61 protein-coding genes and 1 pseudogene (2 of these 62 only partly in view) are annotated in these 54,630 nt (G+C 63.0%); 19 read left to right on the forward strand and 43 right to left on the reverse strand.

The features are described from left to right. Positions 1-765: the 3' portion of a helix-turn-helix domain-containing protein gene (locus NLM15_RS31610; protein WP_254121680.1), read on the forward strand. 219 nt of this gene lie to the left of the window's left edge; only the last 765 of its 984 coding nucleotides appear in the window; the start codon falls outside the window, past its left edge; its stop codon occupies positions 763-765. 57 nt (positions 766-822) lie between these two features. Here the strand turns inward: NLM15_RS31610 and NLM15_RS31615 are convergent, their stop codons facing one another. From NLM15_RS31615 to NLM15_RS31655, 9 genes are all read right to left on the reverse strand, one after another. Then, positions 823-3,144 (reverse strand): molybdopterin guanine dinucleotide-containing S/N-oxide reductase, encoded by a 2,322-nt coding sequence (locus NLM15_RS31615; RefSeq protein ID WP_254121681.1) that lies wholly within the window; start codon positions 3,142-3,144, stop codon positions 823-825. A gap of 81 nt (positions 3,145-3,225) precedes the next feature. Next, positions 3,226-3,435, reverse strand: coding sequence for a hypothetical protein (locus tag NLM15_RS31620; RefSeq protein ID WP_254121682.1), 210 nt, complete (start codon positions 3,433-3,435; stop codon positions 3,226-3,228). Between the two features lie 2 nt (positions 3,436-3,437). After that, the gene (locus NLM15_RS31625; protein WP_254121683.1) at positions 3,438-3,644 is read right to left on the reverse strand and encodes a hypothetical protein; all 207 of its coding nucleotides are present in this window, start codon (positions 3,642-3,644) and stop codon (positions 3,438-3,440) included. A gap of 212 nt (positions 3,645-3,856) precedes the next feature. Further along, a complete protein-coding gene (locus NLM15_RS31630) occupies positions 3,857-4,039 on the reverse strand; it encodes a hypothetical protein (RefSeq protein ID WP_254121684.1) in 183 nt (60 codons plus the stop codon). Positions 4,040-4,087: 48 nt separating this feature from the next. Further along, positions 4,088-4,300 carry a hypothetical protein gene (locus NLM15_RS31635; RefSeq protein WP_254121685.1) on the reverse strand — a complete coding sequence of 71 codons (213 nt, stop codon included), beginning with the start codon at positions 4,298-4,300 and terminating at the stop codon, positions 4,088-4,090. Between the two features lie 83 nt (positions 4,301-4,383). Then, positions 4,384-5,130: a Crp/Fnr family transcriptional regulator gene (locus tag NLM15_RS31640; protein WP_254121686.1), complete on the reverse strand. Its 747-nt coding sequence runs from the start codon at positions 5,128-5,130 to the stop codon at positions 4,384-4,386. Beyond that, positions 5,130-8,300, reverse strand: a complete 3,171-nt coding sequence (locus NLM15_RS31645) for a CheR family methyltransferase (RefSeq protein WP_254121687.1) — start codon at positions 8,298-8,300, stop codon at positions 5,130-5,132. Before NLM15_RS31645 ends, NLM15_RS31640 begins: the two co-directional genes overlap by 1 nt. A gap of 272 nt (positions 8,301-8,572) precedes the next feature. Continuing rightward, entirely contained in the window at positions 8,573-8,842 is a 270-nt protein-coding gene (locus tag NLM15_RS31650) for a hypothetical protein (RefSeq protein WP_254121688.1), read from the reverse strand. Between the two features lie 9 nt (positions 8,843-8,851). After that, positions 8,852-9,859, reverse strand: a complete 1,008-nt coding sequence (locus NLM15_RS31655; RefSeq protein WP_254121689.1) for a chemotaxis protein CheB — start codon at positions 9,857-9,859, stop codon at positions 8,852-8,854. Between the two features lie 82 nt (positions 9,860-9,941). Here NLM15_RS31655 and NLM15_RS31660 point away from each other — a divergent pair, with 82 nt between their 5' ends. Then, a complete protein-coding gene (locus tag NLM15_RS31660; RefSeq protein ID WP_254121690.1) occupies positions 9,942-10,346 on the forward strand; it encodes a response regulator in 405 nt (134 codons plus the stop codon). Positions 10,347-10,399: 53 nt separating this feature from the next. Continuing rightward, complete coding sequence (locus NLM15_RS31665) at positions 10,400-10,591, forward strand: hypothetical protein (RefSeq protein WP_254121691.1); 192 nt, start codon at positions 10,400-10,402, stop codon at positions 10,589-10,591. 378 nt (positions 10,592-10,969) lie between these two features. Here NLM15_RS31665 and NLM15_RS31670 read toward each other — a convergent pair whose 3' ends face one another. The 6 genes from NLM15_RS31670 to NLM15_RS31695 form a co-directional block, all read right to left on the reverse strand. Then, positions 10,970-11,440, reverse strand: coding sequence for a hypothetical protein (locus tag NLM15_RS31670; protein ID WP_254121692.1), 471 nt, complete (start codon positions 11,438-11,440; stop codon positions 10,970-10,972). Beyond that, on the reverse strand, positions 11,424-12,341 hold the full coding sequence (locus NLM15_RS31675; protein ID WP_254121693.1) for a DUF2950 domain-containing protein: 918 nt from the start codon (positions 12,339-12,341) through the stop codon (positions 11,424-11,426). The genes NLM15_RS31670 and NLM15_RS31675 overlap by 17 nt, the downstream gene beginning before the upstream one ends. After that, positions 12,338-14,035: a DUF3300 domain-containing protein gene (locus NLM15_RS31680; RefSeq protein WP_254121694.1), complete on the reverse strand. Its 1,698-nt coding sequence runs from the start codon at positions 14,033-14,035 to the stop codon at positions 12,338-12,340. Before NLM15_RS31680 ends, NLM15_RS31675 begins: the two co-directional genes overlap by 4 nt. Positions 14,036-14,253: 218 nt before the next feature. Then, positions 14,254-16,155 carry an ATP-binding protein gene (locus tag NLM15_RS31685; protein WP_254121695.1) on the reverse strand — a complete coding sequence of 634 codons (1,902 nt, stop codon included), beginning with the start codon at positions 16,153-16,155 and terminating at the stop codon, positions 14,254-14,256. A gap of 94 nt (positions 16,156-16,249) precedes the next feature. Further along, positions 16,250-17,482, reverse strand: a complete 1,233-nt coding sequence (locus tag NLM15_RS31690) for an HlyD family secretion protein (RefSeq protein WP_254121696.1) — start codon at positions 17,480-17,482, stop codon at positions 16,250-16,252. Then, on the reverse strand, positions 17,475-17,897 hold the full coding sequence (locus NLM15_RS31695) for a hypothetical protein (RefSeq protein WP_254124514.1): 423 nt from the start codon (positions 17,895-17,897) through the stop codon (positions 17,475-17,477). Before NLM15_RS31695 ends, NLM15_RS31690 begins: the two co-directional genes overlap by 8 nt. A 161-nt stretch (positions 17,898-18,058) precedes the next feature. On the opposite strand from NLM15_RS31695, the gene NLM15_RS31700 reads away from it, so the two are divergent. Beyond that, positions 18,059-18,511 carry a hypothetical protein gene (locus NLM15_RS31700; protein WP_254121697.1) on the forward strand — a complete coding sequence of 151 codons (453 nt, stop codon included), beginning with the start codon at positions 18,059-18,061 and terminating at the stop codon, positions 18,509-18,511. Positions 18,512-18,566: 55 nt separating this feature from the next. Continuing rightward, positions 18,567-19,367 carry a polyphosphate kinase 2 gene (gene ppk2 / locus NLM15_RS31705; protein WP_254124522.1) on the forward strand — a complete coding sequence of 267 codons (801 nt, stop codon included), beginning with the start codon at positions 18,567-18,569 and terminating at the stop codon, positions 19,365-19,367. Between the two features lie 65 nt (positions 19,368-19,432). On the opposite strand, the gene NLM15_RS31710 is transcribed toward ppk2, so the two are convergent. The 3 genes from NLM15_RS31710 to NLM15_RS31720 all read right to left on the reverse strand — a co-directional run bounded on the left by NLM15_RS31710 (position 19,433) and on the right by NLM15_RS31720 (position 21,868). Next, positions 19,433-19,867: a hypothetical protein gene (locus NLM15_RS31710; RefSeq protein WP_254121698.1), complete on the reverse strand. Its 435-nt coding sequence runs from the start codon at positions 19,865-19,867 to the stop codon at positions 19,433-19,435. A gap of 151 nt (positions 19,868-20,018) precedes the next feature. Beyond that, positions 20,019-21,719 carry a SulP family inorganic anion transporter gene (locus NLM15_RS31715; RefSeq protein WP_254121699.1) on the reverse strand — a complete coding sequence of 567 codons (1,701 nt, stop codon included), beginning with the start codon at positions 21,717-21,719 and terminating at the stop codon, positions 20,019-20,021. Beyond that, a complete protein-coding gene (locus NLM15_RS31720) occupies positions 21,716-21,868 on the reverse strand; it encodes a hypothetical protein (protein ID WP_309144947.1) in 153 nt (50 codons plus the stop codon). Before NLM15_RS31720 ends, NLM15_RS31715 begins: the two co-directional genes overlap by 4 nt. Before the next feature lie 158 nt (positions 21,869-22,026). Between NLM15_RS31720 and NLM15_RS31725 the strand changes: the two are divergent. From NLM15_RS31725 to NLM15_RS31735, 3 genes and pseudogenes are all read left to right on the forward strand, one after another. Continuing rightward, positions 22,027-22,282: pseudogene (locus NLM15_RS31725) on the forward strand (transporter); the annotation flags it as partial. Positions 22,283-22,290: 8 nt separating this feature from the next. Beyond that, positions 22,291-23,169, forward strand: coding sequence for a S9 family peptidase (locus tag NLM15_RS31730; protein ID WP_254121700.1), 879 nt, complete (start codon positions 22,291-22,293; stop codon positions 23,167-23,169). A gap of 23 nt (positions 23,170-23,192) precedes the next feature. Further along, positions 23,193-23,777, forward strand: coding sequence for an invasion associated locus B family protein (locus tag NLM15_RS31735; protein WP_254121701.1), 585 nt, complete (start codon positions 23,193-23,195; stop codon positions 23,775-23,777). Positions 23,778-23,791: 14 nt separating this feature from the next. Here NLM15_RS31735 and NLM15_RS31740 read toward each other — a convergent pair whose 3' ends face one another. Continuing rightward, positions 23,792-24,205, reverse strand: coding sequence for a response regulator transcription factor (locus NLM15_RS31740; protein WP_256565518.1), 414 nt, complete (start codon positions 24,203-24,205; stop codon positions 23,792-23,794). 150 nt (positions 24,206-24,355) lie between these two features. Then, positions 24,356-24,979: a response regulator transcription factor gene (locus tag NLM15_RS31745; protein WP_254124526.1), complete on the reverse strand. Its 624-nt coding sequence runs from the start codon at positions 24,977-24,979 to the stop codon at positions 24,356-24,358. 305 nt (positions 24,980-25,284) lie between these two features. On the opposite strand from NLM15_RS31745, the gene NLM15_RS31750 reads away from it, so the two are divergent. After that, the gene (locus NLM15_RS31750; protein WP_254121702.1) at positions 25,285-25,968 is read left to right on the forward strand and encodes a helix-turn-helix domain-containing protein; all 684 of its coding nucleotides are present in this window, start codon (positions 25,285-25,287) and stop codon (positions 25,966-25,968) included. A 33-nt stretch (positions 25,969-26,001) separates the two neighbouring features. Here the strand turns inward: NLM15_RS31750 and NLM15_RS31755 are convergent, their stop codons facing one another. The 3 genes from NLM15_RS31755 to NLM15_RS43585 form a co-directional block, all read right to left on the reverse strand. Then, positions 26,002-26,493, reverse strand: coding sequence for a potassium channel family protein (locus NLM15_RS31755; protein ID WP_254121703.1), 492 nt, complete (start codon positions 26,491-26,493; stop codon positions 26,002-26,004). A 14-nt stretch (positions 26,494-26,507) separates the two neighbouring features. Continuing rightward, complete coding sequence (locus NLM15_RS31760) at positions 26,508-26,684, reverse strand: hypothetical protein (protein ID WP_254121704.1); 177 nt, start codon at positions 26,682-26,684, stop codon at positions 26,508-26,510. Between the two features lie 137 nt (positions 26,685-26,821). Continuing rightward, the gene (locus NLM15_RS43585; RefSeq protein WP_256565519.1) at positions 26,822-26,944 is read right to left on the reverse strand and encodes a hypothetical protein; all 123 of its coding nucleotides are present in this window, start codon (positions 26,942-26,944) and stop codon (positions 26,822-26,824) included. A gap of 277 nt (positions 26,945-27,221) precedes the next feature. On the opposite strand from NLM15_RS43585, the gene NLM15_RS31765 reads away from it, so the two are divergent. The 5 genes from NLM15_RS31765 (at position 27,222) to NLM15_RS31785 (ending at position 29,846) form a co-directional block, all read left to right on the forward strand. Further along, a complete protein-coding gene (locus NLM15_RS31765) occupies positions 27,222-27,392 on the forward strand; it encodes a hypothetical protein (protein ID WP_254121705.1) in 171 nt (56 codons plus the stop codon). Continuing rightward, positions 27,385-27,999, forward strand: coding sequence for a hypothetical protein (locus NLM15_RS31770; protein ID WP_254121706.1), 615 nt, complete (start codon positions 27,385-27,387; stop codon positions 27,997-27,999). Before NLM15_RS31765 ends, NLM15_RS31770 begins: the two co-directional genes overlap by 8 nt. 72 nt (positions 28,000-28,071) lie before the next feature. After that, positions 28,072-28,719: a CoA transferase subunit A gene (locus NLM15_RS31775; protein WP_254121707.1), complete on the forward strand. Its 648-nt coding sequence runs from the start codon at positions 28,072-28,074 to the stop codon at positions 28,717-28,719. A 4-nt stretch (positions 28,720-28,723) separates the two neighbouring features. Then, positions 28,724-29,374, forward strand: coding sequence for a 3-oxoacid CoA-transferase subunit B (locus NLM15_RS31780; RefSeq protein WP_254121708.1), 651 nt, complete (start codon positions 28,724-28,726; stop codon positions 29,372-29,374). Positions 29,375-29,387: 13 nt separating this feature from the next. After that, positions 29,388-29,846 carry a MaoC family dehydratase gene (locus tag NLM15_RS31785; protein WP_254121709.1) on the forward strand — a complete coding sequence of 153 codons (459 nt, stop codon included), beginning with the start codon at positions 29,388-29,390 and terminating at the stop codon, positions 29,844-29,846. A 6-nt stretch (positions 29,847-29,852) separates the two neighbouring features. Here NLM15_RS31785 and fabI read toward each other — a convergent pair whose 3' ends face one another. From fabI to NLM15_RS31815, 6 genes are read right to left on the reverse strand one after another with little or no spacing between them, the layout of a single operon-like run. Beyond that, complete coding sequence (fabI, locus tag NLM15_RS31790) at positions 29,853-30,641, reverse strand: enoyl-ACP reductase FabI (RefSeq protein ID WP_254121710.1); 789 nt, start codon at positions 30,639-30,641, stop codon at positions 29,853-29,855. After that, positions 30,638-31,852 carry an acetate/propionate family kinase gene (locus NLM15_RS31795; protein ID WP_254124528.1) on the reverse strand — a complete coding sequence of 405 codons (1,215 nt, stop codon included), beginning with the start codon at positions 31,850-31,852 and terminating at the stop codon, positions 30,638-30,640. Before NLM15_RS31795 ends, fabI begins: the two co-directional genes overlap by 4 nt. A gap of 5 nt (positions 31,853-31,857) precedes the next feature. Further along, on the reverse strand, positions 31,858-32,820 hold the full coding sequence (locus NLM15_RS31800) for a phosphate acetyltransferase (RefSeq protein ID WP_254121711.1): 963 nt from the start codon (positions 32,818-32,820) through the stop codon (positions 31,858-31,860). Between the two features lie 29 nt (positions 32,821-32,849). Beyond that, a complete protein-coding gene (locus NLM15_RS31805; RefSeq protein ID WP_254121712.1) occupies positions 32,850-35,072 on the reverse strand; it encodes a DUF3141 domain-containing protein in 2,223 nt (740 codons plus the stop codon). Between the two features lie 58 nt (positions 35,073-35,130). Further along, complete coding sequence (locus NLM15_RS31810) at positions 35,131-36,225, reverse strand: AI-2E family transporter (protein ID WP_254121713.1); 1,095 nt, start codon at positions 36,223-36,225, stop codon at positions 35,131-35,133. Between the two features lie 34 nt (positions 36,226-36,259). Next, positions 36,260-36,484, reverse strand: a complete 225-nt coding sequence (locus NLM15_RS31815; protein ID WP_309144968.1) for a hypothetical protein — start codon at positions 36,482-36,484, stop codon at positions 36,260-36,262. Between the two features lie 8 nt (positions 36,485-36,492). Here NLM15_RS31815 and NLM15_RS31820 point away from each other — a divergent pair, with 8 nt between their 5' ends. Both NLM15_RS31820 and NLM15_RS31825 read left to right on the forward strand, forming a co-directional pair. Further along, positions 36,493-37,305: a hypothetical protein gene (locus NLM15_RS31820; protein WP_254121714.1), complete on the forward strand. Its 813-nt coding sequence runs from the start codon at positions 36,493-36,495 to the stop codon at positions 37,303-37,305. A gap of 139 nt (positions 37,306-37,444) precedes the next feature. Beyond that, a complete protein-coding gene (locus tag NLM15_RS31825) occupies positions 37,445-37,960 on the forward strand; it encodes a GNAT family N-acetyltransferase (RefSeq protein ID WP_254121715.1) in 516 nt (171 codons plus the stop codon). Positions 37,961-38,064: 104 nt separating this feature from the next. Here NLM15_RS31825 and NLM15_RS31830 read toward each other — a convergent pair whose 3' ends face one another. The 13 genes from NLM15_RS31830 to NLM15_RS31890 all read right to left on the reverse strand — a co-directional run bounded on the left by NLM15_RS31830 (position 38,065) and on the right by NLM15_RS31890 (position 49,862). Beyond that, a complete protein-coding gene (locus NLM15_RS31830; RefSeq protein ID WP_254121716.1) occupies positions 38,065-38,499 on the reverse strand; it encodes a hypothetical protein in 435 nt (144 codons plus the stop codon). 153 nt (positions 38,500-38,652) lie between these two features. Then, positions 38,653-39,069 (reverse strand): tetratricopeptide repeat protein, encoded by a 417-nt coding sequence (locus tag NLM15_RS31835; RefSeq protein ID WP_254121717.1) that lies wholly within the window; start codon positions 39,067-39,069, stop codon positions 38,653-38,655. Between the two features lie 189 nt (positions 39,070-39,258). Further along, positions 39,259-39,657 (reverse strand): hypothetical protein, encoded by a 399-nt coding sequence (locus NLM15_RS31840; RefSeq protein WP_254121718.1) that lies wholly within the window; start codon positions 39,655-39,657, stop codon positions 39,259-39,261. Between the two features lie 12 nt (positions 39,658-39,669). After that, entirely contained in the window at positions 39,670-41,325 is a 1,656-nt protein-coding gene (locus tag NLM15_RS31845) for a type II and III secretion system protein family protein (RefSeq protein ID WP_254121719.1), read from the reverse strand. 439 nt (positions 41,326-41,764) lie between these two features. After that, the gene (locus tag NLM15_RS31850; protein ID WP_254121720.1) at positions 41,765-42,178 is read right to left on the reverse strand and encodes a TadE family protein; all 414 of its coding nucleotides are present in this window, start codon (positions 42,176-42,178) and stop codon (positions 41,765-41,767) included. Then, complete coding sequence (locus NLM15_RS31855; protein WP_254121721.1) at positions 42,178-43,494, reverse strand: pilus assembly protein TadG-related protein; 1,317 nt, start codon at positions 43,492-43,494, stop codon at positions 42,178-42,180. Before NLM15_RS31855 ends, NLM15_RS31850 begins: the two co-directional genes overlap by 1 nt. A 9-nt stretch (positions 43,495-43,503) precedes the next feature. After that, positions 43,504-43,953: a hypothetical protein gene (locus tag NLM15_RS31860; RefSeq protein WP_254121722.1), complete on the reverse strand. Its 450-nt coding sequence runs from the start codon at positions 43,951-43,953 to the stop codon at positions 43,504-43,506. Positions 43,954-43,961: 8 nt separating this feature from the next. Further along, the gene (locus tag NLM15_RS31865) at positions 43,962-44,870 is read right to left on the reverse strand and encodes a type II secretion system F family protein (protein ID WP_254121723.1); all 909 of its coding nucleotides are present in this window, start codon (positions 44,868-44,870) and stop codon (positions 43,962-43,964) included. Then, positions 44,867-45,799, reverse strand: a complete 933-nt coding sequence (locus NLM15_RS31870) for a type II secretion system F family protein (RefSeq protein ID WP_254121724.1) — start codon at positions 45,797-45,799, stop codon at positions 44,867-44,869. The genes NLM15_RS31865 and NLM15_RS31870 overlap by 4 nt, the downstream gene beginning before the upstream one ends. Next, positions 45,796-47,199: a CpaF family protein gene (locus tag NLM15_RS31875; protein WP_254121725.1), complete on the reverse strand. Its 1,404-nt coding sequence runs from the start codon at positions 47,197-47,199 to the stop codon at positions 45,796-45,798. The genes NLM15_RS31870 and NLM15_RS31875 overlap by 4 nt, the downstream gene beginning before the upstream one ends. Beyond that, positions 47,196-48,392 carry a pilus assembly protein CpaE gene (locus NLM15_RS31880; protein WP_254121726.1) on the reverse strand — a complete coding sequence of 399 codons (1,197 nt, stop codon included), beginning with the start codon at positions 48,390-48,392 and terminating at the stop codon, positions 47,196-47,198. The genes NLM15_RS31875 and NLM15_RS31880 overlap by 4 nt, the downstream gene beginning before the upstream one ends. Then, positions 48,389-49,354 (reverse strand): Flp pilus assembly protein CpaB, encoded by a 966-nt coding sequence (gene cpaB / locus NLM15_RS31885; RefSeq protein ID WP_254121727.1) that lies wholly within the window; start codon positions 49,352-49,354, stop codon positions 48,389-48,391. Before cpaB ends, NLM15_RS31880 begins: the two co-directional genes overlap by 4 nt. A 1-nt stretch (position 49,355) precedes the next feature. Continuing rightward, positions 49,356-49,862, reverse strand: coding sequence for a prepilin peptidase (locus NLM15_RS31890; RefSeq protein WP_254121728.1), 507 nt, complete (start codon positions 49,860-49,862; stop codon positions 49,356-49,358). Between the two features lie 114 nt (positions 49,863-49,976). On the opposite strand from NLM15_RS31890, the gene NLM15_RS31895 reads away from it, so the two are divergent. Then, a complete protein-coding gene (locus NLM15_RS31895; RefSeq protein ID WP_254121729.1) occupies positions 49,977-50,234 on the forward strand; it encodes a hypothetical protein in 258 nt (85 codons plus the stop codon). Between the two features lie 40 nt (positions 50,235-50,274). Here the strand turns inward: NLM15_RS31895 and NLM15_RS31900 are convergent, their stop codons facing one another. Further along, the gene (locus tag NLM15_RS31900; RefSeq protein ID WP_254121730.1) at positions 50,275-50,481 is read right to left on the reverse strand and encodes a Flp family type IVb pilin; all 207 of its coding nucleotides are present in this window, start codon (positions 50,479-50,481) and stop codon (positions 50,275-50,277) included. Positions 50,482-51,490: 1,009 nt separating this feature from the next. Between NLM15_RS31900 and NLM15_RS31905 the strand changes: the two genes are divergently transcribed. Together NLM15_RS31905 and gmd are read left to right on the forward strand one after the other, a co-directional pair. Further along, on the forward strand, positions 51,491-53,800 hold the full coding sequence (locus NLM15_RS31905) for an AAA family ATPase (protein WP_254121731.1): 2,310 nt from the start codon (positions 51,491-51,493) through the stop codon (positions 53,798-53,800). A 68-nt stretch (positions 53,801-53,868) separates the two neighbouring features. Further along, positions 53,869-54,630, forward strand: the 5' portion of a protein-coding gene (gene gmd, locus NLM15_RS31910; protein ID WP_254121732.1) for a GDP-mannose 4,6-dehydratase. 309 nt of this gene lie beyond the right edge of the window; the window shows 762 of its 1,071 coding nt (coding positions 1-762); it begins with the start codon at positions 53,869-53,871; the stop codon falls past the right edge of the window.

Raw genomic sequence — 54,630 nt, forward strand, 5'->3', positions numbered from 1 at the left:
TTCGTCGGCATCGCCTTGAAGACCGCCCGGGTGAAGCTAGTCCGGGGCCGTCAGATCATTTTCGACGGCACCATGCCCGCGGGGACGCTGTATGTCAGCGCACCATCGAATCTTCTCGGCGTGCAATTCCAGTCGCCGTGCGCTTTCTTGCATTTCCACATCTCGTCCGATCATTTTCCGGCGGCGTTGCCCGCGACCGAGGGCCTCAATGACCTCGTCCTGCTACGCGACCCGCTCGCCGCCGAGCTCGCCAAGGCACTGACCGAGGGTGGCGATGCCGCGGACCAGCAGTTCGCGCGCTGCATCGGCCAAACCCTCGCGATGCATCTGACCCGGCTCGAGCTGCCGCGCGCAAAGGTCAATGCCTTGCCGAAATGGCGGCTGCGGCGGGTCGAGCAATATATCGCCGATCACTTTGATCGCTGCATCAGCCTGTCCGAGCTCGCCAATGTCGCAGGCCTCTCCAGGATGCATTTCGCGGCACAGTTCCGCGCCGCGACCGGCTACCGCCCGCGCGAATATCTGCTCAATCACCGGGTCGAGTACGCGAAGACCTTGCTCACGACGACCGAGCGGCCCCTTGCGGAGATCGCGCTTGCCGTCGGCTTCAGCACCCAGGCGCATTTTTCGACCGTGTTCAAGCGCATCAGCGGCCAGTCTCCGGCACGCTGGCGCCTGACCAGCAAGTCTGTCCGGCCTGCTGCGGAAGCGCTTCCGCGGCGCCGTCCTGCTGCGGACAGCGACTGGATGGGCGCGGCTGCGTAGTTCGCGATTGGTTCGGTGTGGGCTTCGCTCCATCCGGGCTACGTCCCGGCGACGCGCCTACACCGGATCGAACGCCCGGATCGGTGGCAGATTGCCGGTGAACTTCTCCACCTCCACCGTCGTCAGCTGCCCGGTGCATCCTTGCGCAAACGACGAGGTGCCGATGTCGCGGGTGAGCACGTTGGGATTGCCGTGGACGCAGAGCGGCGCCTCGTCCTCGGGGTCCATCGGGTCGTACCACGCGCCGGTCGGCAGCTGCACCACGCCGGGCGCGATGCCGTCGGTGACATGAACTGCCGCAAGGCAGGCGCCGCGTTCGTTGAACAGGCGGATGATGTCGCCGTCCACGATGCCGCGCGCCGTCGCATCGCGCGGGTTCATGCGCGCGACCTCGCGGCCGCGATGCTTTGCTCCCAGCGAATGTCCGCCGAAATCGAGCTGGCTGTGCAGGCGCGTCACCGGCTGGTTGGCGACGAGGAAGCACGGCGCCCCTCGCCTGGGCATGTCGGACTTGTCGAGCCAGACCGGATGGCCGGGACAATCGGCATCGCCATGGCCCGCGATCTTCCGCGAAAATATCTCGATGCGGCCGCTCGGCGTCGGCAGCGGATGCGCGGCCGGGTCCTCGCGAAAACTGCGCAGCCGGCCGCCGTCGTCGGGCTGTTGCGGCACGACCAGGCTGCCGCGCTTCCAGAATTCGTCGAAGTCAGGAGCCTCGAGGCCGCGCGCTTCGAGCGAAGCCCGGGTCGGCTCGTAGAGATGTTCCAGCCATTGCCGCGACGTGCGGCCTTCGGTGAAAGGTTCACGCGCGCCGAGCCGTTCGGCAAGATCGGCGAAAATCTCGTAATCGTCGCGCGCAAGACCGAACGGCTCGGCGATCCGGTGCATGGCGACCATCAAGGGGTCGTTGCTGGAATAGCCGATGTCCTCGCGCTCGAGCGTCATCGTCGCCGGCAGCACGATGTCGGCGTGCCGCGCGGTGGCGGTCCAGCCGAGTTCGTGCACGACCAGCGTGTCGACTTTCGCAAAAGCCTTGCGCAGGCGGTTGATGTCCTGGTGGTGATGGAAGGGATTGCCGCCGGCCCAGTAGACGAGGCGGATGTCGGGATAGGTGCGCGTCTCGCCGTTGTAGCGATAGGTGCTGCCGGGGTTGAGCAGCATGTCGGCGATGCGCGCCACCGGAATGAAATCGCGCACGCCATTGCGGCCCTGTCCCAGCGTCGGCCCCGGCACGTCGTTGACGCGGCGGCCGTAATAGCCGATCGCTCCCAACGAATAGGCGTAGCCGCCGCCGGGAAGGCCGATCTGGCCGAGCGCTGCCGCGAGCACCATGCCCATCCATACTGGCTGCTCACCATGTTCGGCGCGCTGGAGCGAATGCGAGACGGTGATCAGCGCGCGCTTTCCGGCGACGCGACGGGCGAGCGCACGGATCGTGTCTGCCTCGACGCCTGAGATCGCGGCGGCCCATTCGGCGTGCTTGGGCTGGCCGTCGCTCTCGCCGGTGAGATAGCGCAGGAACACGGGCCACCCTTCCGTGTAGCGATCGAGGAAGGCCTGGTCGTGCAGGCCTTCTGCGACCAGCGTGTGGACGATGCCGAGCATCAGCGCGGTGTCGGTGCCGGGCACGCAAGTCATCCATTCCGCGCCGGCCTCGACGGGAAGATCGTCGCGGAGCGGGCTGACCAGGATGAACTCGCAGCCGCGACGGCGCGCCGCTTCCATGGCGCCGCGCTCGACATGCTTGCTGATCGAGCCGCCGGCCACCATGGAATTCTTCAGCGCCATGCCGCCGAACGCCAGCACGATGTCGGTATCGGCAGCGATCTGCTCCCAGGTCACGTTGCGCTTGGTGATGTCCTCGTAGCCCGCCAGGATCTGCGGCAGCAGCACCGAGGACGCGCCCGAGGAATAGGAGTTCACCGAGCGCACATAGCCGCCCATCGCGACGTTGAGGAAGCGATGCACCTGGCTCTGAGCGTGATGGAAGCGGCCCGCGCTCGACCAGCCATAAGAGCCGCCGAACACCGCGCCGGGCCCGCGCGTGTCGCGGATGCGGCCGAGCTCGTCGCCGAGGAGATCGAGCGCCTTCTCCCAGCTCACGGAGACGAACTCGTCGCGGCCGCGACGGTCGTCCGGGCCCGGACCACGTTCGAGCCAGCCGCGGCGGATCGCGGGCTGGGCGATTCGCGCCTGATGCCGCAGCGCGCCGGGGAAATTGTCGATGATGCCGTTCGGATCGGGATCGCCCGCATAGGCCCTGACCTCGAGCCCGGCTGCGCCTTGACGGGCCGAAAACACGCCCCAATGCGAGGTGTGGGGCTTGAAGCCGTCAGACAGGTCGAGGCCGGGGTCGGGAAAGCCAATCGTATCGTCCATCGTCTGATCCTTGTTCCGGTCGGTGGTGGCAGTATACCGATCCACGTTCCGATGTCATCGAGATCAGGCCTGACGCAAACGCTAGGCTCCCGTGCAGCGAACATCTTCCGGCGGCAGGCCGAATTGCGCGATCCGCCGGTCCAGCCGCCACAGCTCGATGCGATGGATCAGAACGAGCGCGGCGGCCTCGCGCTTGGCCTGCTCGTCATCGTCGCAGGCGAGATTGATGCATCCAAACACGTGCCTGTCCGGATCGATCTGGAAAGCGCGGTAGTGCTTGATGCTCCGCATGGTCATGCTCTTCGTCTCGGATAGACAGGCGCGCTCAGCCAGTCCGTCAGGTTCGAGGTCATCTCGTTCTGCTTGGCACGTCGCAGCAGCATCTCGCGCTCCTTGCCGGGCGGCAGGTTACGCGCGCGTTCGCGGGCGTTTTCGGCGAATGTCGCCAACCGCTGCTGGAGCGACTGGGTCTGTTTCCTGCGGTTGCGTTTGGCAGTCATTGTACCTTCGCAAGGGACTTCGGATACAAGGAAATTGGGCCCGGCGGGGAGGCTGAGCGCCGGGCCCAGGTTCGTGCCGGCTGGACGGCCCAGGCCGACAGTCTTCGTAGCTTCGGCCGCAACAACGGGTTCCGGCATTTCAATAAGTTAACCGCGCGGAATTTTGCTTGCGACGACAGCAGGCGAGCAAGCGATGCACTCGCCGACGCGTGCTAGTCTTTCCGGTTATCGCGGTGCGCCTTGATCTCCGAACGAACCATGGCGCTTTCCATCACCGCCAGGCGCGCCTCGTCCAGGGCGCGGTCATGCCGATCCGTGACCAGTCGATGCTGGCTCCGGAGATCGCGGCTCGCCTCAATCGCGCGGGTCGCGCGGGCAAAGAGCGGGTCGCGCATTTCTCCGTCATAGCAGCAGCATCGCCACCCGGCATTTGCTTAGGTTACTTAAAAGACGTCACCGCCCAGCCTGCGGTAGCGCTCGATCAGCTGCTGCTCCGACAGCTTGAGGTGATTGGCCGCCCTCATGGCGCTCAGCATGCGTTGTTCGTAAATGGCGGCCATCTCTTGAAGAAGGAGCTGGTGCTCGGTGGCCAAGGTCTGGCTCTCGGCGATAGCCGCCGCGGCGCGCGAGAACAGGGGATCATCCTCGACCATCATTGGGGAACTTAACACGGGCTGCGCCTAGTTCCACGGCCCCCACCCCGAAATCCCGAACATTTGAGGGGCATCCACCCCAAAGCTCAGCTCCGCCGGTACAGTTGCAGATAACTCGGCGAAAACAGCGCCGCGTCCTTGAGCGCATCGAGATCGTTGATGGTCAAGGTGCGCTCGCGCAGCACGATCAGGCCTGAGGCGCGCAGCTCCTGGACGGTCCGATTGAGATGGACCACCGACAATCCGGTGGCGTCGGCGAGGTCCATCTGCGTGATGGGCATGAGGCAGGAAGTGCCGTCGACCATCCCGACGGGACGAAGCCGCTCGAAGATCTCACAGAACAGATGCGCCACCCGCTCCAGCGCGACGCGGCGCCCGAGATTGATGGCCCATTCGCGCTGGACGGCGTTGTTGACGAGGGTCTCGCACCAGAACGCTTCCGCGAGCGTGCGGTCGGCCGCCACCAGACTCTCGAAACGCGTGCGCTTGATTTCAGTGTAGATGACCGGTGTCAGCGTCGCGATGGAATGGTCCATGACCGAGAGCAGATAGGCATGCGCATCGCAGCTCTCGCCCGGAAAGACGAAATTGACGATCTGCCGCCGGCCGTCCTCGAGCGTCTTGTAGCGGCAGAGCCAGCCCGACAGCACGACACGGACGCTGTCGACGGGATCCCCCTCCGAGATCAGGTCCTCGCCGGAGCCGGCACGCTCGAGACCTTCAAGCATCGCATATTCAAGGGATGCACGGGCTTCCGCCGACAAGATCCTCAGCGCATTCAGCCGGCGAAAGACCGGCTCCACCAGGCTCCGATCGGAGGTCGACAAAGTCATCAGCCAGCCACCGCAGGTGTATGGAACGTGCGCTTGGTGAGGGGAAGCGTGATGGTGCATCGCAGCCCAGCAGGATTGAACGCCATCATGGTCTGCCCCTTGAACTCGAACGCCAGCGTACGCTCCAGAAGCTCCGTGCCAAAACCCTTTCGTGGCGGCGGCGTGACCTGCGGCCCGCCCCGCTCGCGCCATTCGAACACCAGCTCCGCGGGCTCCGCAATCTCATCGAGGCGCCAGGCGACCTCGATGCGCCCGGTCGGCAGGCTGAGGGCGCCGTATTTCAGCGCGTTGGTCGCAAGCTCGTGCAGCGCGAGTGCGAAGGTTTCCGCGGCCTTGGGCTGGAAGCGCACCTTCGGTCCGGACACCCGCATCTGCTCGCCCTCACGGGCGTTGTAGGCGAGAAGCTCCTCGACCACGAGATATTCGAGGTCGACGCCGCCCTCGGGATCGCGAGTCACGAGTGCCTGGGTGCGCGCAAAGGCGTTCAGCCGGCCGTCGAGATGAGCGGCGTATTCCTCCACGGTGGAGCTGGATTCCGCAGAGCGGCGAGCGATCGAGCGCACGACGCCAAGCGTATTGCGGACGCGATGCTGGAGCTCGGCCAGCAGCAGGCGCTGCCGCTCCTCGGCGCGGGTGATCGCGGTGACGTCGATGAAGGTGATGACGACCCCGGCGATGAAATTGTCGATGCTGCGATAAGGCAGGATACGCACGATGTAACGCGTGCCGCTGTCCGGCGCGCTCAACTCGCGCTCGGCGCTCGCCAGCGTTCGCAGCACGCGGCGGACGTCCTCGTAGAGCTCCTCGATCGGAATGCGCGCCTTGATGTGGGCAATGGGGCGGCCGGCGTCGGTTTCCACGAGATGCAGCACCTGCGTGATCGCGGGCGTGAAATTCATCACGCGCAGATCGTTGTCGAGGAATACGGTGGCGATCTGCGTGCTCTCGAGGAAATTCTTGAGGTCGCTGGTGGCGCGCGTCAGTTCCTGGACACGATGCGCCAACTCGCCATTGACGGTGGTCAGCTCCTCGTTGACCGACTGCAACTCCTCACGCGAAGTCTCGAGCTCCTCGTTCGCCGACTGAAGCTCCTCGTTGAGCGACTGGTATTCCTCGTTCGAGGATTTCAGCTCTTCATTGGTGCTCTCCAGCTCCTCGATGGTGGCCTGGAGGCGCTCCCGCGTCGCGCGCAGCTCGCTTTCGAGACGCTCGACATGCTCGGTGCGCACCAGCGCATTGGGATTGCTCTGATCGGCCTCGAGGGTGCGGACCGGGCCGTCCTTGAACAGGACGACGAAATTACGATGGCCGCCGGCGCCGTCCTGGATCGGCTCGACGGTGATGTCGACCAGGACGCGGTGACCGTTCACCCCGAGCTGCACCTGCTCGGCATGGGCGGGCTCGTTGGTCTCGGCGGCCCGGCTGAGCGCCGTGCGCAGCTCCAGGCGGATATCGCGGTGCACGAGCTGGAGCAGGTCGAGCGTGGCGGCGCCCGCCGTCGGCTCGATATAGCGCCCGGTACGCCCGGAGAAATGCAGGATCTGGAAATTGTCGTCGGTGATGACATAGGCGGGCGCGTAGCGCTCCGCGACCCTTTGCGCGCGGCGCTCCAGCCCGACGTCCGGGCCGAACGAGCGAACCGTCGGCACTTCGACGGGCACCCTCCCCGCCGAGGTCGTGATCGGAAATTCCGGCGGCAGCCGCGTTCCGGTCTCGAGCTTCTTGAAGATGCGGGCGCGGCGGTCGACGGGTGCGAACAGCTTCGGGTGCCGCGTCACGTTCTCGGAATTGCCGAGGAAGAGATAGCGGTCGGACAGCAGCGCGAAGTGGAACAGCGGGATCACCCGGTTCTGCAATTCGGCATTGAGATAGATCAGCAGGTTGCGGCAGGAGACGAGGTCGAGCTTGGAGAACGGCGCGTCCTTGATGACGTTGTGCTGGGAGAAGATGCACATCTCGCGCAGCTCCTTCACCACGCAATAGGTGTCGCCCTCGCGCACGAACCAACGCGCCAGGCGCTCGCTGGTCATGTCGGCCTCGATGTTGGTGCGGTAGCGGCCGACGCGCGCGGTCGCGAGCGCCCGCCCGTCGATGTCGGTGGCGAAGATCTGGACCTGCGGCGCGGAGTCGAGTGTCGCCATGTGCTCGCGCAGGAGAATGCCGATCGAATAGGCTTCCTCGCCGGTGGCGCAGCCGAGCACCCAAACGCGAACCTGCTGGCCGGTGCCCTTGCCCTCGAAGATCTTCGGGATTATCTGGGCCTCGAGCACCTCGAACTCGCGCTTGTCGCGGAAGAACTCGGTGACGCCGATCAAGAGGTCGTTGAAGAGGTTCTGCGCTTCGTCCTTGTCGTTGCGGAGAAAATCGACATAGGCGGGGATGTCGTCGATCTGGACCACCTGCATGCGCCGCTGCACGCGGCGCAGGAAGGTGTTCTGCTTGTAGCCGTGGAAATCATTGCCGGTCTTGTTGCGCAGGATGTCGGCGATGCGCGACAGCGAGGTCGCGGCCGCGGCGAGCACCTCGTCAAAACCGTGCTTCTCGTCCAGGCGGCGCAGATGACGGGCATAGACCTGGATGTGCTCGGGAATATCTTCGGGCGGCAGCACGTAATCGGCGATCGCCGCCGGCATGTTGCCGTCGAGAAGATGATCGGCCTCTTCGCGGTTCACGATCTTCTCGGCGATGGCGAGACCACCGTGATCCTTGAGCGTCGCGGTGCCAAGCGTACCATCACCGCCGGTGCCGGCGAGGATGACGCCGATCGATTGTTCGGCGCGCTCTTCCGCCAGCGACACCAGGAAGCTGTCGATCGTGGCCCGCTCGCCGGGCGCCTGCTCGGCCTTGCGGATCGCGAATCGCTCGCCCTGGATGGTGGTGATCATCGCCGGCGGGCACAGATAGATCGTGCCGCCTTCGATCGCCTGGCCATCTCCGACGTCCGCGACCTTGCCGCCATTCGCCCCCTGCACGATCTGGCGCAGCCGGGCTCCATCGAAGGCCTCGTGATGCTGAAGCGCCAGCACGATGGTCTGGTCGGCGCCGATGGCCAGCTTGGCAAAGAAGCGCTCGATGCTGTCAAGTGCGCCGGGCGAAGCGCCGACCCCGATGATCAGCGGGGACCTGATCTGACGCTCTCTCTCGACCGGCTGGTCGCCGACTTCATGCATGGCTCTCGTAGCTTTCGCTTGCTGGCGGGACCCGGGGGATGCCCGGTTCCTGCAAATAGCAGAAATTGATATTACCCCAAGAGGCCAAAGGCGAAAATGTCATGCAGAGCTTTTGATGGCAGATCGCTGTAGCCCTCCGGTCCATGGTGGATCGCAGCTTTCGGAACCGCGATGCGGGCATCCATGAACGCTGGGCCTGATCATGCGGGATCAGGCGGGCGGCAGCGAGAAGCGGCAGCCCGATTGAATGTTCGAAGCGCCGAGGCGAGCCGTCAACGGCCCGGCCGTGCCGGATCGACTTGCTGCCGCAGATACGCCACCCGCTCCTCGATCAGGACGCGGTGACGTTCCCACTCGGTCAGGGTCTGCTTGAGCAGCTCGACCAGCCGTTCCGCCTGGCGCGTGTCGTGGCCGTCCGCCATCAGCTCACGCACCCGTTCCTCCTGGTCGCGGATGCGCTGCCAGCCCTCCTCGATATCCCGATCGGCCTTGACGAGAAGGCGCTGCTCGGCATTGAGCTGCTCGGCGAAAGAGACGGCCATCGTTGGGCCTCAAGCCTCGGGCTTGCGAGCCGGAGGATCGAGCGATTGTAGCACGATACGCCGGATCATGTCGGCATATTCACGATACTCGGCGGCCCGCGCCGCGTACAATTCGGCGATGGCGGCCCGGCCGCTGCGCCGGCCGTCAGCAGCCATGCGCTGCACCAGTTCCGCCCGCTCCTCGATGATGCGCAGCGCGACGCGCAAGGCTTCGTCGACCCGCCCTTCCTTCTCCTTGGCGAGGATGTCGGCAGTGAAGGCATGGCCGACCTGACAGCGGAAACGCATCGGGCGCGCCTCCTTGATCGCGGAAAGCACCCCGCCACATCCCGGACAGGTCAGCGCGACGGGATCGGCCATTGCGACGAGCTTGTCGCTCCCGATCCGCTCGCCGGTCGCGATCTCGACCTCAAGCCTGATCTCGGGCGGAATCGGCAAGGCAACTCCCGCCTGCTCCCTGACGAGCTCGGACAGAACGTCGCCCATGGTGGCGCCCGGAACGCAGAGGTCGACGGTGGTCGCCTCGAGCGCATTTCGCGGCATATCGCTGGCGACGGCGTCCGAGGGGTCCTGGACCACTGTCATCCCGCCGCAGCGTTTGATGGCATTGAGGCCAGCGGCGCCATCGGACAACAGGCCGCTCAGGAGCACACCGACGACACGCGGTCCGTGATAAAGGGCTGCGGAGCGGAACAAGGCGTCGATCGCCGGCCGAACCATGTTCTCGCGCGGGCCGCGCCCGAGGAAAACCTGATGTTCCGACAGCATCAGATGGTGGTCCGGCGCGGCCAGATAGACATGGCCCGGCTCGATCGTCATGCCGTTTTGGGCCTGCCGGACCGGAAGCGGGCCGGCACTGCTCGCAACCGTCGATAGGATGCCGATGCCCTGCGCCGGAATGTGCAGGACCACGAAGATGGCGGCCGGCAAATCCGTTGGCAGCCGCCCGAGGATCTGCTTCAGCGGCGCGGTCGCTCCGGCCGAGCCCCCGATGACGATGATGTCGCGGTTGCTCATGGAACCCACCTTCGGTTGCATCGTTTGCACCAAGGCGGGCCTCCGTCTTATGTTCCTATGGCTCGCAGCGGCTGGAGGCGCCATGGCGATATCGCCCACATTGTCACCTCAACGAACCCAACTGGACGGGCGGCGCATTCTCGTCGTCGAGGACGAATATTTTCTCGCCGATGACATCCGCAATACGTTGCGCGGGCTCGGTGCCGAAATCGTCGGTCCCGTCGGTCACCTCGAGGATGCGCTCAAGATCCTGCACGACGGCAGCATCCTTGATGCCGCAGTGCTTGACGTGAACATCCGCAGCGAGAGGATCTTTCCGATCGCCCGCGAACTGAAGGCGCGGAACGTGCCCTTCGTGTTCACGACGGGATATGACAAGATCATTGTCGGTCCGGAATTTCAGGACGTGCCGCTGCTGGAAAAACCGATCGACCTCGCGGCCATGGCACAGAAACTGGCCGAACTCATCGCCGATCCTGCGATTTGACACGCAACGAGGCGTGTTCCTTCGCCATCCCGGCAAGACACAAGGAACCTTCGATGATCTATGCACCTAATACCGCCATCGACAAACAGCTGCTGAGCCATTCGCACAAGCTGGTTCGCGAGGCCATGTTGTTGCTGCGCAGCAGCGACCATCTCGTGAGCGCGCAACGCCTGCGCGATGAGCTGGAGCAGGAACGCCGCCAGCCGCCGCACCGGGACAGCGCGAGAGGTGGCAGCGACCACTGAACTGCAGGCACGCAGCCGATCAGAATAGATGCGCGAAAGCGAGCCAAGCAGTCACCGCCAGGCACAGGGCCACCGCAGCATAGGGCAGCGCAACGCGCAAATCAGGAAGTCTCCCGGCCGTCAAGTTATCATCATCCAGACGATTGCCGCCATCATCACGACGAAACCCGTGATTGCCGTTGCGACAAAGGCCTGTTCGACGCGATCCATCGCCATCGCAGCCCCGTTTTCTTCAGCCTCATCTTTCCAGCAGAGCTAGTCTGACGGCTCGGCGCGCTTTGCGCATTAGGCTATGTGAATCGGCGTCCTTCTTTGTCAGTTCGCTGGACGAGCCGGGCGCCGGCTCGGCTTCATCGACGCCTTTCCTGCGGCGAAAGCCTACTTCAGCGAAATCGTGATCTGGCTGATATTGGCCGCAAGCTCGAGGCCCGCTTTCGGCCCCTGCATGACGATCGTCACGCCCTTCTCGTTGCGCAAGTGGACGCCGTTGACGCCTCCGACCAGCGCGAAGCCGCCGCCGACGGAACTGTAGGTGCCGGCGAAGTCGCCGATCTCGCGGATGCCCGACGCCCAGCCGTCGAACCGGCCGACTGTCGCACCCGCAGTGATGCCGAAGCTCATGCCCGTGATCCTGAATCGATAGGCTTTGCCGCGATAGGTCAGCGTGCCGCTTCCGACGCCACCGCCGACAAGAAGACCCGCCTTGACGATCCTGACGTGCACCTGGCCGGCGGCTTGCGCGAAAGCTGGCGCGACTGGCGTAGCGAACACCAGCGCCAGCAGCATGACCGCGATCAGCCGGCCCGCGCGGAGGTATGACGCCGTTCCCTGTTCACGGTTTTGCGGCATCGACCTTCTTCCAGGTCTGGTCCGGATCGAACAACGTGGTGCGCTCGGCGATGACGGCCGTCCGCTTGCCCAGATCCTTCTGGTAGACGGTGCCGGCATGGTTGACCAGGAAGGTCATGACGCCGGAATTGCCGTATTCCGCAGGCCAGGCGATCAGCGCGAAGCCGCCGATCATCTTGCCCTTGACCACGTAGTTGAGAGCGCCGCCGGGCGCATCCCTGCCCTGCGCTTTCAGGATACGGAAATAGTAGCCGTGATAAGGCGCCGGTCCGACATCGCCAGCACGATAGCCTTCCTTCGAGGCCTCGGCCGCCAGCGCGCCGAGCGGGCTTGGATCGCTGTCATCGCGCCAGAACAGGCCGTCCTTCTTGCCCGGCGAGGAGACGATACGCTGCGCGTAGACGCCCGCGCCCTCGCCGCGGTCCTTGTCGGCGTATTCGTTCTGCGCGTCGACATACGCGAGCGCGGTCTGTATCGCGTCGAGTTCGTTGCGGCCGATGCGACGGCGCAGCACTTCGATCCGTCCCTCGTCGGTATCAAACGTCCAGCCGGCCTTGGTGTTGACCAGCGGAATCGGGAACGGGAAATCGTCCGGTCCCAGCATCAGGGTCGCGGTCTTGTTGCCCTCCGCCTTGATGCCGTGCCTAGCGTCATACATCGACGTGAAGCGCTGGCGGATGTCGTTGTCGGCGACCTCATCGCCGGAGGAGACGATGTCCTCGGCGGCCCTGCCGAGCACCTTCAGGATATCGTCGGGTCCGCTCTTGACCGCGGCGGCGAGCGCTGCGGCTGCGTCCTCCGGCGTCTTGTAGGATTGCTGCGCCTGTGACGCAGAGCCAAGCAGCGCCAGCGCCATGAGGCCCGGCAACAGCGCGCGGCGGAACGATTTCAGACCACTCATTGCGTCACCTCCGCAGGGATCTTCGCGCCGCCGGCGAGCCAATCGTGGTAGGTGCGGAATGTCAGCCCGAGCTTGTCGTAGTAGACACGCAGATAGCCGTCGCTGCCGCGGGTCACTGCGTCAGGCATCAGCTGCTCGACCTCCTGCGCCATCACGCCGACATAGGCCTTGTCGCTGCCGATGTAGCTGAAGCGGTAATAACCGAGGCCGCTCGCGAGATGGCCGAGCAGGACGACATCGTGCTTCAGCGCGATATCGGAGCGCCGGCCACCGCCGCCGCCGCGGCCGCCTCCTCCGCCTCCCCCGCGGAAGCCGCCGCCTCCGCCGCCACGCATTGCCATGCCACCGCCGCCGCCGCGTCCGGCCATGCTCGGTCCGCCACCACCGCGCGGCATGCTCGCCATGCTGGATCGCCCGCGCGCCGATGCCGCTGCGGCGGAGCGGCCGGACGAGACATTCATCGCACCGCCGCGATTGCCGCCGCCACGGTTCGCCGCACCGCCGCCGGCACGGTTGGCAGCCTTGGCGCGATCGCCGCCACCCTTGGCGCGGTCACCGCCGCCTTTCGCGCGGTCACCGCCGCCCTTGGCGCGATCTCCAGCACCAGCGCGATCGCCACCGCCGGGCCGATCGCCGCGATTGCCGGCACGGTCACCCGCGCGATCTCCCGCACGATCGCCTGCCCGATCACCAGCACGATCCCCTGCGCGGTCCCCCGCCCGGTCACGCGCGCCCTGATCAGGACGCAGCACCTGGTTGCCGTCACGGCCGCGGAAATCCATCCGGTCGGACGCACCGGCCTTGATGTTGGTGTTGCCGAAGCGCTGCTGGACGTTGACGTTGTTGTAGCGCACGCCCTGGCGATGCGCCGGATTGTGCTGCCAGCCGCCCGCGATGTTGGTGGTGCGATGATTGACGTAGACGTTGCGGTTGCCCCAGTTGCAGCCGCCGCCCCAGTAATTGCCCCAGCGCCCGATCGCCCAGGCCGTGCCGAAAGCGAGGCCCGCCGCGACCACGCCCGCGCCGATATAGGACGGATAGCCCCAGTAATATGGTGGATACTCCGCATAGGGCCAGCTGCCATAGACGGTCGCCGGATCGTAATACGGCACATACATCTCCGCGGGATCGGCCTGCTGGATCACGACGACCTGCTTGCCTTCCTGGGACTGCACGCTGACCTTCTGCTGCTTGGTGGTGGCGAGCTTCTTGTTGTCATAGGCCTTGTTGCGCAAGCGCTGGATTGCATCCATCACGTCGGGCTGCTGCGCGAGAAAGGCATCGCCGAGCTTCTTGGTCCAGTCGAGCTGGTCGCTCATCATGGTCAGGACATCCGCGGTGCTGGCCAGCGCCTTGACGCTGTCGTCCCAACCCTGCTTGTCGACCTCCGTCTTCAGCGCATCGCCCTTCAGGCTCTTGTGCTCCTTCAGCCAGCGGTCGGCCTGCACCACCTCCAGCGGATAGGTCGAGGCGGCCAGCACATTGGCGAGGAGTTCGTCGGGATAAAGCGCGATCGGTGCGACCAGGGCCTCGAGTTGCTCGGGCTTCAGAAGCTCGGCCGTCGGCGCAGGCGGACTCGCCGGCTGCGCCTGCGGCGCCGGGGTCGCTGGTGTCGTGGCAGGCTGCGCCGTTGCAGCGAACGACGTCGCCATCGTGAACGCAAGCACCATCAGGATCTTGCCGCAGCGAAACATCACATCCTCCCTCGGACTTCCAACGGGAGGATCGGGCCGGGGCACTGACATTTGTTGATCAAGATCAACGAAACGAGGTGGTCGCGGCTGCTGCAACGCGAGAGCCGCGCGTCATTCGGGCGGCAGGTCCGGCCCGGCTGCGACATTGCCGGTCTGCACGCAACCGCGACAAGGAAACGGCCGCACCGAACCCTGAGATTTGACCAAGATACCGGCCGTCAGCGAGCGATCGGAAGCCGGATCGTGAACAGCGCGCCGCCCGCCGGCTGGTTCGCCGCGGCAACCGTGCCGTGATGGGCCTCGATGATGGTCGTGGCGATCGCGAGCCCCATGCCCATGCCCTGCGACTTGGTCGTGAAGAACGGATCGAACACGTTCGTCAGATCGGAAGCGGCAATCCCGGGCCCGGTATCGGTGACCCTGACCTCCGCCTGATTGCCGGCGCGCGCAGTCGAAACGCTGACCTCGCGTTTTCCGGCGTCCGCGTCGGAGATCGCATCTATCGCGTTGATGATCAGGTTGAGAACCACTTGCTGAAGCTGGACCGGGTCGCCCTTGATCGGCAGATCGGCCTGAACAGGCATGTAGGTCAACGTGATCCGGCGGCCATCGGCGACGGCTCTCACCAGACCGATCGCTTCCCGCACCGTGTCATTGAGCTCGATCTGCTTGATCTCGAATGGCGTCTTCTTCAGAACGCTGCGCAGCCTGCGGATGACCTCGCTCGCCCGCTGGTCGTCGCGTCTGATGTCGGCGAGAATCTGACGGAGCTCGCTGATGTCGGGCGAAGCGGACTTGAGCATGAGCTCAGCGGTCTCGGCGTTGGTCAGGATGGAGCCGAGCGGCTGGTTCAGTTCGTGCGCGATCGACGTCGTCAACTCGCCGACGGCGGAATAGCGATTGGCGTGAGCGAGTTCGGCCAGGCGCTGGCGCGACTCGACCTCAGCGACGCGGCGGCGCTGGCGCTCGTGCAGCAGCCCGCTGATGAGGCCCGCCTGCACGAGGAATACGGCCGAGATCAACAACATCTGCCAGCGATAGCGTTGCCAGATGTTCGGGTCGCGAAACACGACTTCGCTGCCGGGGGGCAGCCGGCTCTCGCTGATGCCCCAGCGCTGCAACTCCCGCCAGTCGTATTTCGGCGGCGCAAATTCGATGGGCTCGTACTTGATGCTCTCCGGCTTTTCGCCGCCCAAAATTCGCATGACGGCATTCACCGTCTTGCGGCTCGTTTCATCGACCGAATGCATCGGGCCGCCGACAGTGCTGCCGCCAAAGAACGGCTCCTGATAGGAAAAGATCGGCGCGTTCGCGACGGCGTGCAGGCTGCGGAGCGCAAGGTCGCCCTCGTGGACGATGCCGGCTCCGTCGACCGACATCAGCCCCCAGAACAGCACGCTATGAGGCGGAAGTTCCGATGCACGCTTCAATATTTGCTCGAACGAAAGGTCCGAATACCAGACGAGATCGAGCCGGCCCTCCAGCGGCTTCAACTCCCGTTTCACTTCGTCGACCCAGAACTTTTCGAGCGGCGAGGCGCCGATCACGATCGCGGCCGTCCTGGTGTCCGGCAGAAGCCGCAGAATATTGTCGAACGCCGCCATGAAATCATTGCGGATCGACACGACGACGTCATTTCCGGTGAGGTCGGCGCGGTTCACCAGACGGTGCTCGACCGCGCTCAGCACCATCGGAGCATCAGGAAAGAGCTTCATGCGGTATTTCTGGACGAACCGCGCCGCGGGCGCGCCGATGCTCAGCACGATGTCGGGCTGCGCGCCCTGATAGAGCGAGCCGAGATATTCGACGAATGGTGCCTCCGGACCCGGATTGTTGAAGCGCGCAGTGAGCAGAGTGTGCTCCTGGACGTCGAGCGGCCAGAGCGACTGCCGCTCGAGCTCGGCCTTGATGCTACGCGCATATTCGCTCCAGGGCCGGAATTCCCGCCCAAAGGAATGCAGCACCAGCACGCGCTTGAGCTCGCGGTAACGTGCTTCGCCAAGCCGGGCGGCATCGGCCGGCCAGGACAAGACGCAAGCAACCAGCACCAGGCCAAGACGAAGCCACGTGATCGTCATCGGCCACATCCTGACCGAAACGCTGGTCATGCGCCCGCTCATCCGCTCCCTCGACGGCCTTTCCAGCCGATCTTGGCTGCAATTCTAGCGGTAACTGTGCGGTTTCGACAGCCCCCGAGGACGCTATCCCTGGGTCTCAATGGCCGCTCAACACCAGCGTCTGGATGGGCAGCAGCAACGCCTGGATGCGTAGCAGGAGCGCGTGGACCAAGCCGACGCCGTCGACGACATGCAGGGCAATCTTCCGGCTGGTCGAAGTATCTTTAGCGGAGATTTCCTCGTGATTGCTGGTGTAGGCATTGACGATGCAACTGCTGCCGGGCGTGACGCCGTCGAGCCCGCCCTTGTACAGCGGCTCCATGAACACCAGGATCGTGCCGGGCCGCACGGCGTTTTGCGCCTCGATCAACTGCTCACCGGAACGAAACTGCCCGGCGGCGATATAGTCCTGCACCGTCGTGATCACCATCGGGATGATGACCCAGGGCTTTGAAATGCAGGTCGCCTCCGCAACCATGCCCGTCTTCATCACCTGGGCCTCGATCTGGCCGAAACCGGCCTGAAGCAGCTTACGGCCGGCTCCTTCCGGAATCAGCACGCCCGCCGGGCGCATCAGCTGATTGACGACGTCACCAGTACGGATCAGGAACTGCTCGACGCGCCCATCGACGCCCGCACGTACGATGGTCTTGTCGAGGTCGACCTGGGCCTGATCGCGTGCGGCTTCCGCACTGGCCTTCTGCGCCGGCAGCAGGGTGGAGACCTGCAGAGATGCGGACTGCCTTGCAGCCGTCGCGGCGTCGATACCCGACTGGCGCTGATCGACCAGCACCTGGAGCTTGTCGATGTCACGCTGCGGGACGATGCCGGGATTGCGGCGCTGGAGCTCGCTCTTGACCTCGAGCTCGTCCTTGGCCTGCTGATAATTAGCTCTCGCTTCACCGAGCTGCGCCTCGGCCTTGACCACGTCCGCCTGTGCGGTCTGCATCGCGGCATCGACCTCCGCGATCTTTCGCTTTGCCGTCTCGTAGGCGGCCTGCTGCTTCGAGGCATCGAGCGTGAACAGCACGTCGCCCTTCTTCACGGCTTCGCTGAAGCCGACCTTGACGTCGGCGACACGGCCCGAGCCCTCCGGCAGGATCGGCACCGTGCGGAAATAGAGCGTCGCGGACGACGTGGAGGGATGGAAGTAGAAGATCATGGTGATCAGCGACACCGTCAGCATCAGGCAGCCGGTGATGCCCCATCTGAGCTCGTACCAGACCGAGAAGAAGGTGATCTCCTTGCCGAAGCGCTTGCCTTGGACGTAGCGGCGATACAGATAGTCCGGCAGGATCGTCAGCAGCGAGCAGAACATCAGCTCAAACATGGCTGTGCTCCTTTTCCCTCGTCGGCCCCGGCTTGTCCGTCGGCGGCGGCGCTGTGCCACCTCTGTCACTGGCCACCTCCGCCTCTACCGGAGTTGCATCGGCAATCTTCTCGACGGACCCGGCGATGCTGCGCAGCGGTGTGCCGAAATCGGGCAGATCGACCAGCGCGAGCAGCAAGCCCGCGACCCAGAAGATGTGCATATGCGTGAACAACGAAATGAGGCCGAGCACGGCGACCAGTTCGAATTGCAGCTTTTGCGATTTATGCGCCATGCGCTCGGGCAGGCTGTGCAGCTTCCAATAGAGCGTACCGACCCAGAGCACAGTGCCGACCAGGAATACACCCATCACCACCATGAGCGGATCGGTTCCGCTCCCCGGCGCGAGATAGAACGGAAGATGATGTGGGGCCATCGGATGAAGCTGGTCGCTCAAACGTCTCTCCCGGTCAAATGCGCCTGTACGGCACTGTGTTCGGGCAGGCTTCGGTTTGCTTGATTTGAATCAAGGGAACGCCCTCTCCCGGACCTAGCGTTCCCTGGACGCCGATTTGCACAATCATCAGGAGCCGCACCATGCCCGGCCTCGACGATCTCATTCCCAACGCCGCCCAGATTCGCAAGGAAGCCGCCCTCAAGGAGGCAGAGAAGGCCGACGAATATGTCCGTCTCGCCGCCGCCGCCGAGGCCGAGAAGCGGGCGCTGATCGAGCGCCTGAGCAAGCCCTCCGGCAAGAGCGAGGAGGAGAAGATCAAGCTCGCCTCGACCATCATCCAGCGCGCGGTGCGAAACGGCCTGACGGAGGTGCTGGTCTATCGTTTCCCCAATTCGCTCTGCACCGACAAGGGACGCGCCATCAACCAGATGGAAAAGGGCTGGGAGAACACCCTGACCGGCATCCCCAAGGAGATCTACCAGCTGTGGACCGACTATCTGAAACCGCGGGGCTACCGCATCGCCTATCAGATCATCGACTTTCCGGGCGGTGTGCCCGGCGACATCGGCGTGACCATTTCGTGGGACGATTGATTCCCGGGACGATTGATTGCTGATGCTCGCCGAGCGCAGCAGCGAAAGGACAGGCATGGCCAAGGATGCGCCCGCGGAGCGGATGAAGCGGAAAGACTATGAGAAGGAGCTCGAGAAGCTCCAGGTCGAGCTGTGCCATCTTCAGGACTGGGTGAGAGCCGAGAAACTGAAGGTGATCATCATCTTCGAAGGGCGCGACGCCGCCGGCAAGGGAGGCACCATCAAGGCGCTGACCGAAAAAGTGAGCCCGCGGGTGTTCCGCGTCTGCGCCCTGCCCGCACCGTCCGACCGGCAGAAATCCCAGCTGTTCCTCCAGCGCTACATCGAGCAATTCCCGGCCGGCGGCGAGATCGTGATCTTCGACCGCAGCTGGTACAATCGCGCTGGCGTCGAATATGTCATGGGCTTCTGCACGCCAGCCGAGCACAAGCGCTTCCTGGAATTGTGTCCGCAGGTCGAGAAATTCGCCGTGGATGCCGGCATCATCCTGATCAAGCTCTGGCTGGAGGTCGGGATGGAGGAGCAGGAGCTCCGCTTCAAGGCGCGCATCGAGGATCCGCTGCGACAGTGGAAGCTTAGCCCGATGGACACCGAGTCGTTCGGGCGCTGGTACGACTACTCGCGCGCGCGGGACATGATGTTCGAGGCGACCGACACCAAGCATGCGCCATGGCGACTGATCCGCTCCGACGACAAGCGGCGGGCACGGCTCAACGTCATCTCGCACATCCTGAGGACGATCCCCTACAAGAAGGTCGCGCGGCCAAAAGTCAAGCTGCCGAAGCGGTCCCACAAGGGACGCTACAACGACCAGGCGAGCCTGCGCGGACTGAAGTTCGTCGAGGAACGATACTAAAATACGAAACGGGCCGCGGTGACGCAGCCCGTTTGCTCTTGCGACCAGCGCGACCAGTCCTGGTCCTACTTCAACTTGATCGTGACGCCGCCCACCGCAGCCGACACTTCCGCGCCGACCTTCGGACCGCTGAGCTGAAGGATCACGCCATTGCCGTTCTGCAATTGAACGGCGCCGGCGCCGGCGGCAACGGCTCCGCCCGCACCGCCCACTGCGTAAGAACCTTCGATCGACTGCGGCCCCTTCAGATTGAGGGCGCGGCCGACGAACTTCGTGGTCGAGGCGCCAATCGTCAAGCCGACGCTCATACCGGAGACGGTGAATGGATATTTCTTGCCGCGGTAGACGAGAACACCCTCCCCACCACCGACGCCGACAATGAAGCCGCCCTTGGTGAAGACGACGGCGACCTGGCCGGTATCGGCATACGATGGCGTGGCGAAGCCGGTAAATGCCGCAAGCGTGGCAACCAGGACGGCACCGGTGGCAAGTTTCCTCATGACGTTCTTTCTCCTTTCGTTATGACCCCTTGGGGCAAAATGTTGCGGGATCGTGAGTTTGGCGCCGGGAACTCCATTGATCCAAGTCAACGGTCGGACGCATTCTGATAAGGCCGTCCACCACGGCGATCGTTCGCACGCAACGCGCTGGTCAGGTCGTCCGTTGCGCGGTCGTGGCTTGCTCTTCGAGAACACCGTCGAGCGAGCGCAGCCACTGGCCACTGTCGGTCTTTTCGCCCAGCCCTTCCGCACGTAGAAGGTCGCGGAGCTGCGCATGCGCCCCGGCGATGCAGAAGGTGACCTTTCGCGAGGCAAGCTCGTCGTAGAGCTCATGCAGCATGCGCGCGCCGGCAAGATCAATATAGGGCGACGCCGAGAGGTCGCAGACAACCAGCCGAATGTCGGGCGATGTCCGGAGCGCGATCAGCACCGTATCAAGAATGGTCTCGGCGTTGATGTAGAGCAACGACGCTTCGGGACGGAACGCGATGATGCCGACCAGCGGCTCGACCCCCTCGTGCCTTGCGCTGTCGGAATAGCGGCCCGTGCCGGGCAGACGGCCGAGGAACGCCACATTCGGTCTCGAAGCCCGCGCCAACAGGAGGAAGATCGACGCGATCGCCGCCAGCAGGACGCCCTGGAGGATGCCGAGCAGCAATACGGCGACCAAGGCAATCGCCGCCGCATAGAAATCAATCCGGCTAACCTGCCACATTCGCAGCAGCGCGCGGACATCCACCAGCTTGTACACTGCGGCAAAGACGATGGCGGCGAGTACTGCCTTGGGCAGATTCGTCAGGAGCCCCGTGAAGAACAGCAGACACAGCCCGAGCGTCACCGAGCAGATCACCAGGGCGAGTGGTGTCCGGGCGCCGGCATTATCATTGACGGCCGATTGCGATAAGCCGCCGGCGACAGGATAGCCATGGCCGAGGGCCGCCGCGAGGTTCGCCGCGCCCAGCCCCAAAAACTCCTGCCGCACGTCGAGCGGATAGCCGTGCTTGGCGGCGAAGCTGCGAGCCGCTGAAACGCCCTCGATATAGGCCAGCAGCACACACCCCGCCGCGAGTGGAAAAAGATCGTCGAATTCCAGCAGGCCGAAAGTTGGTATCCCGAGCGCCGGCAGGCCCTCCGGGATCTTTCCGGTGACGGGCACACCGAGAGCCGGGAGGCCAAGCAGAGTTGCCATTGCGATCGCGAGCGCGACGATGGTGATGCCGACCGGTTTGCCCGGCAGAAGTCGTTCGCCGAGCAAGAGCAGTAGCAGCGCGATTGCACCGACAGCCAGCACGCGCGGGTCGATGGCGCCAAGCTGCCCGACCAGCTTGACGGCCCGGTCGAAGAAATTGTGGCCGCCGCCGGCAACGCCGAACAGGCTCGGCAATTGGCTCATGATGATAGTGAGCCCGGCACCGGCCTTGAAGCCGACCAATATGCTGTCGCTGACGAGCCGGACCAGGACGCTGAGCTTGAACATCCACGCGATCAGGCACAGCACCGCGACCGCAAAGGCGGCAAGGCTTGCGATCTGGGCATAGCGTACTGCATCTCCTCCGGCCAGCATCCCGACGGTGCTTGCAATCATCAGCGAGATCGCCGAGGTCGGCCCGATCGCGAGCTGCCGCGATGCTCCAAGTAACGCATAGCCGATGCCGCCGAGCATGTAGCCATAGACGCCGATCTGCGGCGGCAGGCCCGCCAGCGCGGCATAGGCGAGCGAGACCGGGATGGCGTAAGCGGCGAGCGTGATGCCTGCAACAGCGTCGGACGGCAGCCACTCGCGCCGATAACCACCAAGCCATCCGGCCGGCGGAAAGAAGCGCGTCCAGGTCGGTTCGGGAGGCGAACTCATCTGATCAGCTCACGTGACGTCACTTCGCGGCACAACAAGACGATCAACAGCGCGACCACGGGAAGGCCAAGCGCGAGATAGGGGATGGTCTTGGTCACGAACGCACCGACGGCAGCACCGAATCCGAACACCACGCACAGAGCGAACAAGATGCCGGAGGGTACTCATGTCGGCGATATCGGCTGTCGCAAACTCTCTTCATCATGTCATAGGCATCGCCTCGCCTCCGCCGGGGCTTGATCTGGATCAAGCAATCTTCTCCCGCTGCCAATCAAATCCAGCGCAACGCGCCGGGGGATATGCGACCATGGACACCGTCAGGTGGATCATCACCACCGCACGGGAGACATTCCTGCTGCTGGCGATTTGCGCTCGGCACCATTCTCGTCCGCCAGAAGACTCATGGGTTCTCGATCGGGATGACCGCCTGCATCCTGATCGTGTCCGTCCTGATCGGACAGCTCGGCAGTTTCACCTTCCCGCCGACCCTCCGGGCCGTGCTGTTCAGCCTGTTCGTATTCACCATCGGCTATCGGTCAGGGCCGGAATTCTTCGCATCCCTGAGGTGACCATGCATCGCTTGATCCTCCGGTTTTTCGCGACCGCCTTCCTCGTTCTGCTCATCTTCGCCGCGCGTGCGCGCGCCGAGGACGAGGTCCGCATCCAGGAAGAGATCTGGGCCCTTCCGCTAGCGTTGCCGATGTTCGCCTATCTGGTGCGTCCGGTCGGCGACGGCCCGTTCCCGCTCGTGATCATGAATCACGGCGTCTCGCTCAAACCGACCGATCGCAGCTTCTTTCCGCTGGTCGAATTCCGCGACGCTGCCAAATGGTTCGCAAGGCGCGGCTACCTCGTAGTGGCGCCGGTCGGCAGCGGTTATGGCGCACAGGCGATCGACATTCCCGAGCGCGCGCTTTATGGCCCGTTCTTTTCGAAGGTCGGCAAGTGCACCAATCCCAATTTCCACGATGCGGGCCTCGCGGTCGCCCAGGTCGATCTCCGAATCATCGACTACATGGCGGCCGAGAAGCGCATCATCCCGAAAGACGTGATCGTGGTCGGGCAGTCCGCCGGCGGCTGGGCCTCGATCGCCTTGTCGAGCCTGAACCCGCCGCCGGTGAAGGCCATCATCACCTTCGCCGCCGGCCGCGGCGGCCGGGTAGACGGCAAGCCGAACAACAATTGCGCGCCGGACAGGCTCGTCGAGGCGACCGCGGATTTCGGCCGCACCTCGCGCGTGCCGATGCTGTGGATCTACATCGAGAACGACACATTCTTCGGTCCCGCCCTGTCGCAGCGCATGCACGCTGCCTTCACCAGCGCCGGCGGCCGGGCCGAGTATCATCTGATGCCCCCATTCGGCAACGAGGGGCATTTCTTCATCGGCTCGCCGGACGCGATTCCGCTGTGGTCGCCGCTGGTGACCAAGTTCCTCGATGCGCAGAAATAGCGCTCCGATCCGGAGGCGTGACCATGCTCAATGCCCGTGACTGTCTTGCTGGCCTTCTTGCCATCGCCATCACCGGGACCACGACATTGCCCGGCCGTGCCGCACCAAAAACAGCCCAGGCTGACAAGCCGGCCGAAGTCGCAACGCGTGGCCAGCGCGAAGCGAAGGACATCAGCTACGGCGATTGGCAGAAGCTCTGCTTCAAGGCCGCAGGTGCACCCACGCTGTGCCGGACCTCGATCACCGGGCAATTCGCGACCGGACAGACGGCTGTGCGCGTCGACCTGATCGAGCGCGAAGACGCTGCCACGGCCCGCCTGCAACTGTTCGTGCCAGTCGGCATGTACCTGCAACAGGCACCCAGCTTGAGCATCGACCAAGGCGCCTCCTTCCGCGTGCCCTATAATTGGTGTCTCACCAATCTATGCATCGCGGCGGATGTAGCGGCGCCGGAGGTCATCAGGGGAATGGAGGCCGGCAAAACGCTGACGCTCGAACTCGTCGATTCCAACCTCCTTGCCCTAAAGACCGCGATTCCGCTGGCGCAATTCGGCTCCGTCCACAAGGGCGCGCCAGCCAGGACGCTTGAGCAATATGTCGACGAATAACGACCAGAGTGGATTTACGAGATGCCGGCGCGTTCGACGGATTCGATCAGCGACTGCGCCATGAAAGGCTTGATTAAATAGGCAATGCAGCCCGATGCAAGCGCCGCGGCGCGGTTCGCGGGGCTGTCGTTGCCGGTGATGTAGATCACCGGCGCAGTGACGCCCTGCTCAGCCAGTTTCCGCCGCACATCGATGCCCGACGTTCCACCGAGATTGATGTCGAGGACGATGCAGATTGCGTTGTCAAATCGACCGTGCTCCAGCAAGGCCCCTGCGGAGTCGAACAGTGTCGCGTCGAAACCGTGCCCGCGCAGCAGCCTGTTCATGCTGGTCCGCATGGACAGATCGTCATCGACGACAAAAACGGACTGGCCTGGCGGCAAGACTATCTGCCTTTTCGGGAGATAAGCGAACTGCGAGCGCGGCAACGCGGGCTGGGTACTGGATTCGCATGCTCAGCATTGCCAACCCGACGCAAGTATGTTGGGCACGGCACGCCGTGCAGTGTCAACACGCCTCAATATTGTCCTTTGGTGCAGTCACATCGTGCGGGGAACCGCATCGGAATGACAGTGTAGCTAATGCTCATTCACATCGATCATTCCGAGCCGCTCCGCGATCGAAACGAGCTCAGCAAGCGAATGAACCTGCATCTTCTCCATCACCTGATGGCGGTGAGCCTTCACCGTGCGTTCGGTAGTCCCGAGCTCATGCGCAATCTGCTTGTTGATCCGGCCACGCACGATGAGATCGAACACCTGCCGCTCGCGCTGCGTCAGCCTGGCCAGTTGCGCACGAAAGGTGTCGAGCCTGCTGCGCTGGGCACGCGCCGTCCGCTGACTCGCCAACGCGCGCTCGATCGCGTCGATCAGCTGCTCGGAGGATATCGGTTTGGTCAGGAAATCTTCCGCCCCCGCCTTGATCGCACGCACCGTGGTCGGCGTGTCCGCATGTCCGGTCAGGAAAATGATTGGCAGCATCAGGCCGGACGCGATCAATCGCGTCTGCAAGTCGGGACCGCTCAATCCGGGAATCCGCACGTCGAGCAGGATGCAACCAGCCTGCTCGTCATCCAGCGCGCAATCCAGCAACTCTTGTGCTGACGCATAGGTCGCGACCTGATAGCCCGCGAGCTTCAGCCGGCGCGCGATCGCCGTCCGAAAGGACTCGTCGTCGTCGACTACGTGAATCAGGCCCGGCACCTTCACCTCTCATCTAATTCCAATGAGGACCCTTGATGCCTCCTCATTCTGGAAAGTCTTCTTCAACAGTTGAGGACCGAACTATCTGCGTCGCTTTGGGCCAAATCCCCGCAGCGGCAGCGCTTCTCATCCTGCGCACCAAGCCCCCATGCTGTCCCTTGGTACAATGAACCTAGGGACAATGGATTGAAATACCGCCTTGGTCATACATCAACCTCGGCGGGAGTGGGACGGCGCGGCGCATTCCCGACTGCGAAATATTTCGTTTGACGGACCAATTCGGCGTTGAGCTGGGGAGTTGGCCTATGTTTGTTCGCATCGCAACGGATTCCGCACTGCGTCCAAATTCTCTTCGTGACCTCGGCATGACCAGCGATTCAAATGCGCTCGTCAATTTAAGCGAATTTTCGTACAGGAAAGGCACCGAGATCTACGGCGAGAAAGAGCCTGCCGAGTATGTCTATCAGGTCAGGTCTGGCGCGGTAAGAAGTTACAAGCTGCTGCCGGATGGCCGCAGGCAGATTGGAGCATTCCACCTCGCCGGCGACATCTTCGGGCTCGAGAACGGTAGCGCCCACCGGTTCACGACGGAAGCGATCGTGGACACCACGGTGCGCCTGATCAAACGGCAAAGTCTCGAGACGGTCGCCGAGAGCGATGCCATGGTGGCCAGAAATCTGCTCAGCATGACCACGAACAATCTCCAGCACGCGGAAGACCACATGCTGCTGCTCGGACGCAAGACGTCGCTGGAGCGGGTCGCAGCGTTCCTGCTCGAGATGGACAAGCGCCTGACGGCCGCGGGCGTCATGGCGCTGCCGATGTCGCGGCGCGACATCGCCGACTATCTCGGCCTGACACTGGAAACCGTGTCCCGCGCGTTGTCCCGGCTGCATGACCTCGGCGTTCTTGGATTCATCGGCAACACCCAACGCCAGATCGTGTTGCGCGACCGGAGCCGGCTCGCCGGCCTCGACTTGCAATCTTGAACTTGCGCTTCATCGGCAACAAGCAGCATCAGATCATCCTGTTGCACCGCCAACAGATGACTTAGCTCGATCTTGAGACCTGGACGGCGATCCCGACGGCGCAATCGAGGCGAGATGCTCGAGCGTCTTGCGCAACACCTCGAACAGGACGGCGGTCGACCAGCCGAACATCAGGATGCCGCTCATCGCCGTCATCGGCCCGATCAGCCGCCAAGCCTCGACCGGCGTGACGTCGCCATAGCCGAGCGTGGTGTAGTTGACGAAGGCGAAATAGAGCAGGTGGCTACCGGCAGGCGCGGCGCCGACGATCATGTAGGCCAATGCCCAGACCAAGACCTCCAGCGTATGCGCGACCATCAGCGACACCGCCGTTACGACCATGACACCCATCAAATGCGTCCTGGGCCATACGGTGTGCCGCAATCCCGCCCTGCGGGCAGCGCCAATGGTCGCAATGGTCACCAGAGCATGGATCATGATGTCGGTCACGCTGACCAGTGCCCCGACCATAAATTGAAGCGCCATCCGCACCGCCAGGACTAATCGCGCTTACGAGGCTGCCGGTCGAGCCGTAATCTTTGCGCCCTCATGCGGCTGATCTCCTCATTGAGCGCGTCTGTCTTTTCGTCCCGCCGCTCCTTCTTCGATTTCGGCGGCTCGCTGCCGCGCAGCTTTTCGAGCGCCTTCTCGACCGAGAGCTTTGTCGTTTCCGTCATGATGGACCTCGTCTAGGGGTTGATCTCGGCATGCGATTCCACTGTGACACCGCCCTCTCCGTCATTCTCCCACTTTGCGAGATCGCCCAGATCGTACTTCCCGCCGAGACGAAAGTTCGCGATCTCGTAGGTTCTCTTCAAACCGTCATGCTGCATTTGCGACGAGCGCCGCGTGGGGGCTGGGCGACGGCGAGAGCCGTGCCGACCAGCAGCAAGATCAGGCCGACAACGCAACGCTTCAGGGCGCTTGTCGCCGTCATGGCGGCGTCCTCCCGGCGGTATTTTGGAGGGACGCTAGGAAGGGCGACCATGGGAGTGTTGATTTAGCTCAATGGAATCCTGCAGCACGCGTTGAGGATCGGAGGCATCAGACCACCGGCCGGTTTCGCGATGCGCTTCCTCAGCCACGGCTCATATCGACTACGCTATGAGCTCGAGGGCCGACGAATGCACCCGCCCATGTGCTGGTGGACGGGCTCACGCAATATGCGGAGCTTTGGGCGACCTATCGCGCGTTCACGCTGGAAAAGGCCGCCCTTGACGGCCGACCCGCTGGCACGCTTCGCCGAAGACGTGCTGGCGGAGCGCTGGCAAGGCAACAAGGCGGTCTGGATCGCGCCCGAAGACGCCGGCGGCGAGCTTACGCCGTTTCCAGCCGGCTACGACCATCTGCGAGCCATCCCTGTGCAGGATCGCCCAAATGAGTGAGCTCCTTGGACCGCTCGATTCCGAGGGCCGGGTGCCGCCGCACCAGCAGACACGCGTCGCCGCATTCCTCGTCTCTGCCCACGGGGCCCTGGCGCGACAATCCGCATTCACCTTGCCCGCAAGGTTCGAATCCGCCTGGCAGAGCGAACTGAACGCACAAATCTACCGCGAGACCGAACTCGTCTCGCTGCTGCTGCGCGCGACGAGCTGGGCGCCAGACCCGGGCCTGGGCTATATGGCCGTAGCCTGGGAAAGCGTTTGGTATCCTCAGCCGATCTACGAGATTTCGGACTGGCCGCTGGCGGTGGCGGCCGGACTTGCCACCCTGGCCCATGCCGTTCACGCCAGCATCCGGCCGGCGGCGCTGTTACCGGTGGAAGCAAATGCCAGCGATCCCTTCGTCATGGCACTGCGCCGCATCGAATTCGAAAGCGGCCGCCTGCTCCAGGCACAAATCCTGTCTCTCAACGGGCCTGACCTCGTGCCATTTCGCGAAGCCGTCGACTCTGCCCTGGAACGGCGCCATGCCGACGTCCGTAGGCAGTGGAGCGAGATGCTGCAAAGCGTCGGAATAAGCCACCGCGACCCAAATGACGGGAAGCCTTGACGCAAATCAAAGGAGTGCAGTGACCACCGGCCAGCATCCTTGCGCCGCCGCCCTTCGCACTGGAGGTTGATCATGAAGACCGTTTCCGTCGAAGAGGCTGTCGCCATGATCCCCAAAGGCGCCAGCGTGATGGTGGGCGGATTCATGGGTGTCGGGACTCCGGAACGTCTGCTCGACGAGATCGTCCGCCAGAACAAGACCGGGCTAACGCTGATTTCCAACGACGCTGCAATCCCCGGCAAGGGCGTCGGAAAGCTGTTCGAGGCGGGCCTCGTTTCGCGGCTGACCGCGACCCATATCGGCCTCAATCCGAAGGCGCAGCAGCAGATGCTGACGAACCAGATCGCGGTCGATCTCATTCCCCAAGGGACCTTCGCCGAACGTATCCGTGCCGGTGGATGCGGCCTCGGCGGCGTGCTGACGCCAACCGGCGTCGGCACCCTGATCGCGGAAGGCAAGCGCCAGATCGAGGTCGACGGAAAGCCGTTCCTGCTCGAGACCGCGTTGCGCGCGCAGTTCGCCCTGGTGCATGCCTTCCTCGCGGATTACCTCGGCAACCTCGCCTACGCGCTGACTTCGCGCAACTTCAATCCGGTGATGGCGATGGCGGCGGATACGGTGATCGTGACGGCGGAGAACATCGTTCCCGTGGGCGTCATCGCGCCCGATCACGTGATGACACCGGCGCCGCTCGTCGACTATCTCATTGCCAACGGGTGAGACCATGGACGCACAGACCATCATCGCCCGGCGCGTCGCCAAGGAGCTTCACAGCGGCGACCTCGTCAATCTCGGCATCGGCATTCCGACGCTGGTCGCGAATTACGTCTCCGCCGATCTGAAGGTGTTCTTCCAGTCGGAAAATGGCCTGATCGGCACCGGCCCGATCCCGGAGCAAGGAATGGCGCATCCGCTGCTGACGGACGCGGGCGGTCGCCCGATCAGTGCGTTGCCGGGCGCCTCCACCTTCGACAGCGCGATGTCGTTCGGACTGATCCGTGGCGGCCATGTCGATGTCACCGTCCTTGGCGGCCTCCAGGTCGACGCGCACGGTCACCTCGCCAACTGGATGATCCCCGGCAAGATGGTGCCGGGCATGGGCGGCGCAATGGACCTCGTCAGCGGCGCCAAGCGCGTGATCGTCGCCATGCAGCATGCCGCAAAAGGCAAATCGAAGATCGTCCGGAAATGCAACCTGCCCCTGACCGCGGCGCGGCCGGTGAACATGGTGGTCACCGATATGGCCGTCATCGTTTTTCCCGACGGCAAGGCGACCCTGCTGGAGACGGCGCCCGGCGTCAGCGTCAGTGAGATCATCGCCGTGACGGACGCCGAGCTCGTCATTCCCGACGACGTCGGCGAAATGCAGATCTGACGAGGTCATGGCCATGCGGATATTTGGCGATTTCAACGAGATCAAAGCCGCCGTCGGCACCGAGATCGGCGTCAGCGACTGGATTGGGGTGACTCAGGACCGCATCAACAAATTCGCCGAGGCGACCTGCGACGAGCAGTGGATTCATGTCGATCAGGAGCGCGCGAAGAGAGAGCTGCCCGGCGGCACCACCATCGCCCACGGGCTGTTGTCACTTGCGCTTGCGCCGCTCTTCATCCGCTCGGTGATCGGCCTGAAGGGCCTGCGAAGTACCCTGAACTACGGTGCAGACCGGATCAGGTATCTGGCGCCGGTGCCGGCCGGCGCCAGGCTGCGCGGCCGCGTCACGGTCGCGGAAGCCGAGGACGTCCCGCCTGATGGCCTTCGCGTGAACTATCATCTCGTGATCGAGATCGAGGGCGGAAAGAAGCCCGCCTGCGTCGCCGAGCTGATTGCCTTGCACTACCGCTGAGTCAATTCAGTCGATGATGTGGTAGCCGCCGTCGATATAAAGAACGCTACCGGTGATCAGCCTGGCGCCGTCGAGCGCCAGGAACGCCGTCGCGTTGCCGACGTCATCGATGCTGACGAGACTTCGCGCCGGTGCCTTCGACTGCGCCTTGTCCATGAGCTCGTCGAATTCGGGGATGCCCGATGCCGCGCGCGTCGCCAGCGGGCCCGGCGAGATCGCGTGGACGCGGATGCCCTTCGGGCCCAGCTCTGCCGCGATGTAGCGAACCGATGCTTCGAGGGCCGCCTTGGCCACGCCCATCAAATTGTAGTTTTCAACCACCATCTGGCTGCCGTAATAGGTCATGGTGAATATGGTGCCGCCATTCTTCATCAGCGGCTCGGCCAGGTGCGCCATGCGCATGAACGACCAGCACGAGACGTCCATGGTCTTGAGGAAGCCATCGCGGCCAACATCCACCACACGGCCGTGCAGCGCTTCCTTCGGCGAGAAGGCGATCGAGTGCAGCAGGAAATCGAGCTGCCCCCATTCCTTCGTAATGCGTTCGAACACCTGCTCCGTCTGCCCTTCGGCCATCACGTCCAGCGGCATGAAGATGGAGGACTCGAGCGCCTGCGCCAGCGGCTCGACGTGCTTTCTGGCGCGGTCGTTGAGGTACGTGACGGCGAGATCTGCTCCCAGCGCGCGAAATGCCTTCGCGCAACCCCACGCGATCGATTGGTCGTTCGCGATGCCGACAATGAGGCCTTTCTTTCCCTTCAGGGCGACCTTGGTATCCGGAAATACGGGAATCATGACACCCTCTTGTGTTTTGCGTCGTGCGATGGCCCGTTCATCAGCAGCGACAGCGTATGCCGTGCAATCATCAATTCCTCGTCGGTCGGCACGACATAGACCGGTATGAGACTGCCGGGCCGCGATATCAGTCGCGAATGGCGCGCGTTTTCCGCCGCGTCGAGCGTGACGCCCAGCCACCCGAACTGCTCGACCACGCGCGCACGGATTCCGGCGGAGTTCTCTCCGATCCCCGCCGTGAAGACGAACGCGTCCAGGCCCTGCAACGCGGCGACGAGCATGCCGGCATTGAGCCCGATCCGGTAGACGAAATGGTCGATCGCCAGTTTTGCGTTGGAGCTGTCGCTGGCCTCGAGTTCCCGCATGTCGTTGCTGAGGCCGGACAGCCCCTTCAATCCGCAATCGCGATAGAGGAAGTCCTGGATTTTCGCGGCGGACAGGCCCTTTTCGGACATCAGGTAGAGCACAACGCCGGGGTCGAGCTGTCCGGGGCGCGTGCCCATCGGAAGCCCGTCGAGCGCGGTAAAGCCCATCGTGCTCTCGACGCTCTGCCCGCCTTTCATCGCGCACATCGATGCGCCGCTGCCGAGATGGGCGACAATCACGCGCCGCCCGGCAATCTCGGGCGCGATCTGCGGCAGGGCTTTCGAAATGTATTCGTACGACAGCCCGTGGAATCCGTAACGCCGTACGCCCTCGGAATGAAGCTGGTGCGGGATCGCGTAGTGATCGGCGACCGCACTGTGCGTGCGATGAAAGGCCGTGTCGAAACAGGCGACCTGCGGCAGTTCGGGAAAGCGGCTCAGGATCGAGCGGATCGGGGCCAGGTTATGCGGCTGATGCAGGGGGGCTAGCGTGGCAAAGCGCTCGAGACGCGACACCACGCCATGATCGATCAGCACGGGCCGATCATATTCCGGGCCGCCATGCACCACACGGTGTCCGACCGCGACCGGATGAATCCGCATTTCCTCCCGCAGCCATTCGCCGGCAACACCCATCGCGCCCGGAACATCCGGGACTGCCTCGATCGGATAGGCACGATCGGCCAACGGGTCGCCGGTCGTGCCGCTCGCCCGCAGACGCGGGCGGCTGCCGATGCCCTCCATCTGACCCTTGATCTGGCGCCGCAGTCTGCCTTCCCCCTCGATCGAGAAGACCTGGAACTTGACGCTTGATGAGCCCGCGTTGACGACAAGAATGGTGTCCATGGCGATCACGCCGCAACTGTCGGTGCTTTTTGCCGTCTAGCTTGTGCATAAAGCGCCGCGACGGCGCAGGACGCCATTCGCGCACGCGGCGCGTCGGCGCGCGATGTCAGCACCACCGGCACGCGAGCGCCGAGCACGACGCCGGCGCCATCCGCCTTGGCGAAATAGGCCAGGTTCTTCGCCAGCATGTTGCCGGCCTCGAGGTCGGGAACGACCAGGATCTGCGCCCGGCCGGCGACCTCCGACGTGATGCCCTTGATCCGTGCCGCCTCCAGATCGATGGCATTGTCGAACGCCAGCGGACCGTCGAGCAGGCCGCCGGTGATCTGCCCGCGATCGGCCATCTTGCAAAGCGCCGCCGCCTCGATCGTCGAGGGGATCTTCGACGTCACGGTCTCGACCGCCGACAGGATCGCCACCCGCGGCAGCTTGCCGAAGCCGGCCTGCACATAGAGGTCGATCGCGTTCTGGATGATGTCGCGCTTGGCGTCGAGGTCGGGGAAGATGTTGATTGCCGCATCGGTGACGAAAATCGTCTCGGCATAGGCCGGCACGTCCATGACGAACACGTGGCTGATGCGCCGGTCGGTGCGCAGGCCGCCGACCTTCGCCGTGACCGCACGCATCAATTCGTCCGTATGCAGACTGCCCTTCATCAGCAGCTCGCCCCTGGCAGCATGGATCAATTCGACGCTCTTGGTGGCTGCCTCGTCACTGTGCGCCGCATCGACAATCTCGAACGATGAGATGTCGAGGCCAAATTTGGCGGCGGTATCCCTTATCTTTCCGCTAGGTCCCACCAGAAGCGGACGGATGATGCCGGCACTTGCGCTATCAACGGCACCGCGCAGCGATGTCTCGTCGCAGGGATGCACGACGACGGTCGGCGCCGGCGGCATGGCCTTGGCGGCTGCAATCAGCCGGTCATATTTGCTGGGCGACCGCGTCTGCATCGTGTCCACCGACATGATCTCTCTCCCGCTCCCGTGAACCTGCCTTACGACGCTTTCGCCTTGGGATCGAAAGGGGCTACGTTCGAGTCCCGCTCCCCTCCGGCCTCCACGCCGAACAGACTGGCGATGCGTGTCAGGCGGCTTGCCCCCTCCCCCGTGATGTCCTCGCTGGCTGACAAAACGTCGCGGATCAGCGCGAAAGCTGTGCGCCTTTGATTGACGTCTTCGGGCAACAGCTTTGGAATGGCTGCCAGCGCCCCTTCCCGGTCCAGCAGCAGCATGAAGAACTGCTCGCGCACCAGCATCTTGAACTCCGGCAGCGACATGCGCTCGCCGCCGTGCTCACGGCGAGCCCGCCGCAACGCCTCGATGCTTCGCTCATCGACCATGCCTCGTGCCGAGCCGACATAGAGCAACGCACGAAGAGCGGCCTCGCGCAGCCCGCCCTCACCGATCCCTGACTTCAATTCCGCAATGCGCTTTTCGAGCATCGCACGGTGTTCGGGCGACATTTCCCGCCGGCGGGACGGCTCGGACTTCGGATCGATGCCGACGGCAACCTGAAGCGCGGGCGAGCCATACACGTTGAGGAAGATCGCCTCGCTCAGCGCCTCCTGCGAATCGCGCCAGCTGTCCAGCGCGTGAACGATCTGCTTGGACATTAGCTCCTGGAACGCCAGGAAAGGATTGTCCTTCGAAACCGGCTTGCGGTTCTCCTCGACCCGTTCGACCACCGAGCTCACGGCGGACATGATCGGGTTCTTTTCGCTGAAGGCTTCATACTGGAGCCGCAGCGGATGCATGTTGCGCGCCAACTCCGCCATCTGCGGCGTCACCATCCGCTTGATCCAGGGTTGGACGTACTTCTGGTAGGCGGCGAGATTGAGCTCCGAGACACGCTTGGCGGTGGCAAAGCGCCGCTCATCCTCGGGTGAATTGCCACCCATGGCGCGGATGTCGTCCAGCGTTCGCGCCTCGCAGCGCATCACCCATTGGCCGACGGCCAGCTCGGCGTTGGCGGTATCGGCACCCTTGGCTTCGAACGTGGCTTCATAGAGCCCGGGCGGCAGCACGTCGATCAGGTCGATATTGCTCGAGAACTCGGCATGCTCCTTCTTCGCCACGCCGCCGGACACGAAGATGCCGAGATGGCCGACGCTTTCATGAACCGTATAGACGATGGTCTGCCCATAGGCCCTGATCTCATCGACGTCGGCATAGCAGTCAAGGATCCAGTCCAGCGCCTGTTGTGGCGGCGTGATGTTGTCGCCCTTGGAGCAGAACACCACGATCGGCGAGCGGATATTGCGCAGGTCCACTTTGCGACCGCCGGACATTTCGATCTTGCCAGCGGCGAGGTTGTTGCCGATGAAGAGCTCGTCGACGATGAACTGGATCTCCTCGGCGTTCAGGTTGACATGCCCGCCCCACCAGCGTTCGAATTCGAGATAGCGATCGGCTTCGGTGTCGACCTTGGAATAGACGTTGTATTGCTTGGTCCAGAGCGTGTTCGAGGGATTCTGGTTTTCGAAGTTCTGCACCAGCCAGGCACCATCGAACTTGCCGGCACCGAGATCGCCGGCCAGTGCCGTCAGCCAGCTTCCGCCCAACAGGCCCCCCGAATAGCGCATCGGGTATTTGCCATGCACGCCCGCCCAGTAGGCCAGCGGTGCGCCGGCGATGATCAGCGGCCCGAACAATTCCGGACGCAGCGATGCCAAAATCATGACGGCCCAGCCGGCCTGGCAATTTCCGATCACGCACGGCTTGCCGTCCGCGTCCGGGTGTCGGCTGATGACTTTCTCGATGAACAGCGCCTCGGCGTGCGCGACGCGCTCGATCGTCTGCCCCGGCATCGGCTCGGGCAGGAAGCCGATGAAGTAGCAGGGGTGACCGGCGTTCATGGCGACGCCGATTTCGCTGTCTGCCTTGAAGCCGCCAATGCCCGGACCGTGACCGGCACGCGGATCGATCACGATGAATGGCCGCCGCTTCAGATCGATTTCGACGTTCTTGGGCGGAATGATGCGGACAAGCGCATAATTGACCGGCTCGTCCAGCTTGCGGCCATCGATGATCAGTTCGGCGGCGTATTGCAGAACATGGGGCGCCGTCTGTGCGACGTGATCCCGATACTGGTCGCCGCGCTGACGCATGACGTCGAGGAACAGGACGCTGCGCTGTCCCGCATCGACCATGTATTCGATCGCCGATGCGATGAGTTCGGATATCGGACCGCCCGGCAGGCTTGCGTTTTCCATCGCCATGTTCCGCCTCACTGTCGCGCGAATTCATTCAATGCGGTGCGGCGCGGCGAACGTTGATCTAGGTCAACGATCCGGGTTCGCGTTTGTTCGGTATGGGGCGATCGTCGCGGATCCAGGCGGCCATCAGTTCCCAGGCCACCGACAGAATGATCGGTCCGATGAAGAGGCCGACGATCCCATGCGCGAGCGTCCCGCTGATCACGCCTATGAAGATGACGAGCGTGGGCGTCGTCAGACCACGCCCCATCACCAGCGGCTTCAATATGTTGTCGAGCACTCCGACAATGCAGAGATAGATGGTCAGCAGTAGCGCGGTCGTGAAATCCTTGTCCATCCAGATCCAGATGATCGCAGGCAGGATCACGATCGCCGCGCCGATCTGCACGATGGTGAGGAGCATGACCGCGAAGGCGAGCAGTCCGGCACTCGGGATATCGGCGAGTTTGAAACCGATGCCGGCCAGCAGGGCCTGAACCACGGCGACGCCGATGACCCCCTGGGATACCGCGCGGATGGTGGCACCGGCCAATTCAAGGAAGTGCTCGCTTTGCTCGGGCACGATGTGGGACAGAAACTCCCTGCCGGCTGCGACCAGCCGCGGTCCATAGGGAAAGAGGAAGCCGGCCACCGCAACCGAGAGGAGAAACTTGAGCGTGCCCATCCCAGCATTGCCGGCAAGGGCCAGCATCGTTCCGGCCAAAGGCTTGAGATGCGGAGCCACCTCTCGCAAGGCTGCTCGAATATTGTTCGAGGCCTGATTCCAGAGCTCATAGATCTGCGGGCCGACGAGCGGCCAGTCCTTCACCCGCTCGGGTGGAGAGGGAACCACCAGGTCGCCCGCGCTGAGCGACCCGGCAAGTTCCTGCACCCCCGCGACCGCACTCACACCGAGCCAAGTGGCCGGCCCGATGATGATTCCGAGATTAATGATCGTCAGGATCGCGGCGGCCGTCTTGGGTCGCCCGCCCAGGCATTTTGCCAGCCAGGCGAACAGCGGATAGAAGGCGACGGCCAGGACCGCGCTCCAGGCCAGGATCGGCACGAAAGGCCGGAGCAGGACGAACGTCCACGCGATCAGCAGGGCGAGCAATCCAAGCCGAAGCACAAGCTGGATGATGTCGCTTCCGGACAGGAGCTGGCGAATGGTCTTCAAGAACGCGCCTTCATCTCGACCAGGCAGGTGCCGTCTAGGCTAGCTGCCGCTCTGGTGCGGTGAGCTTGATCCAGATCAAGCGACCGCACCTCATCGCGCCAGCTCGCTGCGCCGCTTCGAAATCCTCGCGGCTGTTGGTTCTCGAAGACGGACGACGCTTTCGGGCCGTTGACGGCTTAACCACCTCGGCGTAACGTTCCGGTTGGTTCCGGATCGCCGTCCGAATGAAATCGGGACGGCTCGAGTAGAAGCCCTCCAGATCCCCTCATGCTTCGTGATGAGAAATCCGCTTCGCAGGGTCCCCAGGAACGTTCTTCGGCCGTAGCGCTCACCAGAAACAATGATGATCGCCCAAGCGACAAGGATCGCCCCGTCGCGACGAGCAACGAAACATCCGCCTTCCATGGTGTGGACGAAATCGCCCCAGATGTCTTTGCGTTGCCGGACCATAGATTCGGATCCGGGCAAGACGCCTCCCCGCCCTCCGATTTCCTCTTGAGACTAAGGGCGCGCATGCGGCAAGGGATGAATGTCTGGCGCCGCCACGTTCACGAGGATCAAGCGCGTCAAGTCAGGCGAACTTCAAGTACAAGCGTCGAGCGCGGGCTGCTCGCGGTGCTGAGCCTGCTCGTCATCATGAGCTGCGCCGGCGCGGTCGGCGCTCTCATGCAGGTCAAGTCCTTGAAATCAGAGTTGGCCATCCTGCAGCGCGAGCTCCCTCCGCTGAAGGAGCGGATAGCAGCGCTCGATCAGATCGAAAGAAGAAAAGAAGTTCAGGAGAAACAGAGCGAGCAAAAAGCCCAATCATTGCGAGAGACGCGCAGCGAACAACCCCCGCTTGTTCTTTCGCGCGAGGAAATTCAGCTCATTCGCGACTATATCAAGCCTGCTCCCGTCGTCGGCTCTCCCACGGCGGCGGTCAATGTTGGGGATGCCATCGCCGGGCCGACCATCCCCTTTCCGTCTCCGGTCACGGAGAAGATACCCAAATTGCTCGGCGCGACTTTCGCGATACGAAATGGGGTAATTGTCATTGTCAGGAAGGACAGCCGCAAGGCCGACGCTGTGCTGGGACCTTGACGGACATCCGGCCATGGCCGGATGGATGCGAGCTGGACGAAGGCAGGATAGAAGGCTGCAGGCTTGTCGTAGCTGGGTGGCTGCAATATTTTCGAGTTGCGATGAGCGAAGCACCACCGATCGTTCGCAAAGGCACCCGATGACCATTACCGTTCGTCCAATGACTTTGCAGGAGACTGCGCTGATCATTGAATACTTCCACGCAGCGACGCCAGAGCACCTGGAAATGCTCGGGGTCGATCCGACGCGATTGCCGCCGGCATCGCAATGGCAGCGGCTCTATGAGCAGATGTTCGACCATCCCGTTGAGCAGAGAGGCAGCTTTCTGGTGAGCTGGCTTAGCGATGATAGGTTCTTTGGGTTCTCGACTGCCGACAAGATCCGCGTTGGCCAGCAAGCAAATATGCACCTTCACATCACGGATCCCTCACTCCGCAAGCAGGGGATCGGCGTAGAGTGCGTCAGGCAGACCGTCGAACTGTATTTTCAGAGTCTAAAGCTGAAGCAACTCTTCTGTGAGCCCAATGCGTTCAATGTGGCTCCTAACCGCGCTCTACAAAAGGCAGGTTTCAAGTACGTCAAGACGCACATGACCGTTCCGGGCCCTCTTAACTTTCATCAAGCAGTAAACCGCTGGATGATAGATAGAGGCTGAGGGCATCTAACGGACCGCTGTCGACGAATTTATGAGTACGCGCTCCAGCAGAAAGCTAACGACGGCTGGGCGATACGAATTGGACCCAAGTGCGATCGTGAAGATCAAGCGTCCGTCTGCACCGGGCTGAGATAGAGCAAGTGCGAAATGACGCACGACAGCAGAGTCATTCCCAGAATCCCTGCCATCATATAGAACCCTTCGCCTGCCGGGACCGCGATCCACCCCAATGCAGCCTGAGTGGTTCGAGGCGCGGGGCTCTGCCACGACATCAGCAGGAAGCCCGCGTAGCCGGCCGCAAACTGTGTCGACACGGCCAGGGGCAATCTGGAGCGCGTCACGAGTCCGGCACAGGCCAGCGCAAAGATCGGCACCGCAATCCCGAACAACTGGAAGCCTGCCAGGTCAACGTATCCGCTTAGCGCCTCATGACTGCGCTGGAATAGCCCGAACACCCCCAGATTGAGGTGCCAGAGCGTCTCGGAGGAAGGCGCGCACTCAAGGGCACGGGCGGCAAGCTCGGCCGACAGCGTGGCCACGAACAGCGCCAACGGTCCCAGAAACTGGAGCTGGAATAGCCGACTCATTCAACAAGGTTAACTTCACAAACGTTGACCTTGCTTTAAAAGCTCCCGCTCTCCTGCCGGAGATCGCACTGCGTCACCCCGTACGGCATCACCCGCTAAGGCTCGTCAGGGCTGGTTGTTCGGCGGTCTTTCGATGAATCTGCGGCTGCCATTGAGCAGTTCGAGATTATTGGCGATGACCGGATTGCCCGGATCGAGTGAATAGGCTTTCTCGAACTTTCGCCGCGCAGCATTCAGATTGCCGCGCAGCATGTAGGAATAGCCCTGATCATTCAGGATCTGGACGGTTTCGCCGCCAAGGCGGATCGCCTGCGCATAGGCTGGATCGGCCAGATCAAAGCGGCGCAATCGGTCGTAGCTCGCCGCGAGGCCGATCCAGGCCGTCACGTCCTTGGGCGACTTCTCGACTGCGTCCTTGAAGTAGCGCTGGGAAATCCCGTAACTGCCGCGATTGAAATGCTCCAGCCCAAGCCGCACCGGCTCGTCGGAGGGATAGTATTTGACGTCGGTCGGTTCCTGCACGGGGTCTCCGCCCGGCGGTTCCGCAGGCGCCACGATTGCGGCTTCCCTCAGTGTCTGGTCACACGCTGCAAGGCCGGTCGCCAACCAGCAACACGTCAGCATCAAGATAAGACGCCGCATACTCTTTATCCCCCACGGCCCCGCAAACCCGCTGCGCCGTTCGCAAACAACACTACTCGCCGAAAGCCGCTACCGGCCTCCTGCCCCGCCGATCGGCACCGATACGCCGGCTGACGAACCCGCCCCCAATCCTTCTATGTTGACGTTTTGGTTCGTGGGCGGCCGCTGCCCCATTGCCTCCGTCGCATTTCCGATATCGGGAAGCTGGTCCACAGGTCGCGTGGTTCTGCCATAACGCGTGACAGCGGCGCCCGCACGTCGCGCATCAGTCGCAATCCTGGTATCGCCGACATAGCGCGGCCATGGATTGATCGTGTGCGTGACGGCGTTGACCTGCTTGGCATCGCCGGCGGTCATCGTGATGGTGTCGGAGCGCTGGTAGTAGCGGTCCACCTCGTCATGACCGGCGAGCCCATAACAGCCCCCGAGCAGCACGGGTGCGACCAGAGCCAGATACCTGATGGTCATCTCTCGCCTCCGCTAATTCAGGGTTTTCACGACCGGCGGGTCGGCAGCCGCGGCCGGTAACACGACGGGCGCCCTGACTTCGGGCGCGATGATATGGCCGTACGGTCCTTTCACGTCGCCACCAGAGTTGACGTAGTCGTTATAGCGCTTGCGGACTTCCATCTGCCCGTTGAGGAAGAAGTCGACATCGTTGGCCGGCAGGCGCGAGTCGAGCGGCGAAGCCAATTGCTGGCCGGGTGCGGCCGGCGCGACCAGGCGCGGCGTCACGATGATGACGAGATCCGTTTCCTCCTGCTGGTACGACTTGCTGCCGAACAAGGTTCCAAGCACCGGCACCGAACCAATCCAGGGCAATTGCGAAACGTCCTGACGGTTGCGGGTCTGCAGCAGGCCGGCGATTGCAAAACTCTGGCCGTCCCGCAATTCAACCGTGGTGCGCGCGTCGCGGCGGGTCAGCGCCGGAACCGTTGTCCCCTGAATCATCACCGCATTGGAGAAGTCGAGCTCGCTGACCGATGGCTCGACCCGAAGATTGATCACGCCGCGCGAGAGAACGGTGGGCACGAAGGCCAGCTCGACACCGAACTTTTTGTAGTCGATGGTGACGGTGGGAAAGCCGTTCGTCGTCGTGTTCGGAATCGGTACGGGAAACTCGCCGCCAGCCAGGAAGCGGGCGGCATCCCCCGACAGCGTGGTCAAGTTCGGTTCAGCCAGCCGGCGAGCCAATCCCTTGGTTTCCAGCGCGGAGACCAGCAAGTCCACCGAACCGCCGCCGCTGGTCCTGATGATGCTGGTCAACAAGCTCCCGAACGGGACCGGAGCGATGCCGCCTGCGGTACCGATGAGTGTCTGTGCGGTTCCGAGTATTGGAAGACTACCCGTAGGGGCAGCGCCGACGGCCCCTCCCCCGGCACCGAGCGGACCGTTGTTGGTATTGATGCCACCAATCGGTGATCGACCGGCGGCGGTCACACCACCAAGCCCCGTATTGCCAATGTTGGTGCCATTGGCATTCGCCGCATAAAGGTTCACGCCGAGATTACGCCCCGCTTGTCGACTGACCTCGAGAAAGCGCACCTCCAGCATCACCTGCTGCGGCGCAGCGACGCTCATGGCATTGACGACGGTACCGCCCCTGGCAACGCTGCCGGTGGCAATCGCCACGGCACGCTCGGCAGCGACGGCGTCGGCCGCCATTCCGCTCAACACCACCTGGCCCTCGGACGATGACACACGAATGCCGTGAGAGCCGGTACCGGACCGAATGTTCTGCTGAAGATTGCCGGTATCGATCCCGACCTCGACATCGAGGATCCCGATCTGCTTCATCGAGGAGTCCAGCAAGATGACGTTGGTGGTGCCGGTCTGCTTGCCCTGGATGTAGATCAGGCGATCGCTCAGCGACTTCACATCGATGATGTCGGATGAGCCGGCCACAATGGTGGCAAACGCCGTGTCAACTCTGAACGTTCGCGACTTGTTGACAGTCACCCGGACGCGCTGGACGTCGTTCATCTCGCTGACGAAGACGCCGCCGGAAGACCCCCGCCGGTCTGCGGCCTTTGCGGGATCGGCCGAACTCGACACCGCTAGCCCGGCGCCGAGACCCAACACACTCAAAACGAAAAGGCCTGTTCGTGCTTTGCTCGAAACGCGTACGCACCCCATTTCGATACCCCTTCGCCGCGATCCGCGGCCCCCGCAAATCTACGTACTCGGCGCTTCGCGCAACTCCCCTTCACGCATCCCCGCCGCAAAGTTTACATTCAGTCCCAATACAAATCGTTACTTCGCAATCGAGTTGCTGGCGCGCCCGCATCTGATCTTGCGATCCGCTGTCGCGTGCGACGCCGGAAACATCATCATCCTTCGCGCCACCACCTTGCAAGACGAGACAATTACTGAGTTGCCTCAACTCGGGAAAAACTTGCAAGTTGTTGCCAGCGCGCACCACTCTTGTCTCCGAGCGCGCTAATCGGTCGCACGATCGGCTTCGGGTTTTCCGTTTCCCGTCCGCGCAGCAAGCTCCATATCGATTTTCGGGAACGCGGCGCCCGTGGTCGCTTACCTTCTTACCGTCGCGCAGGCGCATTTCAGGATGGCTCCGCTAGAATGGGACCTGAGTGGACGCGCTCGGCGCGTTCAATGCCGTGCCCCATACCGGCACGAGCATGGTGAAGCCCGGTTCAGATGCCGTCACGGTGAAAGCGGAGCCGGCCATCGTCATACCCAGCGTCGGGGACAGGCCGCCGGCATACAGGAAGGGGGCAATGGCCCGTTTGGCCGCCGCCGACGGCAAAGGATCCCCGCTGCAGGTCGGTGCCGTCTTGTTGATCGCGGCATTGACATAGCAGTCGCTGATCATCATCGATCGAGCCCCGGCATTTGCCAGCGCCCGCAGGGACTGCATCGTTATGGCGTATCGTGCCAGATCGAGGATGGCGAACACCAACGTGAAAAACGCCACCGCGACGACGACGAATTCGAACGAAGCGACGCCGCGCTGATCGAGCTTGCGCATCACTGCACCAACCGCACCGTCTGGACATTCGGCGTAGCGGCCGAATCCTGCTTGCACTTCGAATTGTCGAGATACGTATTTCCGGAAAACGTCACGGCATAGGCAATGAGCTGGTAGCACCCCGTACTGGGGGCAGATGTACTGCTATTGCCGGAATACGTTACGGGAGAATTTGGCACGTAGATCGTGCCGTTGAAGTAGCTCGCCGAGTTGCCGCTGATGTTGACGCCTTTGCTCGAATAAGGCTCATCGTCATAGATAAGAAGATCGGTCATCAAGCCCCTAACTCCCGAAAGCGCTGGTGGCACCGCAGGAGACTTCATCGCCGTGAGCTGTATCGTTGGCCCGCCGGTAATCGTCAGCGACCCGCCCCCGAAGAACACCAACGTAGCCGTTCCCGTTATGAGGGGACTGCCATTTATCTTCACGTTTCCAGTGAAGTAATAGGTGCCGCTCAGCGTCATGCTGTTTATCGACTGAGTGCCGGCGTTGTAGCAGGCGCCTGTCTCGTACGACTTGATCGTTGAACCGCCGCACGACTTGTTAGGAAAATCCGACGTCTTCAATGCCGTGATCGCCGTCTTCAACGCACTCAGCGGATCAGGGATCGCCTGCTGGTAGGTCTGCACCTTGCTGCACTGGTTGCCTCCCGTCTGGGAGCAATCGCCAACCGTGTAGCTCGGCGCGTTGACCTGGATGCCGGTATTGCCTTTGAATCCAATCGCATTTGCCGCGGTGCTGTTTGATGATATCCCGCAATTTGCGGAAGATAACGTCGGGCTGCCCTGGAACGTGATAGGATCCTTCAATGCCAGGACACAGGGAGGTTTCGCGAGCGCATCGATTCTTGCCACGGCCGTCGCCCGTATATTGACAGTGGACAGACCGAGCACCTTCGACAGGTAAGCCGATTGTTGCTGGGCTACGGTGGCCTGGACGTAATTTCCGTTTGCGCCGTTCCATGACGTTAGCGAAGCAACCGTGACCTGCTGTGAGACGCCGCTCGGAAGGCTCGTGCTGCATATGGATCCGGGGTAGGACGTGTCGCCCGAATTGCAGAAGGAGTTCCGCGCCGCCGATTGCTTTGCGCGGTAGTCTAATGATTGTGTATCGGTACACGAGCCGGCAGCGATTGAACATGCAAACCGCAAGGCCCCTGAGTAAGCCGCCGCATCGGCGGCGTTTTGCGCGTGATGCTTGGTCACGTACCACGACCCGGCCTCGGCCCCGAGGGCAATGGCTCCGACCAGCGGCACCATGGCCGCTACGGTTGCGAATGCGACTGAACCTCGACGGGAATGAAGCAGGTTGCGCATGGTGGATCCCTATTGAAACTGCTCCGAATATCGCAGCGTATAGGTGCAATTTCCGGCGGCGCACAAGACCGGTCTCAGGACCATCGGGGCCAACGTCAGGTCGGTCGCATAGGTATAGTACTTGGGGTTCGCGGTATTGCCCGAGGAACAGACAGCGTTGCCGTCACCGCATATGAGCACAAGACTGGAAATGGGATACTTGGGATCGGCCTTGCCGATCGCAGTCGATGCCCAGGTCGACGGGCTGGCGACGTCCGGCGGTGGCGAGTACTGAATCGATTGTCCGAAGGCGCGCAACGCTTGCCGCGCGGATATGTACTGAAAGCCTGCAATCGCGAGGTCGGCGAGCGGGAGAAGGACGGCCAGCATCAAGAAAAGGAAGACCGCCGGCAGCTCGAACGCGACGGCGCCGCGTTGGTCCGCGGCGAAGGGCAGTTTACGTCTTAGGAGCCTGCTCATGGCTGCTATCAATGACCGAACTTGCTGAAGGCACGAATGAGGTGAAGGAACGAACTTCCGCCCAGAACGACAAACATGGCCGGAAGCAGGAACAACACCATCGGAACGGTCAGCTTGGCGCCCAGCTTGTGCGCTCTTTCTTCCAGCTTGGTGATACGTTCCCGCCGCAGGTCCACGGCGATACTGCGCAGCGCCTGGCTCAGCGGCGTGCCGTATTGCAGGCTTTGGCTGATCATGGTGCCGAAGCGGCGAAGTCCATCCGATACGGATCCCAGCTTCTCGAATGCCTCGAAGCGGTTTGGCAACATGCGCAGATCGTCGAGCAGGCCGCGCAGGACCTGGGCCATGGCCGGGTTGGTCCCCACCATTTCCGCCGCGACGCGCTCCAGCGCACTTTCCAGGCCCAGTCCCGCTTCGCTGCACACGACCAGCAGATCGATCGTATCCGGCGTGCCCAGCCGAACGGCCGCGTCAAAGCGGCGCTTCAGAACCCACAGAACCAGTCGCGGCCCCACGATGCCGATCATCACGCCGAAAACCGCGAAGATCAGCATATCCATCGGCTCCCGTCCCGAGAGCTGCGCAGCCAGCAAGGCGAGCGCCGGAAACAGGAACATGCTGACTGTCTTGATGCCGATCCAGACCGGCAAGGCCCGATGATGATTGAATCCCGATGATTGCAGGACCGCCCGCAGCTGCTCCAGATTTTCCTCGGCGTAGAAGCGCCGATACCGCTTCCCGACCGATGACATCCAGCCGACCAGATCCTGCGAGGTCGTCGACCGGTCAGGGATGCCCAGCACCGCATTCGAAACCCGTGTGCCCAGCGCACGGAGATGCACCTCACGGATAATCAGCAACATGGTCGCAGCCGCGACTGCAACGGCAAGGGTCGCCATACCGAGAGCGGCAGTCATAGCGCCGTTTCCCTTCTGATCATCCAGCGTATTACAAAGTGCCCCGCCAGCACCGACGCAATCGCGTAGGCCAGCAGCACGTTTCCGGTCGCGTCGTGGAACAGCAGGTCGACCGATTGTGGACTGATGGTGTAGAGGATCGCGCCGATGATGAGCGGCGCGCATGAAAGCGCCCGTGAGGAGAAGATCACCTCACCTGCCAGAGCCTTCGCGCGGGCTGCCAGCGCCACGCGCTGGCTCACCGTCTCTCCAAGCGTCTGCAAGGTCTCGGCTAGACTGCCACCCGACTTCAACTGGACGGCAAGCGTCACCGCGAAGATTCCGTATTCCGCCACCTGCGTCCGCCGGTAGAGACCCTCGACGGCTTCCTCCGGAGGCCTTCCCAGATTCAGTTCGCTGCATACGATGGCAAACTGCCCCGCTGTCGGTTGCGGCATCTCGCGAGCGATGGTTCGAAACGCTTCGTGCACCGGCAGCCCCGATCGAACGGTGCTGGTCACCAGCTGGATCGTGTCCGGAAGCTGCCGGAACAGCTTGTCGACGTAACGACGTCGCTGCCATCCGAACAGACCGCGCACCACCAAGATGGCGGCACCTGCTGCCGCGATCGAGGCGAAGAGGGTGGGAAATTGCAGCAGGCTGTTGGCGTAAAGTATCGTGGCCGCCGCCACGGCACCGGCAAGCAGCACGTAGGCCGGATGCAAGGCGTAGGGGATCTGCGGCCTGTAGTTGGCCAGTCGGTGGAGGAACAGCGAGCGGGCTCCAGTCTCCGCCCGACGAATTGAAGGCAGACTGGCGGGATGTGAGGCCGGCAGCGCCACCGCGAGCTGACGATCGACGCGCCTTTGCCGCGCGTCAAGCCACAGCGAAGTGCATGCTGCGCACACCAGAAGGCCGAGGACACTCATGATCACGGACGTCGGTATCATATCTGCCTCATGGCCTCGGCCCAGGCTCGGTCAAGTCCGTAATAAAGGAGACGGCTCTTGAACTTCGGGACCGCGTGAGTAGACCGGTAAGTGCCGGACAATCTGCCGTGAACGTCCTCGTCCCTGTATTCGAACGCCGCGATGTCGTTGGTGGTGATCACCTCGCCCTCGAGGCCGGTCACCTCGCTGATCTGGACAATGCGGCGCTGTCCGTCCCGCATGCGCTCGACCTGGACGATGAGATCCAACGCGGCGACGATCTGGGTTCGAATAGCCCGCGAAGGCAGATTGACCTGCCCCATCTGCACCATGTTCTCGATCCGGGTCAGCGCGTCGCGGCTGCTGTTGGCGTGCACGGTGGAGATCGAGCCGTCGTGCCCCGTGTTCATCGCCTGAAGCATGTCGAATGCTTCAGCACCGCGCACCTCGCCTACAACGATCCGGTCCGGCCGCATGCGCAGCGCATTCCACAGGAGATCGCGTTGAGTCACCTGCCCGGTGCCTTCGAGGCTGGGCGGCCGGGTCTCGAGGCTGATCACGTGCGGCTGCTGAAGCTGCAATTCTGCGGCGTCCTCGATAGTGACAACACGCTCGCCATGATCGATGAACTGGCTCATCGCGTTCAGCAGCGTCGTCTTGCCTGAGCCAGTACCGCCCGAGACCAGAACGTTGAGTCGGGACCGCGCCGCAATCTCCAGCAATTGCCCAATGGCCGCAGTCATTGATCCGTTTTCGATCATCCCGGCCATATCCAAGCGGCGGCTCGGAAATTTCCGGATGGAGATGCAGGGGCTATGCAATGCCAGCGGCGGCAGGATGATGTTGACCCGGCTGCCGTCCGGCAGGCGGCAGTCCACCATCGGGCTGGATTCGTCGACGCGCCGGCCGACCTGCGCGGCGATTTTCTGCGCCACCGACGCAATGTGACTGTTGTCGCGAAACCGGACGGCGACCCGCTCGAGCTTGCCGGCCCGCTCGACATAGATGTTACTGGGACCGTTGACCATGATATCGTTGATCGTTTGATCCAGGAGCAGCGGGCGGAGCGGACCGTAGCCCGTCATGTCGTCGGCGATTTCGTCAGCAAGCTGAAGCTGCTCGCGCCCCGACAGCTCGAGCCGCTCCTGGTTGGCGATCCCGTGGATGATCTCCTCGATCTGTCGCCGAAGAACATCGCGTGAGACAGTTGCGGCGGCCGCGGGTTCAATCTGCTCGATGACGCGCTCGCGCAGCGAAGCCGACATCGCGGCATGATGCGAGGCAGGTTCGTTAAGCCGTGGCGGCGACGCCGGCGAACTCGCTATCGACGCTGCCGGGCTAGGCGAAGACACGGGCACGGTCGGCGCCAGTGAAGGCAAGCGAGCCTGCGTGTCGTCTGCGCGTTGACCGAATCTCTTCATAGCCTGAGCAGCCTCCTCAACACTCCCTTCCGCTCGGCATCGACACCCGATATCTCCCGTACGATCGGAGCAAGGTGACGACGCAGTCCCGATACATGCTTGAGCGCCGGAATCCCGAGATTGACCGCCTGCGTCATCCCCTTCCCGAGATCGGGAACCACCATGTCCGGTTCTGCACCCAGCGCCTTGACGATCGTGGCCCTCGGAAGCCCCCCTGCGCGATTGGCGCGGTTGAGCAAGGTAAAGACCCTGTCTTGCCCGGCGATGTTGGTGACGGCCATGCGGAGCGCATGGGCATTGCGAAGCCCGGTCACCTCGGCTTCCAGCAGCACCAGCGCGTGGCGAGAAAGACTGATCACCGGATGCATGGATGGCGGGAACGGCACCGGCACGTCGACGACGATGTAGTTGAAACGTTGGCGGAGCAGACCCAGCACATGCCGAACTCCCGCCTCCGTGATGTCAAGCTGCGCGTCCAGCTCCTCGTCGGCGGAGATCAGGGAGACTCGCTCGTTGACTTCGATTGCGGCGCGCTCGAGGAACAGCGTGTCCGCCCGCATGGGGTTTTCGAGAGCAATCCGCAATCCGGGCCCGGGCCGGACGCCCAGCATCACGGCAGTTTCGCCGCCTTGCAGATGAAGATCGAGCAGCGCGACCTTGGCCTTGGTGGTCTCGGCCAGTTGCAGCGCGAGATTGATGGCGATGCTCGTTGCTCCGGCCCCTCCCTGCGCACCGCAGATCGAAACCACGTGTCCACCGCGATCGGCCGGACCGGGCGCCGCGTCTCCCAGCAGCTTCGGACGCAGTTGGTCCAGCACCATATCCCGCGTCAGCGGCTTCGGAAGATACTCGGTCAGGCCGAGCTCCATCAGCTCGCGATAGAAGGTGATCTCCCTGTCTTCTCCGACCAGGGCAACCCGGACATCCGGCGGGCAGACGCCGGCCAACCTTTGCAGCTCCGCAAATGGGTTGTCGATGCCGCTGATGTCCGTCACCAGCGCGAACAGGTCGGTGTCGGTTTCAAGCATCTTTATGGCGTTGCGGATCGTGCCACGCCTGATCGACAAGTTGCTACCTTCGAGGCCCTTGCGCAGGGCGGCAGCAGTGAGCTCGTCGTTCACAAAGCACACGATGCGGTTACGGGCGACGACGGACGTCGTTTCTTCGGGTGGCGTGGCTACGGCCATGTTCATCGACGTTTCTCCGGCGTCATGTCGAGGTCGCGCATCGCCGTTGCGGTCTTGCGCACAATTTCGGACGAACCGTCGCAGCTCGCGGCGGAATCGATGAGTTGTTCGGTGTCCTGCCGCCTGACCGTGTATTGCTTGACCTCGCCACCGGAATGGACGACCACCGCCGTTCTCTGGCCGGCGATCGCGTTCTGGCGAGCAAGCTCCGGTGACACGTCGCAGCTCGACATCGCGCCGGTGTCCCCCTTGTCCCACTGATCGACCGCTGCCCGTACGGCCAGCGAGAGCGTTCCAAGCTGCTTTGCGACCGTGACTCTCTTGACCTGATCCTGCGTCAGCTCCAGCGACACCGTTTGCGCCAGCCTACCGGCTACGACGCTGATGCCTCGCCCGCCTTCCGTGATCTCCTGGTCGATTGCGATCACCCGGACGTTGCGCAAGACGGTTTCGCTCAGGGCGCGACGCGCCGGATCTGCCTTCTCGAACACCTGGGTCAGTACGACATCCACGTGGTCACCCGGCCTGATCAGCCCCGAAACGCCCGACTCCTCGTCAACCTTGATGCTGATGGCGCGGCTGTCGGGAGCCAGGACGCTGGCGAGAAAGCCCCGATCCCGCGGACGCAAGATGTCCTGCAATGTCACGGGACTGCCTGCCTCGACGAACCTGCGAACCAGAGAACCGGGAAGCCCGACCTTGGACTCCGGCGTTTCGACGATCACGCCGGTCGGGACGCGGTCCGGCGGTACCGAGCGGATCGTGAAATCCTCTTCGCGGGCCAGCGTCCCCTTCGGTAGCGGGCGTGCGGCAACGAAGTAGCCGACGGTCGCGGGCGCCGAAGGTCCCGTGTCGGTGATCTGCACCGGCGCCTGCTTCGGCAGGTTCATGTTGTAGGCAATCAGACCGAGCGCTGTGGCCGCAAGCAGCAGCACCATGATGATCGAAAGACGCAAACTGGACGACATGTCAAAATCCTCGATTGAAAATGCTCCAGATGCCCCCGCCGGTTATGGCGACTCCGTAAGGCAGAGGTGCATGGCGCAGATGACGCCAGCGCTCGACCACGTAGACGCGGCGCGCGATCGACGACCCGGCGGGCGCCAGCTTGGGATATGGCAGGTTGCGCATCAGCAGATGCGCCAGGGCCAGCGCTCCGCCGACCAGCGCGGTGACAGTCAGCAATTCGGCGATGCCCGCGAGGGGAAGACCGACCGCCAGGGCCACCAGCAACTTCACGTCACCGCCGCCCATCCATCCCCGCGTATAGATGAAGAACAGCAGCAGAAAGAGGATCGCAGCCGATGTCAGGGACTCGACGAGTTGCAGCGGGCTGGCGATCTGAGTGGATATCCCGAGCAGCGCCAGCGTCAGACAGATCTCATTTCTGATCAATCGTGTCGCGATATCGAGCGTCGCGACATAGAGCAACAGGAGAATCTCCAGAACCGAGGCTATGGGAACGATCCAACTCATATTACGCGCGCCTCAAACTCATCAAACAAAGCACTTAGGAAAACGCTGATCGCGGATGTCGATGTCCCCCGATCCGAACGCTCGCACTAACCTCCACCAAACGTTGAAACGGCCGTGCCGACCCTGTTCAATGTACTGGTCAGTGCAGTCATGATGGGGCCGGCAGTCGCCGCCTTGAACACGGCGCTCACCGTGGCAACCACAATGGCCGCGACGGCGACGTACTCAAAAGATATCAAGCCGCCGTCATCCGTGCCCAGGCGCCTCAGCGCGCCCGAGGATTTAATGCGATGGGACATGGGAGAAATCCCCGAAGGCAACATTTTCAATAGGGTGATGCGGCTCGCAGAAACAGGAAGTCTTCCAAAATAGAGAAGTGGGCGGAGGGGACTGCCCTCCGCCGGAGCCACACTTACAGCGTGCCGATGGCAGTCGTGATTGCGGTGAGACCGGTGTTGAGCGCGCCTCTGATGGTACCGGCGCCATTACCGTTGAACACGGCGATCACGACGGTGACGACGCAGGCGGCGACGATCACGTACTCGAAGGAGACGACGCCGTCCTTGTCCGAGCGCAGCTGCTTCAAGGATTCCGTGGCCGTGTGAAAAAACTTCGACATAAGACATCCCTCTTGTTAAGATTGGTTAACCCACGAGGCCGCCGGATAATTCGCGCCAGCCACCGACATTCTGAACAACAAACTTGTCGTGCTGCCATCGTTCATTGATCCTACCTCTGTTGGTCCTTCGGTCGTCGCTTGGGTAATCCGAAGTCGGGGGCTACACGTAGTAATACGGTCAAACCGAATTTCTGTATCGGCGCACGAAAAGATGTGCAGATTCGCTCACGCAAGTTGCAGGCAGATCGAACACTCGCAAGCTGACGTCTTGGTGATGCCGCTGTACGTTTCAACCGGAAGGCGCTCTTCTTTCAGACGCACCGCCCTACGTAGCAACCGCCGCTCACCCGTTTGCATTGTATCGGCAGCGCGGAGGCTCCTTGATGATAGCCGCCGCCTATCGCGGCGCCTCGTCCAAAGGACTCTGGTCTCGTGGGCTTGCCTCTACTGGCAATGGTGAGCTTCATCTCGATCCTCCCGCGCACACGTGTGCACACGCGGAGACCCACCATCGCGCGCCGCTGACGCGGGATTCCGATCTTGTCAGCTGAGCAACGACGCTATCGGACAGGAACGGAGCTCGACTTGCGATGCTCAACTTCAGCATCTCGCCGGCCAAGGCGTTGAACGGTGGGCGCACCTGGGCTCGAAGCTGGGCTCGCTGATTAAGAGCGGGATCCGCCAGAACAACAGATAACATATCGAACGATGATCCCGCATCAGTTCATATCAAACTGTTGCAAATGTGTATTATTTGTTCGCTAGAGAGTGGCAATCAACGTTACGGGGGCTGGCGTCACGGCTCAGCGAGCGGTGCTTGGTCATGACACGACCATGAGCCGAGATACTCCTAGCCGGTAGAGTTATGCGACGATCAATGCCTCTCCCGCTGCCTTTGGAACCAGAGAGGGCGAGATGCCTCGGTCGGGTGGGACTTCCTTGCCGTCGCGATAGCACCCTTTTGCTCCGAGCAGCCGCCCACTCGCCCAGGATGTGATCGACGATGGACATGCCGTCGCACAGAGCCCGTGTCGACTATCGCGCAGGGCGCGAAGAAGCTTCGTCCTCGATGTCGGCCTTGATCGACCAGCTGTCCGGACTGGCCCGACGGCAATATTGGGTCATTCTCATCGTGCCTGCGGTGGCAATAGCCATCGCCCTGGCCTATCTGCTCGTCACTCCCTCGCAATACACCGCGACCGCCACGCTTTTGATCGACAGCAGCACGCTGCGGGTCCTGCAGAACCAATTGCAGCCGCAGGGCGATATTCCGCTCGACACGCTTCAGGTGGGCTCGCAGGTCGAAATTCTCGCGTCGCGCAAGCTGGGCCTCGACGTCGTAAGGAGCCTCAAGCTCGCCGACGATCCGGAATTCGCCAGTGGCTGGAGCCTGTTCTCGCGTCCGGACGCCACCTCCGACACGATGGAGGAACGTGAGCAGAGGGCGCTCGATGAGTTTCTTGCCCACCGTTTCATCACGCGCGGCGACAAGACCTATGCGCTGAACATCTCATATATGTCGCGCAGCCCCGTGACCGCCGCCAAGGTCACCAACGCGATCGCCGAGGCCTATATCGACGACCAGCTCGGCGCGAAATACCAGACGGTCACCCGCGCAGGCGCCTGGCTGCAGGACCGGATCAACGAGCTGAAGTCGAAGGCAGCGGCAGCCGACCGCGCCGTCCTGGAATTCAAGGAAAAGAACAACATCGTCGATCTCGGCGGACCGAACGTGTCGGCCGGCGCTTCGAGCCGGCTTATCGGCGAACAGCAGCTGTTCGAGCTGAACAGCCAGCTCGCCACGGCACGCGGCGCCACCAGCGAGGCCAAAGCCCGGCTCGACCGGATCGAGCAAGTCCGGAGAATGGACGTCAGCGAAGGCGCCGTCGCAGATATTCTGAAGAACGAGGTCATTACGCGCCTTCGTAACCAGTATGTCGACCTGTCTGCCCGCGAGGCCAACATCTCGACGAGATACGGCTCGGACCATACGGCCGCGATCAATCTGCGCGACCAGATGGAGGAGACGCGCCGAAATATCCGCGGCGAGCTCGGACGGATCGCGGGCAGCTACAAGAGCGATTATGAGATCGCCAGGACGCGCGAGGAGAGTTTGGAGCGGTCGCTGGCCAGCCTGGTATCGGAGGGTCAGCTCACAAACCGCGATCGGCTTGGACTGGCCGAGCTCGAAAGCTCCGCCAAGGTCTATCACACGCTCTACGACACTTTCCTGCAGCGCTACATGGAGGCGATACAGCAGCAGTCGTTTCCGATCACCGATGCGCGCGTGATCAGCCCTGCCGTCGCGCCGAAGAAGAAAAGCAAACCGGTGGCGTCATTCGTCCTCGCCATCGCGCTCACCATGGGGCTGATGGCGAGCTTTGGAATTGCAGCCTGGCGCGAGGCGGTCGACAGTGTCTTCCGCACGGCACGGCAGGCCGAGCAGGAATTGGGCGTCCGCTGTCTTTCGGTGATCCCGCTTGCGACTGGCCAGGCACCTCTTGCACCGTCGCTTCCGCGATCGATCCCTGCCGGATTCGACGATGAGGCCGATCGAGAAGACTCACCGTCCCAAACCGTGGAGAACGTGGCGGCGGCTGCCCCCCATTACGCATTCATCGACCCGTTGAAGCGACGCGCGGTCGACGATCCGATCTCGGTATTCACCGAAGCATTTCGCGCAATCAAGATGAGCGCGTGGCTGGAGTCGACCATCCGCGAGAACAGGCTGATCGGTATCACTTCGACCGTCGCCGGTGAAGGCAAGTCCACTGTCGCCTCGAACCTCGCGTCCCTGTTGGCGGATGCCGGCAAACGCGTGGTCTTGATCGACGCGGACCTGCGCAATCCCACGCTTGCCCGCTCGCTTACCCCACGACCGTCAGCCGGATGGCTGGAGGTGCTGAGTGGCAGGATCGATCTCGCGCAGGTCACTGGCCGAGAGGCCGCCACGGGACTGGCGCTGCTTCCTCTGCTCCTGACCGAGGCGCCGGTCCATTCCGACGAAGTGCTGGCGTCGGAGGGATTTCGGACCCTCCTCGATCGACTTCGCGCAAGCTATGATTACGTCATCGTCGATCTTCCACCGATCGCACCTGTCGTCGACGTTCGCGCGATCGTCCCGGTGATCGGCTCTTTCGTATTCGTCGTGGAATGGGGAAGCACCAGGATCAAGGCAGTGCGGCGCCATCTGTTGGCCGAGCCGGACCTTCACGACCGCCTGCTGGGCGTGGTGCTGAACAAGGCCGATCTGAGAGTTCTCGAGAAATTTGAGCAGCCGGGTGTTTATCAAAATGGATACTACAGAAATGGCGGCTAGAGCTGCCGTTGATTTAGCGCTTGAAGGGCGCCGCGCCGGATCTCGCTTCGGCGGGAGCGAGCTTTAGGATGAACAAGCCTATCGCTCTCATCACCGGTATCACCGGTCAGGACGGCGCCTATCTCGCCGAATATCTGCTGTCGCTCGGCTATGTCGTGCACGGCATCAAGCGGCGCTCGTCCTCGTTCAACACCGCGCGGGTCGACCATCTCTACCAGGACCCGCATGTCGGCAACGTGCCGTTCCTGATGCACTATGGCGACATGACGGACTCGACCAATTTGATCCGCCTGGTGCAGCAGATCCGGCCGACCGAGATCTACAACCTGGCCGCCCAGAGCCACGTCGCCGTCAGCTTCGAGAGCCCGGAATACACCGCCAATGCCGACGCCATCGGCGTGCTGCGCCTCCTGGAAGCGATCCGCATCCTCGGCATGGAGAAAGAGACGCGGTTCTACCAGGCTTCGACCTCCGAGCTCTACGGCCTCGTGCAGGAGATCCCGCAGAAGGAGACCACGCCGTTCTATCCGCGCTCGCCCTACGGCGTCGCAAAGCTTTACGGCTACTGGATCACGGTGAACTACCGCGAAGCCTACGGCATGTTCGCCAGCAACGGCATCCTGTTCAACCATGAGAGCCCGATCCGCGGCGAGACCTTCGTCACCCGCAAGATCACGCGCGGCGTCGCGCGCATCGAGGTCGGGCTCGAAGACACGCTCTATCTCGGCAATCTCTCGGCCAAGCGCGACTGGGGCCATGCGCGCGACTATGTCGAGGGCATGCACATGATCCTCCAGGCCGACACGCCCGACGACTTCGTGCTCGCCACC

The sequence above is a fragment of the Bradyrhizobium sp. CCGB20 genome, assembly GCF_024199855.1.
In the GTDB taxonomy this organism is placed as follows: Bacteria; Pseudomonadota; Alphaproteobacteria; order Rhizobiales; family Xanthobacteraceae; genus Bradyrhizobium.

Excerpts from the sequence above, each read along its gene's own strand:
- NLM15_RS31615 (WP_254121681.1), bottom strand. The coding sequence starts at position 3,144 with ATGGACGATACGATTGGCTTTCCCGACCCCGGCCTCGACCTGTCTGAC.
- NLM15_RS31620 (WP_254121682.1), bottom strand. The coding sequence starts at position 3,435 with ATGCGGAGCATCAAGCACTACCGCGCTTTCCAGATCGATCCGGACAGG.
- NLM15_RS31625 (WP_254121683.1), bottom strand. The coding sequence starts at position 3,644 with ATGACTGCCAAACGCAACCGCAGGAAACAGACCCAGTCGCTCCAGCAG.
- NLM15_RS31630 (WP_254121684.1), bottom strand. The coding sequence starts at position 4,039 with ATGCGCGACCCGCTCTTTGCCCGCGCGACCCGCGCGATTGAGGCGAGC.
- NLM15_RS31635 (WP_254121685.1), bottom strand. The coding sequence starts at position 4,300 with ATGATGGTCGAGGATGATCCCCTGTTCTCGCGCGCCGCGGCGGCTATC.
- NLM15_RS31640 (WP_254121686.1), bottom strand. The coding sequence starts at position 5,130 with ATGACTTTGTCGACCTCCGATCGGAGCCTGGTGGAGCCGGTCTTTCGC.
- NLM15_RS31645 (WP_254121687.1), bottom strand. The coding sequence starts at position 8,300 with ATGCATGAAGTCGGCGACCAGCCGGTCGAGAGAGAGCGTCAGATCAGG.
- NLM15_RS31650 (WP_254121688.1), bottom strand. The coding sequence starts at position 8,842 with ATGGCCGTCTCTTTCGCCGAGCAGCTCAATGCCGAGCAGCGCCTTCTC.
- NLM15_RS31655 (WP_254121689.1), bottom strand. The coding sequence starts at position 9,859 with ATGAGCAACCGCGACATCATCGTCATCGGGGGCTCGGCCGGAGCGACC.
- NLM15_RS31660 (WP_254121690.1), top strand. The coding sequence starts at position 9,942 with ATGGCGATATCGCCCACATTGTCACCTCAACGAACCCAACTGGACGGG.
- NLM15_RS31665 (WP_254121691.1), top strand. The coding sequence starts at position 10,400 with ATGATCTATGCACCTAATACCGCCATCGACAAACAGCTGCTGAGCCAT.
- NLM15_RS31670 (WP_254121692.1), bottom strand. The coding sequence starts at position 11,440 with ATGCCGCAAAACCGTGAACAGGGAACGGCGTCATACCTCCGCGCGGGC.
- NLM15_RS31675 (WP_254121693.1), bottom strand. The coding sequence starts at position 12,341 with ATGAGTGGTCTGAAATCGTTCCGCCGCGCGCTGTTGCCGGGCCTCATG.
- NLM15_RS31680 (WP_254121694.1), bottom strand. The coding sequence starts at position 14,035 with ATGTTTCGCTGCGGCAAGATCCTGATGGTGCTTGCGTTCACGATGGCG.
- NLM15_RS31685 (WP_254121695.1), bottom strand. The coding sequence starts at position 16,155 with ATGAGCGGGCGCATGACCAGCGTTTCGGTCAGGATGTGGCCGATGACG.
- NLM15_RS31690 (WP_254121696.1), bottom strand. The coding sequence starts at position 17,482 with ATGTTTGAGCTGATGTTCTGCTCGCTGCTGACGATCCTGCCGGACTAT.
- NLM15_RS31695 (WP_254124514.1), bottom strand. The coding sequence starts at position 17,897 with ATGGCCCCACATCATCTTCCGTTCTATCTCGCGCCGGGGAGCGGAACC.
- NLM15_RS31700 (WP_254121697.1), top strand. The coding sequence starts at position 18,059 with ATGCCCGGCCTCGACGATCTCATTCCCAACGCCGCCCAGATTCGCAAG.
- ppk2 (WP_254124522.1), top strand. The coding sequence starts at position 18,567 with ATGGCCAAGGATGCGCCCGCGGAGCGGATGAAGCGGAAAGACTATGAG.
- NLM15_RS31710 (WP_254121698.1), bottom strand. The coding sequence starts at position 19,867 with ATGAGGAAACTTGCCACCGGTGCCGTCCTGGTTGCCACGCTTGCGGCA.
- NLM15_RS31715 (WP_254121699.1), bottom strand. The coding sequence starts at position 21,719 with ATGAGTTCGCCTCCCGAACCGACCTGGACGCGCTTCTTTCCGCCGGCC.
- NLM15_RS31730 (WP_254121700.1), top strand. The coding sequence starts at position 22,291 with ATGCATCGCTTGATCCTCCGGTTTTTCGCGACCGCCTTCCTCGTTCTG.
- NLM15_RS31735 (WP_254121701.1), top strand. The coding sequence starts at position 23,193 with ATGCTCAATGCCCGTGACTGTCTTGCTGGCCTTCTTGCCATCGCCATC.
- NLM15_RS31750 (WP_254121702.1), top strand. The coding sequence starts at position 25,285 with ATGTTTGTTCGCATCGCAACGGATTCCGCACTGCGTCCAAATTCTCTT.
- NLM15_RS31755 (WP_254121703.1), bottom strand. The coding sequence starts at position 26,493 with ATGGCGCTTCAATTTATGGTCGGGGCACTGGTCAGCGTGACCGACATC.
- NLM15_RS31760 (WP_254121704.1), bottom strand. The coding sequence starts at position 26,684 with ATGACGGAAACGACAAAGCTCTCGGTCGAGAAGGCGCTCGAAAAGCTG.
- NLM15_RS43585 (WP_256565519.1), bottom strand. The coding sequence starts at position 26,944 with ATGACGGCGACAAGCGCCCTGAAGCGTTGCGTTGTCGGCCTGATCTTG.
- NLM15_RS31770 (WP_254121706.1), top strand. The coding sequence starts at position 27,385 with ATGAGTGAGCTCCTTGGACCGCTCGATTCCGAGGGCCGGGTGCCGCCG.
- NLM15_RS31775 (WP_254121707.1), top strand. The coding sequence starts at position 28,072 with ATGAAGACCGTTTCCGTCGAAGAGGCTGTCGCCATGATCCCCAAAGGC.
- NLM15_RS31780 (WP_254121708.1), top strand. The coding sequence starts at position 28,724 with ATGGACGCACAGACCATCATCGCCCGGCGCGTCGCCAAGGAGCTTCAC.
- NLM15_RS31785 (WP_254121709.1), top strand. The coding sequence starts at position 29,388 with ATGCGGATATTTGGCGATTTCAACGAGATCAAAGCCGCCGTCGGCACC.
- fabI (WP_254121710.1), bottom strand. The coding sequence starts at position 30,641 with ATGATTCCCGTATTTCCGGATACCAAGGTCGCCCTGAAGGGAAAGAAA.
- NLM15_RS31795 (WP_254124528.1), bottom strand. The coding sequence starts at position 31,852 with ATGGACACCATTCTTGTCGTCAACGCGGGCTCATCAAGCGTCAAGTTC.
- NLM15_RS31800 (WP_254121711.1), bottom strand. The coding sequence starts at position 32,820 with ATGTCGGTGGACACGATGCAGACGCGGTCGCCCAGCAAATATGACCGG.
- NLM15_RS31805 (WP_254121712.1), bottom strand. The coding sequence starts at position 35,072 with ATGGCGATGGAAAACGCAAGCCTGCCGGGCGGTCCGATATCCGAACTC.
- NLM15_RS31820 (WP_254121714.1), top strand. The coding sequence starts at position 36,493 with ATGCTTCGTGATGAGAAATCCGCTTCGCAGGGTCCCCAGGAACGTTCT.
- NLM15_RS31825 (WP_254121715.1), top strand. The coding sequence starts at position 37,445 with ATGACCATTACCGTTCGTCCAATGACTTTGCAGGAGACTGCGCTGATC.
- NLM15_RS31840 (WP_254121718.1), bottom strand. The coding sequence starts at position 39,657 with ATGACCATCAGGTATCTGGCTCTGGTCGCACCCGTGCTGCTCGGGGGC.
- NLM15_RS31845 (WP_254121719.1), bottom strand. The coding sequence starts at position 41,325 with ATGGGGTGCGTACGCGTTTCGAGCAAAGCACGAACAGGCCTTTTCGTT.
- NLM15_RS31850 (WP_254121720.1), bottom strand. The coding sequence starts at position 42,178 with ATGCGCAAGCTCGATCAGCGCGGCGTCGCTTCGTTCGAATTCGTCGTC.
- NLM15_RS31855 (WP_254121721.1), bottom strand. The coding sequence starts at position 43,494 with ATGCGCAACCTGCTTCATTCCCGTCGAGGTTCAGTCGCATTCGCAACC.
- NLM15_RS31860 (WP_254121722.1), bottom strand. The coding sequence starts at position 43,953 with ATGAGCAGGCTCCTAAGACGTAAACTGCCCTTCGCCGCGGACCAACGC.
- NLM15_RS31865 (WP_254121723.1), bottom strand. The coding sequence starts at position 44,870 with ATGACTGCCGCTCTCGGTATGGCGACCCTTGCCGTTGCAGTCGCGGCT.
- NLM15_RS31870 (WP_254121724.1), bottom strand. The coding sequence starts at position 45,799 with ATGATACCGACGTCCGTGATCATGAGTGTCCTCGGCCTTCTGGTGTGC.
- NLM15_RS31875 (WP_254121725.1), bottom strand. The coding sequence starts at position 47,199 with ATGAAGAGATTCGGTCAACGCGCAGACGACACGCAGGCTCGCTTGCCT.
- NLM15_RS31880 (WP_254121726.1), bottom strand. The coding sequence starts at position 48,392 with ATGAACATGGCCGTAGCCACGCCACCCGAAGAAACGACGTCCGTCGTC.
- cpaB (WP_254121727.1), bottom strand. The coding sequence starts at position 49,354 with ATGTCGTCCAGTTTGCGTCTTTCGATCATCATGGTGCTGCTGCTTGCG.
- NLM15_RS31890 (WP_254121728.1), bottom strand. The coding sequence starts at position 49,862 with ATGAGTTGGATCGTTCCCATAGCCTCGGTTCTGGAGATTCTCCTGTTG.
- NLM15_RS31900 (WP_254121730.1), bottom strand. The coding sequence starts at position 50,481 with ATGTCGAAGTTTTTTCACACGGCCACGGAATCCTTGAAGCAGCTGCGC.
- NLM15_RS31905 (WP_254121731.1), top strand. The coding sequence starts at position 51,491 with ATGCCGTCGCACAGAGCCCGTGTCGACTATCGCGCAGGGCGCGAAGAA.